Annotated in this window: 47 protein-coding genes and 1 tRNA gene (1 of these 48 running past the window's edge); 33 read left to right on the top strand and 15 right to left on the bottom strand. The window is 51.0% G+C overall.

Annotated features, from left to right (window positions below; all coding sequences use genetic code 11):
* Window positions 1-565: the start of an EAL domain-containing protein gene (locus tag QWY20_RS12720; protein WP_330129387.1), read on the bottom strand. The gene continues 1898 nt to the left of window position 1, outside the view; the window shows 565 of its 2463 coding nt (coding positions 1-565); it begins with the start codon at window positions 563-565; its stop codon lies beyond the left edge, outside the window.
* A 238-nt stretch (window positions 566-803) separates the two neighbouring features.
* On the opposite strand from QWY20_RS12720, the gene QWY20_RS12715 reads away from it, so the two are divergent.
* The 4 genes from QWY20_RS12715 to QWY20_RS12700 are packed head-to-tail and all read left to right on the top strand — an operon-like array spanning window position 804 to window position 5068.
* Window positions 804-1169, top strand: coding sequence for a response regulator (locus QWY20_RS12715; RefSeq protein WP_330129386.1), 366 nt, complete (start codon window positions 804-806; stop codon window positions 1167-1169).
* On the top strand, window positions 1166-1741 hold the full coding sequence (locus QWY20_RS12710; protein WP_330129385.1) for a chemotaxis protein CheC: 576 nt from the start codon (window positions 1166-1168) through the stop codon (window positions 1739-1741). The genes QWY20_RS12715 and QWY20_RS12710 overlap by 4 nt, the downstream gene beginning before the upstream one ends.
* Window positions 1741-3015, top strand: a complete 1275-nt coding sequence (locus QWY20_RS12705; protein ID WP_330129384.1) for a PAS domain-containing sensor histidine kinase — start codon at window positions 1741-1743, stop codon at window positions 3013-3015. The genes QWY20_RS12710 and QWY20_RS12705 overlap by 1 nt, the downstream gene beginning before the upstream one ends.
* A gap of 1 nt (window position 3016) precedes the next feature.
* Window positions 3017-5068, top strand: coding sequence for a GAF domain-containing hybrid sensor histidine kinase/response regulator (locus QWY20_RS12700; RefSeq protein ID WP_330129383.1), 2052 nt, complete (start codon window positions 3017-3019; stop codon window positions 5066-5068).
* A 21-nt stretch (window positions 5069-5089) separates the two neighbouring features.
* Here QWY20_RS12700 and QWY20_RS12695 read toward each other — a convergent pair whose 3' ends face one another.
* The 4 genes from QWY20_RS12695 to QWY20_RS12680 are packed head-to-tail and all read right to left on the bottom strand — an operon-like array spanning window position 5090 to window position 10360.
* Complete coding sequence (locus QWY20_RS12695) at window positions 5090-6433, bottom strand: sensor histidine kinase (RefSeq protein ID WP_330129382.1); 1344 nt, start codon at window positions 6431-6433, stop codon at window positions 5090-5092.
* Between the two features lie 11 nt (window positions 6434-6444).
* Window positions 6445-7836, bottom strand: coding sequence for a sensor histidine kinase (locus QWY20_RS12690; RefSeq protein WP_330129381.1), 1392 nt, complete (start codon window positions 7834-7836; stop codon window positions 6445-6447).
* Window positions 7826-9004, bottom strand: coding sequence for an FIST signal transduction protein (locus QWY20_RS12685; protein ID WP_330129380.1), 1179 nt, complete (start codon window positions 9002-9004; stop codon window positions 7826-7828). The genes QWY20_RS12690 and QWY20_RS12685 overlap by 11 nt, the downstream gene beginning before the upstream one ends.
* On the bottom strand, window positions 9005-10360 hold the full coding sequence (locus QWY20_RS12680; protein WP_330129379.1) for an HD domain-containing phosphohydrolase: 1356 nt from the start codon (window positions 10358-10360) through the stop codon (window positions 9005-9007).
* Between the two features lie 96 nt (window positions 10361-10456).
* Between QWY20_RS12680 and QWY20_RS12675 the strand changes: the two genes are divergently transcribed.
* From QWY20_RS12675 to QWY20_RS12620, 12 genes are all read left to right on the top strand, one after another.
* Window positions 10457-11029, top strand: coding sequence for a response regulator (locus QWY20_RS12675; protein WP_330129378.1), 573 nt, complete (start codon window positions 10457-10459; stop codon window positions 11027-11029).
* A 2-nt stretch (window positions 11030-11031) separates the two neighbouring features.
* The gene (locus QWY20_RS12670; protein WP_330129377.1) at window positions 11032-13005 is read left to right on the top strand and encodes an EAL domain-containing response regulator; all 1974 of its coding nucleotides are present in this window, start codon (window positions 11032-11034) and stop codon (window positions 13003-13005) included.
* A gap of 1 nt (window position 13006) precedes the next feature.
* Window positions 13007-14167 (top strand): HDOD domain-containing protein, encoded by a 1161-nt coding sequence (locus tag QWY20_RS12665; RefSeq protein ID WP_330129376.1) that lies wholly within the window; start codon window positions 13007-13009, stop codon window positions 14165-14167.
* 275 nt (window positions 14168-14442) lie between these two features.
* The gene (locus tag QWY20_RS12660; protein ID WP_330129375.1) at window positions 14443-14979 is read left to right on the top strand and encodes a chemotaxis protein CheW; all 537 of its coding nucleotides are present in this window, start codon (window positions 14443-14445) and stop codon (window positions 14977-14979) included.
* Window positions 14966-16186 (top strand): methyl-accepting chemotaxis protein, encoded by a 1221-nt coding sequence (locus QWY20_RS12655; RefSeq protein ID WP_330129374.1) that lies wholly within the window; start codon window positions 14966-14968, stop codon window positions 16184-16186. Before QWY20_RS12660 ends, QWY20_RS12655 begins: the two co-directional genes overlap by 14 nt.
* 9 nt (window positions 16187-16195) lie before the next feature.
* Window positions 16196-16561 (top strand): response regulator, encoded by a 366-nt coding sequence (locus QWY20_RS12650; protein ID WP_330129373.1) that lies wholly within the window; start codon window positions 16196-16198, stop codon window positions 16559-16561.
* Between the two features lie 7 nt (window positions 16562-16568).
* Window positions 16569-16844, top strand: a complete 276-nt coding sequence (locus QWY20_RS12645; protein ID WP_330129372.1) for a hypothetical protein — start codon at window positions 16569-16571, stop codon at window positions 16842-16844.
* Window positions 16837-18948, top strand: a complete 2112-nt coding sequence (locus tag QWY20_RS12640; protein WP_330129371.1) for a chemotaxis protein CheA — start codon at window positions 16837-16839, stop codon at window positions 18946-18948. Before QWY20_RS12645 ends, QWY20_RS12640 begins: the two co-directional genes overlap by 8 nt.
* A 1-nt stretch (window position 18949) precedes the next feature.
* Window positions 18950-21271: a methyl-accepting chemotaxis protein gene (locus QWY20_RS12635; protein WP_330129370.1), complete on the top strand. Its 2322-nt coding sequence runs from the start codon at window positions 18950-18952 to the stop codon at window positions 21269-21271.
* A 9-nt stretch (window positions 21272-21280) separates the two neighbouring features.
* Window positions 21281-22102 carry a CheR family methyltransferase gene (locus QWY20_RS12630; RefSeq protein ID WP_330129369.1) on the top strand — a complete coding sequence of 274 codons (822 nt, stop codon included), beginning with the start codon at window positions 21281-21283 and terminating at the stop codon, window positions 22100-22102.
* On the top strand, window positions 22089-22607 hold the full coding sequence (locus tag QWY20_RS12625; protein ID WP_330129368.1) for a chemotaxis protein CheD: 519 nt from the start codon (window positions 22089-22091) through the stop codon (window positions 22605-22607). Before QWY20_RS12630 ends, QWY20_RS12625 begins: the two co-directional genes overlap by 14 nt.
* Window positions 22591-23679 (top strand): protein-glutamate methylesterase/protein-glutamine glutaminase, encoded by a 1089-nt coding sequence (locus tag QWY20_RS12620; RefSeq protein ID WP_330129367.1) that lies wholly within the window; start codon window positions 22591-22593, stop codon window positions 23677-23679. The genes QWY20_RS12625 and QWY20_RS12620 overlap by 17 nt, the downstream gene beginning before the upstream one ends.
* A 40-nt stretch (window positions 23680-23719) precedes the next feature.
* Here the strand turns inward: QWY20_RS12620 and QWY20_RS12615 are convergent, their stop codons facing one another.
* Window positions 23720-27832: an EAL domain-containing protein gene (locus QWY20_RS12615; protein WP_330129366.1), complete on the bottom strand. Its 4113-nt coding sequence runs from the start codon at window positions 27830-27832 to the stop codon at window positions 23720-23722.
* A 106-nt stretch (window positions 27833-27938) separates the two neighbouring features.
* Entirely contained in the window at window positions 27939-28484 is a 546-nt protein-coding gene (locus QWY20_RS12610; RefSeq protein ID WP_330129365.1) for a DUF2058 domain-containing protein, read from the bottom strand.
* 184 nt (window positions 28485-28668) lie between these two features.
* On the opposite strand from QWY20_RS12610, the gene QWY20_RS12605 reads away from it, so the two are divergent.
* The gene (locus tag QWY20_RS12605) at window positions 28669-29382 is read left to right on the top strand and encodes a substrate-binding periplasmic protein (protein WP_330129364.1); all 714 of its coding nucleotides are present in this window, start codon (window positions 28669-28671) and stop codon (window positions 29380-29382) included.
* Window positions 29383-29386: 4 nt separating this feature from the next.
* Here QWY20_RS12605 and gdhA read toward each other — a convergent pair whose 3' ends face one another.
* Entirely contained in the window at window positions 29387-30739 is a 1353-nt protein-coding gene (gdhA, locus tag QWY20_RS12600) for an NADP-specific glutamate dehydrogenase (RefSeq protein WP_330129363.1), read from the bottom strand.
* Between the two features lie 153 nt (window positions 30740-30892).
* On the opposite strand from gdhA, the gene QWY20_RS12595 reads away from it, so the two are divergent.
* Window positions 30893-32167 carry a glycosyltransferase gene (locus QWY20_RS12595; RefSeq protein WP_330129362.1) on the top strand — a complete coding sequence of 425 codons (1275 nt, stop codon included), beginning with the start codon at window positions 30893-30895 and terminating at the stop codon, window positions 32165-32167.
* On the opposite strand, the gene QWY20_RS12590 is transcribed toward QWY20_RS12595, so the two are convergent.
* Window positions 32164-33096, bottom strand: a complete 933-nt coding sequence (locus QWY20_RS12590) for a carbohydrate kinase family protein (RefSeq protein WP_330129361.1) — start codon at window positions 33094-33096, stop codon at window positions 32164-32166. The two genes, QWY20_RS12595 and QWY20_RS12590, sit on opposite strands and share 4 nt — an antisense overlap.
* 97 nt (window positions 33097-33193) lie before the next feature.
* On the opposite strand from QWY20_RS12590, the gene QWY20_RS12585 reads away from it, so the two are divergent.
* Complete coding sequence (locus QWY20_RS12585; protein ID WP_330129360.1) at window positions 33194-34213, top strand: LacI family DNA-binding transcriptional regulator; 1020 nt, start codon at window positions 33194-33196, stop codon at window positions 34211-34213.
* A gap of 32 nt (window positions 34214-34245) precedes the next feature.
* Here the strand turns inward: QWY20_RS12585 and gtfA are convergent, their stop codons facing one another.
* Window positions 34246-35736 carry a sucrose phosphorylase gene (gene gtfA, locus QWY20_RS12580; RefSeq protein ID WP_330129359.1) on the bottom strand — a complete coding sequence of 497 codons (1491 nt, stop codon included), beginning with the start codon at window positions 35734-35736 and terminating at the stop codon, window positions 34246-34248.
* 174 nt (window positions 35737-35910) lie between these two features.
* Here gtfA and QWY20_RS12575 point away from each other — a divergent pair, with 174 nt between their 5' ends.
* The 7 genes from QWY20_RS12575 to QWY20_RS12545 all read left to right on the top strand — a co-directional run bounded on the left by QWY20_RS12575 (window position 35911) and on the right by QWY20_RS12545 (window position 42805).
* The gene (locus QWY20_RS12575; RefSeq protein WP_407935430.1) at window positions 35911-37182 is read left to right on the top strand and encodes an MFS transporter; all 1272 of its coding nucleotides are present in this window, start codon (window positions 35911-35913) and stop codon (window positions 37180-37182) included.
* Between the two features lie 98 nt (window positions 37183-37280).
* Entirely contained in the window at window positions 37281-39686 is a 2406-nt protein-coding gene (locus tag QWY20_RS12570; protein WP_330129358.1) for a TonB-dependent receptor domain-containing protein, read from the top strand.
* Window positions 39687-39926: 240 nt separating this feature from the next.
* On the top strand, window positions 39927-40481 hold the full coding sequence (locus tag QWY20_RS12565; protein WP_330129357.1) for a carboxypeptidase-like regulatory domain-containing protein: 555 nt from the start codon (window positions 39927-39929) through the stop codon (window positions 40479-40481).
* Complete coding sequence (locus QWY20_RS12560) at window positions 40478-41647, top strand: lipase family protein (protein ID WP_330129356.1); 1170 nt, start codon at window positions 40478-40480, stop codon at window positions 41645-41647. Before QWY20_RS12565 ends, QWY20_RS12560 begins: the two co-directional genes overlap by 4 nt.
* A gap of 78 nt (window positions 41648-41725) precedes the next feature.
* Complete coding sequence (locus QWY20_RS12555; protein WP_330129355.1) at window positions 41726-41977, top strand: hypothetical protein; 252 nt, start codon at window positions 41726-41728, stop codon at window positions 41975-41977.
* Between the two features lie 46 nt (window positions 41978-42023).
* Complete coding sequence (locus QWY20_RS12550) at window positions 42024-42389, top strand: DUF6364 family protein (RefSeq protein ID WP_407935429.1); 366 nt, start codon at window positions 42024-42026, stop codon at window positions 42387-42389.
* A complete protein-coding gene (locus tag QWY20_RS12545) occupies window positions 42386-42805 on the top strand; it encodes a PIN domain-containing protein (protein ID WP_330129354.1) in 420 nt (139 codons plus the stop codon). The genes QWY20_RS12550 and QWY20_RS12545 overlap by 4 nt, the downstream gene beginning before the upstream one ends.
* Window positions 42806-42846: 41 nt before the next feature.
* On the opposite strand, the gene QWY20_RS12540 is transcribed toward QWY20_RS12545, so the two are convergent.
* Window positions 42847-43548 carry a YebC/PmpR family DNA-binding transcriptional regulator gene (locus tag QWY20_RS12540; protein ID WP_330087157.1) on the bottom strand — a complete coding sequence of 234 codons (702 nt, stop codon included), beginning with the start codon at window positions 43546-43548 and terminating at the stop codon, window positions 42847-42849.
* A 98-nt stretch (window positions 43549-43646) separates the two neighbouring features.
* Here QWY20_RS12540 and QWY20_RS12535 point away from each other — a divergent pair, with 98 nt between their 5' ends.
* Window positions 43647-45431 (top strand): ABC transporter transmembrane domain-containing protein, encoded by a 1785-nt coding sequence (locus tag QWY20_RS12535; RefSeq protein ID WP_330129353.1) that lies wholly within the window; start codon window positions 43647-43649, stop codon window positions 45429-45431.
* Here QWY20_RS12535 and QWY20_RS12530 read toward each other — a convergent pair.
* A complete protein-coding gene (locus QWY20_RS12530) occupies window positions 45428-45604 on the bottom strand; it encodes a DUF6435 family protein (RefSeq protein WP_330129352.1) in 177 nt (58 codons plus the stop codon). The two genes, QWY20_RS12535 and QWY20_RS12530, sit on opposite strands and share 4 nt — an antisense overlap.
* Window positions 45605-45707: 103 nt before the next feature.
* Window positions 45708-48404, bottom strand: coding sequence for a cation-transporting P-type ATPase (locus QWY20_RS12525; protein WP_330129351.1), 2697 nt, complete (start codon window positions 48402-48404; stop codon window positions 45708-45710).
* A gap of 302 nt (window positions 48405-48706) precedes the next feature.
* Between QWY20_RS12525 and QWY20_RS12520 the strand changes: the two genes are divergently transcribed.
* From QWY20_RS12520 to QWY20_RS12500, 5 genes are all read left to right on the top strand, one after another.
* Window positions 48707-49735 (top strand): TonB-dependent receptor plug domain-containing protein, encoded by a 1029-nt coding sequence (locus QWY20_RS12520; RefSeq protein ID WP_330129350.1) that lies wholly within the window; start codon window positions 48707-48709, stop codon window positions 49733-49735.
* Complete coding sequence (locus QWY20_RS12515) at window positions 49728-50513, top strand: LytR/AlgR family response regulator transcription factor (protein ID WP_330129349.1); 786 nt, start codon at window positions 49728-49730, stop codon at window positions 50511-50513. The genes QWY20_RS12520 and QWY20_RS12515 overlap by 8 nt, the downstream gene beginning before the upstream one ends.
* A 254-nt stretch (window positions 50514-50767) precedes the next feature.
* Window positions 50768-51460, top strand: coding sequence for a PEP-CTERM sorting domain-containing protein (locus QWY20_RS12510; RefSeq protein WP_330129348.1), 693 nt, complete (start codon window positions 50768-50770; stop codon window positions 51458-51460).
* A 132-nt stretch (window positions 51461-51592) separates the two neighbouring features.
* Window positions 51593-52087 carry a DUF4124 domain-containing protein gene (locus QWY20_RS12505; RefSeq protein ID WP_330129347.1) on the top strand — a complete coding sequence of 165 codons (495 nt, stop codon included), beginning with the start codon at window positions 51593-51595 and terminating at the stop codon, window positions 52085-52087.
* 245 nt (window positions 52088-52332) lie between these two features.
* Window positions 52333-53490 (top strand): Fic family protein, encoded by a 1158-nt coding sequence (locus QWY20_RS12500; protein ID WP_330129346.1) that lies wholly within the window; start codon window positions 52333-52335, stop codon window positions 53488-53490.
* 93 nt (window positions 53491-53583) lie between these two features.
* On the opposite strand, the gene QWY20_RS12495 is transcribed toward QWY20_RS12500, so the two are convergent.
* Window positions 53584-53660 (bottom strand) — tRNA-Val (locus QWY20_RS12495).
* A 223-nt stretch (window positions 53661-53883) separates the two neighbouring features.
* Here QWY20_RS12495 and QWY20_RS12490 point away from each other — a divergent pair.
* Window positions 53884-56706 carry an alpha/beta hydrolase family protein gene (locus QWY20_RS12490; protein WP_330129345.1) on the top strand — a complete coding sequence of 941 codons (2823 nt, stop codon included), beginning with the start codon at window positions 53884-53886 and terminating at the stop codon, window positions 56704-56706.
* Between the two features lie 22 nt (window positions 56707-56728).
* Here the strand turns inward: QWY20_RS12490 and QWY20_RS12485 are convergent.
* Window positions 56729-57671: DUF3080 family protein (locus QWY20_RS12485; RefSeq protein WP_330129344.1), on the bottom strand; the 943-nt coding region annotated here is incomplete at its 5' end.

Below are 57671 nucleotides of genomic sequence, written 5' to 3'. Positions count from 1 at the left end.
AATGTTGATGCTGCAGGGTGATGTTACTAAGCACCGCCTGAGGTTTTGTCGCTATCAGCGTATCGTACAACTGTGCGCTATTGGTTTCGATGACTAGCCTGAAGCCATGGCTGCTTAGATCACATGCCAGTGCCTCTGCCGCTAGCTCATCTTCATCAAATAGCAAAATACAAGGCTCTGCAGGCTCTAGCGCAGAAGCCTGCTGGGGAGTATGGCTTTTCATCAGTTGGGAGGAACTGTTCAGTTGCTGCTGCAATACTTCCATGCAGTTGTGTTCCTGAATTCTCTGTGTCAGCTCATCAACGAAGGGGTGTGCAAATAAGTCAGCGAATTGACTGGCACTGTCTGCCACCTTTTGAAACCCATAAACTTTTGCTGCAGCTGCCAGCTGTTGGCTTAAACGTTTTAGCTCTTGACGCGCAGTCAGGTCATTATTGGTGAGATACAGTTGCCAATAATGAGCAAGGCTGGTTATTTTTTGCTGGAGGTTGGCTCTGAAGCTTTGCTGGGTACCAAGCCATTTACTCGCATCGTCCTTAGGCATGGCGCTGTACTCCGTAATCAAGAAATTTCCTAAAAAGAATACTAGTGGGGATTCAGACAGCCTGCTTGACTAAGTCGGGATATAACTCTGATAAATTTGTGATATTTTTTCCCTAAAATTAAAACGAATTATATTTCATATGCTGGCATCCTAAGCCTGCCAACTTTTAAGAGGAATAAATGTTTTTGCTTAAAAGTCGATAGCAAGCTATTATGAGACAAATGGGACATTTAGGTCTTTTGGACTGAGGGAGATTGCCATGGGAATACCCGTCACAATAGCAGACGATTCCGCCTTGTCGCGAAAAACAATCCGGCGCGCTTTACCGGCAGACTGGGATGTCGATATTCACGAAGCCAAAAATGGTGTTGAAGCCATGGATGCTGTGCATGCAGGAAAAGCTGACGTGCTGTTCTTGGACCTGCAAATGCCCGAAATGAATGGCTTTGAGGTGCTGAAAACATTGTATGATCACCATGAGAAAACGGTGGTTATTGTGATTAGTGCCGACATTCAGCCAGAGGCTCAGGCTTTGGTGAACTCCTTAGGTGCTTTTCGGTTTCTTAAAAAGCCATTGCAAGCCGATGAGTTGCGTCAAACTTTGCTCGAGGTAGGCTTGTTATGATTAGCCTATCGGAAGATGAGCGTGATGCGCTGCAAGAGATCATGAATATTTCGATGGGGCAGGCTGCCAATGCCATGGCGCGACTGATCCAAACCAAGGTGACGCTGTCGGTGCCGGCCATCCGAACCATGACACCGCAAGATTTTCAGGCCATGATTCATGGTATGTCCAACAGCTGGTTTGCCCGACAATCTTTCCTGGGCACTTTGCGTGGTGAGGTCATCACCAGTTTGCAAAAAGAAGGCTGTGAAGCCATCGCTGAACTGATGGATTTTGAGTTGCCGCTTGATCACAGTGCTACAGAAGAACTGGTACTGGAAGTTACCAATATTTTATCGGCTGCTTGCCTGCAAGGTTTTACCAGTCAACTGGAGCTCAGCGCGCAATTGGCAATGCCCGCCTTTTACTATCCCGAAAAAACACCACAAGATGCTGATTGGTCGTCCATTTTACTGATGGATGTGGATTTCCGGATAGAGCAAATGCAATTTGATGCCAGGGTATTGATTGGTTTAAGTGAAGGCTCGACCAGTCAGTTGCTGATCCCCATTCGTGCCTTGCTGGAGTCTTGATGAGAAAAGCTGAGCTCGAGCATGTGCTGGTGCAACTGCCGATAGCGGTATGCATTATTGATGAGGCGAGAACCATTGTTTTTGCCAATGCTGCATTCTCGGGAGGTCTTACGCTCAGGCAAGCCGATTTATCGGGGCGTTTGCTGGATGATGTGTTTCCAGATCAAATTCGTTTTTTAAAACGGAAAATCAACAGTGTGTTCGCCTTGAAAAACCCGAGTTTTAGCTATTGGCAGCAGCGTCCGCATGTCTTTCCTATGAGCAGCAGTCGCCCCATTACCGGCGACGAGTCCGAAATGTACCAAAACGTGCAATTTATTCCACTTTTAGGCGCGACAGGCGAGGTATCACATCTGTGCATGGTGATTTCGGATGTCACCGCCGAAGCCAGCTACTTTTTGCAGCAAAGCGAGCTAAAAGCCGCACTGGAAGAAGAACATCAGCAGTTGCAAAAGCTGCATGCTGAACTGAAGCAGGCACAAAAGCAAATGTTGCAATCAGAAAAGATGGCATCCATCGGCCAGTTGGCAGCAGGCGTTGCCCATGAAATCAATAACCCGGTAGGTTTTGTTCGCTCGAATTTAGAGACCATGCAGGACTATACCTCTAAACTGATAGACGTGATGGATCGACAGCAAAAAATTATTCAGAAACAAGCCGAACCGAGGTTTATCGCCCTACTTAACGACCTATATGAACGTTTAGGCGTTGCTTATATCCAGTCGGATTTACCAGATCTTATTGAAGAGTCACTGGCAGGAACTGAGCGTGTTCGAAGCATCGTCAAAAGCCTGCGCGATTTTGCCACTTACGACGACGAGGGTTGGGTGGGCCTTGATTTGGCGGCGGTGATACGCTCGGCCCTTGAATTGCTTGAAAACGAGATAAAATACAAAGCGAAAGTGGAACTGGAACTTCCTGAGCAGAATGCATTGATGTGGGCCAAAGCAGCCTCCATTCGCCAGCTGCTATTTAATGTGATTCTGAATGCCTTGCAGGCGATGCAGCCGATGGGCCTGTTGCATATTCGCTGCACACTGCAGCAAGACAACATTGAGCTGATTATTCAGGACAATGGCTGTGGCATGGACAGCGACACCTTGTCCCGTATCTTCGATCCTTTTTTTACCACCAAGGCTGTGGGTCAGGGCACTGGCCTTGGTTTGGCCGAAGTCTACAACATAGTGCAGGAGCATGAGGCGACTATGCAGGTGGACAGTGAGCCTGGTACCGGAACCAGGTTCCGTTTTTGCTTTAAAGCTTATCGGGGTTGATATGCAGCACGAGCACCTTTTAAAGATTGACGATACCGGTAGCGAATTAACCGATATTTTGCTGGCCATTGCTGAGCGTTTTATTAACGTGCCTCTGGCTGAAGCAGAGCTCCTGATTGCCGACACCCTGGAGCAGATGGGCCGTTTTGTCGATGCCGATCGCGTTTATATTTTTTCATACGATTTTGAGCAAAATACCTGCAGCAATACACACGAGTGGTGCGCAGAAGGCATTAGCGCGGAAATTGAACAGTTGCAAAATGTGTCAGTCTTGCACATTCCACAGTGGTTGAATGCCCATCTGCAGGGTGAGCAGATGCTATACCCCGATGTACCAGCATTGCCAGACGATGATCCGATTAAGGCCATTTTGGCTCCTCAGGGGATAAAAAGCATCATCACCATTCCGATGCGGCATCAGGGCAAATTAATCGGTTTTGTTGGCTTTGACTCGGTACGTCGATTTCACCACTACGATCAGCATGAACGCAAACTGCTGACGGTGTTTGCTCAAATGCTGGTCAATCTGAAAGAGCGGATGGACACCATGCAATTGCTGGATAGCGCCAAGCAGTCAGCCGAGTCCGCGGCTCAGGTGAAGGCTCAGTTTCTCGCCAACATGAGTCACGAATTGCGAACGCCACTCAATGCCATTACCGGCTTTAGCGAGTTAATGCAGTCACTTGATTTGCCCGCTCAGGCGAAGAGTTTTAACCAAAAAATTCAGCAAGCCTCTTCTCACTTGTTGTCGGTGATTAACGATATTCTGGATTTATCGAAAATTGAAGCCAACAAGCTGGAGCTAAAGCCAGAACCCGTCCGACTGTCCCGTTTGATGTTGGAGCTGGACGACATGATGCAATTTCAGGCGCAGCGCAAAGGCTTAAGTTTACAGGTTTCTGTTGACCCAGCTTTGCACCAGCCCGTCATGTTGGATGCGCTTCGCTTTAACCAGATCATGATTAACCTGGTCGGTAATGCCATTAAGTTTACCCATGATGGCTGGGTGAAGGTGGCATTTCTCGTCCTGGAAAAAGACAATAACACGGTCAACTTAGAGGTTGCCGTAACCGATACCGGGATTGGGATGAGCGAGGAGAGCATTGCTCAGTTATTTCATGCCTTTCATCAGCTTGATACCAGCATTACCCGCCAGTTCGGTGGCACCGGCCTTGGGCTTTTTATCAGTCAGGGGTTGCTGCAGAAAATGCAGAGTGCGCTTAAGGTGCAATCCTCACCTGGCGAGGGCAGCTGTTTCTCCTTTCGACTTCGGTTGCCTTTTGCTACTACCACCGAATTAACCAAGCGTCCCTCTTTAGCACCTGCTGGTCAATTGCAAGGGCAGGTCCTGCTGGTTGAAGACGACAGCACCAACCGTTTATTGCTGCGTAAAATGCTGGAGCGGTTGGGTCTTTCTGTCCGTGAGGCCGAGCATGGCAAAGCTGCCCTGGCCGCGGTGGCACTGCAGGAGCCCGACATCATCCTGATGGACATTCAGATGCCGGTGATGGATGGCCTGACGGCCACTGAACTGCTGCGTCAGCAAGGCTTTCGCAAACCAATTTTGGCGCTGTCGGCGGGTGTCATGCCTGAAGACATCGAGCGCAGTCGCAACCATCAACTAGACGATCACCTTACCAAGCCCATCACGCTTCAGGGGTTACGGGATGGTTTAGACCCTTGGTTGCGTCCTGCTGCAGAGCAACCAATATCTTTATCGCTGAATAACCTGAGGGCAATGGTCGGGGAAGACTCGTTGGCAGAAGTCTTGGGTGATTATCAGGCCTCTTTAACCAAAACCATGGACGAAATGCAGCAAGCAAACCGTACCGGTGATGTGACAGCCCTGGCGGCTTTGTGCCACCGTTTAAAATCTTCGACCCGCTTTGTGGGGGCTGAGTCTGTGGCCCTTGAGTTGGATGCGATGGAGAAGCTGTTACGGCATGAGTTACGCTTGAAGCCGGAAGATTATACTGCGCTTTGGTTAAAGCTAACGGGCTTGTCCGATGCTGTGACAGCATCCCTGAGCAGCCTTCGTAGAGCTGAGAGCTAAGCCAAGACTAAAAGCCTGACCTCACATGGGCAGCTGCACTTCAAAACAAGTGTGGCCATCTCGTTGTGGTGTCAGCGACAATGTGCCTTTTAATTCCTGCACCGTATGAATGCAAAGTGCCAACCCCAGTCCTTTTTGCTCAGACTCAGCCATGTTTTGCCGATATTGCAAGTCGTGCAGCAACGTCGGTGCAACGCCCGAACCCTCATCAATGACCCGAAGCAGGACATGATGCTCGGTTTCATCCACCAAGGCCTGCATTTTAAGCGGGGGCTTGCCATGCTCCATGGCATTTTCCAGCAGGCCAAAGAGCACCTGAACCAGTTTGGCCTTGTTGGTGTTTAGCTGCAACGCGCTATCGCACTCAATCTCTACTGGAATCAATCGATGATGAGTGCTTTTAAGCAGCAAGGCAACCGACTGCAGCAGTGTATGGATATGAACCGGTGCACTGCTGGTGCTGTCCTGGTGATGGAACAAAGTTAGTTGCTTGACCACCCCTTCAATTTTGTTTGCGGAAGCTTCTGTTTCTGCGACCAGCTGTTTGGCATCCGTCAGTAGTTCCGGAAACTCAGGGGTGAGCTGTGCAATTGCCTCCATGGCTTTTGCAGGAATGACTTTGGGCAGGGTATCCACGTAATGTTGCAGCAGTTGCAGGTTGGACAAAGTTGCCCCCAGCGGGCTGTTAATTTCATGGGCCAGGCTTTCTGCTAGCTTGCCAAAGCTTGCCATGCGTTGTTGCTGGATTAACGACAGCTCTTGTTGCTTGAGCTGGAGCAATGCCTGTTCCAGTTGTTGGTTTTTCTCTGCCAGTAGTTGCATCAGCTGCTGGCGCTCCTGATGCGCTTTGCGGCGTTCAAAATGCGCTGCCAGGTGGGTCGCAACGTATGCAAGCAGTTCCAGATCGGTGGTCTGGTACTTCACATCGCTGGAATAACTCTGAATAACCAGCACACCCAACAGCTCATCTTCAAGCAGCATGGGTACACCCAACCAGCTGACAATGCTGTCAAGATGACCAAGCACACTGACAATATTGCCTTGTTGAACAAGTTGTTGAATGCTTGCCGCATCGAGCAACACAGGCTTACGCTGGCGAATAACATAGGAGGTAATGCCATCGCCAAGCGCAAAGTGTGTGACAGCAGGGCAGACGTCTTTTTGATCGGCAAAATAAGCAATTTCTAAGGATGATTGATCTGGATGATAGAGCACAATCATAAAATTATCGCAGTGTACCAGTTGATGCACGCAGTGATGCAATCGGGCAAAATAGGTGGTTTCTGCCAAGTCGGCATAACTAAGCTCTGAGATGCGAAACAAAGCTTTGGATAAACCGGAAAGCTTTTCTTGTTCAGTTGCCATGGCGCGCCACTTTAATGATAGTCATCTGCTTCACCATGACTGAGATCGGGTTGCTTTGGCAAAGTGATGACAAAGCTGGTGCCTTCGTTGGGTTGGCTGCTGACCTGAATGCTTCCACTGTGTTGTTCAATAATGGCTTTGGAGATTGCCAAGCCTAAGCCTGTGCCTTTGCCAACGGCTTTGGTAGTGAAAAAGGGATCAAATATTTTGGATAAGGTGTCCTCAGGGATACCACAGCCATTGTCTTTGATTTCGATGATGGCGTTGTCCTTATCGTCACACAAAGTGATTTGAATGAGTCCTATCTTTTCATCGCAGGCCTGAGCAGCATTGACCAGAATGTTCAGCAATACCTGGGATAGTTGAGCCGCTCTGGCGGTAACCAAAATACTTTTGTTGCCATAGTTTTTTTCAACTTGGGCGCTGTACTTAATTTGATTCCAGGCCACCCGCAGGGTATTGTCAATCAGTTCGGCCAGATCAATGTCATCAACCTTGCTTTGATCCGGGTGTGAGAATTGCCGCAGACTTTTCACGATGTCTTTAACCCGCGAAGCTCCTTCGGTCATTTCAGCCATGATGTCGTCGGTATCGGCGCAAATGGCTTGGTAGCGGAACTGCTCAAGGATGCACTGTGCTTTGTCGGGATCAACTTCTTGCTCAAGCGCATTAATTAGCCGGTGCAGCTGTTCATGGTTGTAGGCGAGGTTTTGAATGTTGCTGAGCACATAACTGAGCGGATTGTTAATTTCATGCGCAACGCCAGCGGCCATTTGGCCCAGTGAGGCCATTTTTTCCGAGGATATCAGCACTTTTTCAATCTGGTCTTGCCGGGCCTGCAGTTCTTTTTGTTGTTCATGCAGGCGGCGTTTTTCTACCTGGCTGATGGTGCTGCCAGCAAAGCTTGAAAACTGCTGCAGTAACGTCAAGTCCTGGGGCCCAAAAGCAGCACGCTCGGTAGAAAAAATCCACAGTTGATAGTCTGCGTACTGGGTTTGAATGTCGATCCCAAGCAGTGATCGCATATCTGCCCAGGGCGATGCTAAAAGCAATGGTTCTTTAAACAGCAAAGGAATGTGAAAGGCATTCAGCGGGCGCTCCAGACCTTGTTGGTGGATGTACTGCACAATGCTTAATGCACCATCGCTGTCGATTTCCGTGCAGCTGACGGGAAGTAGTTGAGCCTGATCCTTGCTTAGTTGGGTCATGACGGCGGCATCAAAGTGAAGTGCCTGGCGCAGTAGCCCAAAAAACTGAGCAAAGAGCGCATCGATGTCCTCGATCGTTAAAATAACATGCAGGCCGTCCAGAATAAGGGTCTGAAGCAAGTGCACCTGCTCCAGCTCCCGATTTTTGATTTGCAGCTGATGCAATTTATCCAACAGGCTCTCGTCAGGTTTCACGATCACCTCCAAACAGTGTGCACGAAATCATCAGATTGCCATGGCGGCTTTCACCATCGCTAAAAGTCCCTTGCTCACCAAAGGTAAAGCCCATGATAAAGGGCAGCTTTGGAAGCTCTGCCGCCATTGCAGCCTGCACTTCGGACATGGCACTCTGAATGGCTAGCATGCAGCCGCCACAAAAAATGATGATGGCTCCCTCAAGTGACAACATACCCCTCAGCTTCGCGATGTCGCGGGCGATTCGGATGACCTGAGGTCCGCGCTCGATCAGTTGCATAGTTGAACCTAATGCCAGATGCAGTCTTTCACCCTGATGCACTTCTGAAAATAAATCCAGGCAGCCGCCGGATGCCATCGCCGGATGGCTCAAAAGCAGCAATGGAATATCGCTGCTGCTTTTTAGTCGTGCTATTGGTGTCATGGTGGATGCAGCCAGCACATTGCCATCTTCAAGCATAGGGTGCCCGAGTTGTGTTCGCCATCTATTGATGACATCGACAGCCGGCTGGCCATCGATTTCCTGTAACTTTCTTCCGGTGACTTTGGTCACCTTACCTGACAGCTCAGTAAGCTCGTAGCCACTGCCAAAATAACCGAGCACCGGTACAGACGGATAGAGCACGGCGATGATAAAGCCTTGAGCTAATTTTTGGCTACCATCATGCAGTCCCCATTGTCCCTCGATGCTATTGTCTGCGCTACTGCCACCAAAAACAGGTACTTTGGTGCCAACGATGTCCTGGATTCCTAACAGCACCTGCTCCTCTTGCCCTGGCGTTTGAAAACACCAGATGAGCTGAGGCGAAAGGTGACCGCGACCACTTTTTTCCATGGCGCTCAGTAGCGTCTTGGCAGCTGCTGCGCGGACGTCAGAGGCCTCCTGACTGCTGGCCACACCATAAAAGCCGGCTTTGTCTGTAAAACGCAGCACACTGATGCTGTGCTGTTGCAGTGATAACTGATGTTCATTGGCGCTCCCCAGGCAGGAGCTGGCAAGCAAGCAAGGCGACGTCGAGCTTAAGTCGTCAGGCAAGGCTTTAAGTAAATCTGCTTCACAAAAACCAATCAAAAACTGACGTTCGTGACTGGCAAGCAGCGACTGAAGCTGCTTTGCTGCTTCTACAGTGCTTGATGCGGCGATATGATGACTCTCGATGGAAAACATTCAGGCCTCGCTTGGCGCAGTTGGCGCCCCAAATGCTGTTGCTGCGCCGTCTTGCGGAGCAATATCAATCTTTAGTTCTTGATGATGCTGGCGTTGGTATTTTTTCAGTTTATCGATTAATACGGGTGTCAGCTCACAGCCTTTTGGGAGTAGCAGAATTTTGGCTTCATTATAAAGTGCAGAGCGCAGCCGCATGCCGGGTTTGAGTTCATCAATGCTGTAGCCATCGCGAATGCTGTTAATAAAGATATCACGGCTTTTTTGATAGCAGGCCTCAAAGGCGTTAATCACATCCGGATCGTACAAGCTATGGCTGGCTCGCACAATCATGGTGCAGGCCTCTTTAGGCGTTAACACCTTGCTGTAACTTCGGCGTGCCATCAGCAACCAATAATCTCTGGCCACCGCCAAAATTCGGGCAGGCAGAGGGATATGTGTGTCTTTTAACTCTGCCGGGTAGCCGTTGCCATTAAAGTGCGCATATTGACAACAGATGCCCTCCACCACCGCACGCAGATGCGGGGCCGGCGATAAAATCAACTCGGCGTGCGAGGCATGCTCCATGAATTGCTGTTTTTCCAGTCCTTCCAACTGGTAGTAAGGTTTTTTCAACAAATCAGCCGGTAGCCCTATCATGCCTATTTCATGCAGCAGAGCTGTTAAAGCCACGTTTTCAATGTCTTCAGTAGGCAATTGCATTTTTTCGGCAATGGCTTTGGCCAGGTTGGCCACATTGACGGCAAAGCCAGCGCTGATTGAAGGGTGAATGCTAATCACGTTGTACAGGATATCGAGATTATTTTGTTTTTCTTGCTCAGAGCGCGCCATGCTGCCCCGAAGTTGCGCCAATGTTTTTTTTAGCTGGGCAGTACGTTGATGTACCATTTCTTCAAGGTTGTGATTCAGCTCTTTCAGTTCTTTGTTTTGCTGACTAATTTGTTGCTGCATCCGTTTGTTGGCTTGCTCAAGATGGAACAATTTCAGGCCATCTTTCACAATATTGAGCAAATCTTTGTTGTTCCATGGCTTTTGCACGTAGCGGTGAATACGACCATCGTTGATGGCAGCAATGGTTGACGCCATATCGCTGTAGCCGGTCATCAGGATGCGGTAAGCATCGGGTTGAATTTCATGGGCTTTGGATAAAAATTCAGCACCATTCATTTCAGGCATGCGCATGTCTGAGATAATCAGATGCACTTGTTTTGACTCCAGTATCCTGATCGCATCCTGACCGTTGGTCGCCAATTCGATGTCCAGACCGACGTGGAAAAACAACCGTTTAAGTGCATTTAAAATGCTTTGCTCGTCATCAACACACAGCATAACAGGTTTTTTGGCGGCTGCAGCGGTCATGATAAAGCCCTCTTGGTGGCGTATTTGTCTCATTTGTCGCAATCAATACAAATGTATGCTATCCTCATCACTAAATCAAGTCAGGTGTTTCGAACCATGTTAAGAACATTAAAGCCGAGCGAAATAGCCAGTTATTGTGATGTGCATCATCGAACCGTCAGTCGCTGGATAGCCTCTGGTGAATTAAAAGGCCATAAATTGCCCGGGCGAGGCAATTACCGGGTGCAGGTTGCCGATTTTATTGCGTTTCTGGAAAAGCAAGGCATGCCAATTCCGCCGAGCCTGTCTGTACACCCTCGTGTGTTGGTGGTGGATGACGAAGCAGGTATTCGCTCCATTATTCGGCGAACTTTGCAGCGACTTGAGCTGGATGTAGTGGAAGCCGCTGGTGGTTTTGAAGCCGGTATGCTGGTGCATCAACAAACGCCTGATCTGATGACCATTGATCTGGCGATGCCGGGTCTCAGTGGCTTTGATGTGATTAGGGTAATTCGGAATCAGCCAGAGTTTAACGATGTCCGCTTGCTCGTTGTTTCCGGTTTGCCAGAGCCTGAGCTGGAAAAAGCAGTGGCGCTTGGCGCCAATGATTACTTAACGAAGCCATTTGATGCCGATATGCTGCTGGCAAAAGTACAAAAATTGCTGAATTTACGGACGCTTGCGAGGTAACTATGCAACAGGCAATTCTACTGGTCGATGATGAACAAAGTGTGCTCAAAGCGCTGAAGCGGTTGTTCTGTCGTCATGGCTATGATGTCGTGACGGCAAACAGTGGTCGTGAGGCGATTGAGCAACTGACATCCGGGCCATTCCCAGTAATCATCACCGATTTTAGAATGCCTGAAATGTCTGGCGCTGAGCTGTTGCGTGTTGTCCGGGAGCGTTGGCCTCAGACCATTAATTTGGTACTCAGTGGCTATACCGATTTTAAATCGGTAGTTGAGCTGTTAAATGAAGGTCTGGCATTCCGTTTTTTGGAAAAACCCTGGGATGAGTCCGATATACTTCAACATGTGAAGGATGCTTTTAAAGCCTTCTATCAGCTGCAGCAAAAAAATGAGCGCGATCAGTTGCTGTTGGGCAGTCACTCAGCGTTGATTGAGCTGGACAAAAACGGCACCCTGCAACGAGCCAATGCAGCCGCCTTGGTTTTAATGCCTGAGCTTGCTAATACAGGACAAGCTTTGCCACGCTTGGTTAACAGCTCTGAATCAGAAGACTTACTGCGTTTTTGCCAAGGGGGGCTGGATGATTTATTGGTCTGGGACCAGCAACAGAAAGCTGTCTTGTTGGAGCGCTATCTGAGCGATGATTTTGGACACCTTGTGCAACTGTCGCATGAAGTTTCAGTGGTAGGAGAGCCGGATTTTCCTCCGCAGGTCCAACTTGCGTCAGAGCACGAGCTGAGCACTATGCTGCAAAGAGATCTGGACAGCGGCCTTTGCTGCTCTCTCATCACGCTTGGTATAAGCCAACACGACGTGCTGAATGATTTGCTTGGGTTTCGTACCGCAGACCGGCTCATCGTCAGCATTACCGAGGCGCTGCTGCAATCACTGAAAACCAGCGAGAAACTGTGTTACCTGAACGGTGATCGTTTCCTGTTATTGTTGTCGGATGTCGACAGTGAGCAGGGGGTATTGCAACGGTTGGAGCAGATCTGTCAGGCCTTTCAGGCTGCGATGTCCCGTCAGCATAAGATGGGGCAAATCAAGTTGTTTGGTGTCTATGGCATGGCACCGGAGGACGGTTTAACCCTCAAAGAATTGCTGAGCCCTATGCGTCTGTGCATGACGCATCAGGCTAAATCCGCTCGTCAATCGTTTTGCCGTTTCGATGAGCAATTGGTTAAGGACTACCGCCGAAACTTTGAAATTAGCAGAGCTTTGCTGCAACCAGAGTTGGAACAGCAGCTGCAGCTGAAATTTCAACCTAAGATGAACTGCGATGATGACATAGTGGGTGCGGAAGTCTTGTTACGCTGGTTTGAACCGCAAAAGCATGGTTGGGTGTCACCTGCGGTTTTTGTCCCCATCGCCGAGCGAGATGGGCAAATTTTAGATATTGGCCGTTGGGTTTTAACCAAAGTTTGCAAACAGCTCGCCGAGTGGCAACACGCAGGCGATGTACTATTGCCGATTGCTGTAAACCTATCCGGCCGCCAGCTCAAAGAAGATACCGGTTTGGTTCCTTTTATCGCAGAGTTGCTTGAGCAGTATCAGATTCCTCCTTCCATTCTGAACTTTGAGCTGACAGAAACCTATCTGGTGCAGGATTTACAGCAGTGCCAGCAGCAAATGCTGCGGTTACGTGAACTTGGTTGCATGTTGTACATTGATGATTTTGGGTGTGGCTATTCGTCGTTATCGTATTTGTCGCGTCTACCGGCAGATGCAATCAAGCTCGATAAAAGCTTGATTGACGAGTTAGAGAGTTCATTGGCCGTGCAAAGCATGGTCCGCAATATCATTCGAATGTCGCACGACCTTAATCTATTGGTTGTGGCTGAGGGTATCGAAACCAGCTTTCAGCTGGAATTATTGAAAGACATGGGCTGTGATCTGTTCCAGGGCTTTTTACTTGCACAGCCACTCGCGGCACAAGATTTCTCGCAGAAGGTACGACAGGGCAAGGCAGGGGACTAGCATGGAGTCGATAACTGTTGTGATGCTGGATGATGATGCGTTTTTACTCAAAGCACTAAAGCGGACTATGCAGCGCCTGTACCCAGCCGCCGATATTGTAACCTTTAGCGATCTTGAACCTTTCTGGTGCTATTTGCGTGAACATCCGCATGTCGATTTGGTGATCAGTGATTACTTAATGCCGCACATGCATGGGTTGGATGTGCTTGAACGTTGCACAGAGGAAAACTCCTATCCCGTGCGGGCTTTACTAACCGGTGACATGACGTTGGCCACCATGATGCGTCAACCCAATGTGGTACATGCGTATCTTGCCAAGCCCTTCAATGCGCAGGATGTGCAAGCCTTGTTTGAAGCTGTGGCAGACTTGAAGCGTCTACCTTTTGCTGCCTCAGCCCGCACTGCTCTGGGTGCCATGACCAGCTTTCCGGTTTCAGGCGGCTTGCTGCAAAAATTAAAGGTGTTGGTAGATGATGACAACAGTGATGCGCATGAAATCGCCGCTGTTGTTGCCAAAGATCCAGTCATTATGGCCAAGGTCTTGCAGTTGGCCAATTCAGCCTACCTTGGGTTTCAGCGCCAAACATCTTCGATCGACGAAGCGGTGTCCCGACTTGGAACAAAAATGTTGATGGCCATTGTGACCTCAATGGCGATTGCTCAAAATTACCAGATGTTCGTGTCGGCCGAAAGCCATCAACGGCAACTCGACATAGCGTCTGATTATGCCTGCTGTGTAAAGGCTTTTGCCAAGGAGTGCGGGCTTAACCGCGATACGCAAGAGGAGCTGTTTGCAACCGCATTGTTGAGCTTTATTGGTAAAATGATTTTACTGGCTGAAGGCAGTGATGAAAACACCCTGCACAATGAAGCTATGTTGCAAGAATACGGTGCCGATTATCAACTGATTTCAGCCTATGTCATGCGTTTATGGGGCTATAAAGCGGAGCTCTGTGAATTGATCATGAAATGTCACGATGCGACGCCTGTGACAGAGCCGCACCTTAAGCCTCAACATCAGATTTTATTTATTGCTAAGCAGATTTTATTTCACAATAAAAAACCATTGGAAGTACAGAGCTATTGTACTGATCGAAATATGACGCCTTCCATATGCCATACTGTGGGTTGTTTCAACTGGGCTAAGTTTTGTAATTTTTGACTTCATCTATGGCGACCAAACTCCCACTCAATCTAACGATGATATGAACAGCTGCATTTGTATTAGGTGATCCTAAGGCATTGCAGCTGTTTTTAATGCCCTGGCTGTTCTTTTTTTACCATCCAATTCTCTAGTGCTGTCAAAAGTAGATCTGCTTTTGATTGCACTACAGCGTAAAACTTTCGTCTGCTTTTACATGTGAGACATTTGACTTAAATGGGACTTAAAGTATAATTAAGACACATGAGACATTCGGTTTGATGAGGAGGCCTGATATGGAGCAACGCAACGAAAGCTTTACTGGGCAAACAGAACCAGCCAGTCAATTGCTGACTTTTATGTCGGGAAGGGATTGTTTTGCGCTTGAAATCAAATCCATTCGGGAAATCATCGAGTTCGATGAGGTTACGCGTGTCCCATTGATGCCATTGTTTATTCGAGGCGTGATCAATCTAAGAGGAGCCGTTGTTCCAGTCATTGATCTCAAAGCGCGTTTGTTTGGACAGGAAGTGACTGTTGGAAAAAGAACCTGTGTCGTTGTTGTTGAGCTGCAACACGATGACGGCTTGCATGAGCTTGGTGTTTTGGTCGATGCCGTCAATGAGGTGATTGATTTGGGTCCGAATGACAGGACGGATGCTCCTCAATTTGGCCATTCGATTCGGGCCGATTTTATTGACTATATTGCTAAAGTAAATGGAAAACTAATTATTGTTTTGGCTCTGGCCAAGGTACTTTCCATTGATGAGATGGCCTCGTTGGTGTCATTGGCTGAGCAATGTACGGAGGACCGCCATCATGCTGCTATCTGAACGTAAAACCACCAGGCAGTTCGGTCATCTGCCTATTCGAGAAAAGCTGCAGCATTTATTTATCTGCTCTGACAGCAAAAAAATTGTTTACATGTTGCTCTTCGCGTTGTTCTTGTCGCTGCTTGCTGCACTCTGGTGCTGGTGGTCACTACTTTTGGCTGCTTTTTTTGCATTTCTTGCTTTTAATTTGCAGCATCTTTTGGGCTTGTTTGATGATTTACAAAAAAAAGAACAGCGCATCAGCACTCAATGTGCCTTCTTGCAACGTCAGGCTGAACACTCAGAGCTGCCTAAAAGCATGCACGGTTTGTTTCAGACATTCGAGCATCAAATCGATCGTTCCCGGCAATTGGGCGATCGCTCTGTCAATGAATTAACACGAACCTTTAGTCAGCTGGATAAGCTGCTTGAGGAAAACACCGGCCTTGCTAAAGCAGCAACGGCAGAGGTCGGCAATGAACGCGATGGATTCTTATACCAGTGTCAGCATCAACTGCATCATGTTCTCCAAGCCATGAACAACTCAATGCAAGCCAAAGACGAACTTTTAACCGCGGTTGGCAGTGTGTCCCATGCAGCCAATGATTTGAAGCTTCAGACTGAATCCATTCAAAAAATTTCGAGAGAAATCAATTTGCTTTCCTTAAATGCATCCATAGAAGCGGCTAGAGCAGGTGAAGCTGGTCGAGGGTTTGCTGTGGTTGCTGAGCGTGTTCGCGAGTTGTCCGATACCACCGCAGAATCCGCAGAGCGTATTGTGTCTCGAATGAGTAGTTTGATCCATGCGGTTGAACAAAGTACAGAGCAGGTGGCTTTTTCCCAGCAAAATGACAAATCGATGTTGGAACAAGCCGAGCAACGCATTGAGTCCGTCCTTGAGTTGGTTAAAAAAGTCAACGCAGAGCTGTCTGGCACCATTGCCTCGATGGATGCTTCATCGCAAGAAATCAAACAACAGGTTGCAGTAGCGACCCTTGAGTTTCAGTTTCAAGATCGGGTGAGCCAAAAGTTAGCGCATTTGGTAACCGCCCTTCAGACATTGCAGCATCATCTGTCAGAGCATGGCACCTTAAATGACATGCAGCTTCTTGAAGTTAGCGACGCTCTTTACGCCTCGTATACGATGAAAGAGGAACGCGATGCGCATGCAGCACCCGTGACAACAACTGCATCCAAACACGAGTCACAGGACATTACTTTTTTTTAGGAGACGTTTATGTCAAAGCAAATCTTAGTAGTTGATGACTCTGCTTCTATTCGTCAGGTTGCTCAACTGACCCTCGAGCAGGCCGGTTACCAGGTGATCACAGCCCAAGATGGGGTGGATGCATTGAATAAGCTGGCACAGCACCGGGTGCATCTGATTATCAGTGATCTGAATATGCCAAATATGGATGGCCTCACCTTGCTGGAAAAAGTCAAGCAATTGGCCAGCGCGAAGTTCACTCCCTTTGTCATGCTGACGACAGAGTCGGGTGAAAGTTTCATGCTTAAAGGTAAAGTGCATGGAGCTAAAGCCTGGATGGTGAAACCATTTACTCCCGCATCATTGGTGACTGTGGTGCAAAAACTGATTTCCTGAGGTTGTTATGGCTCATTCGAATACCTTTGCGCCCGAAGCACTGACCATCTATCAAATTGACCAGCTCTTCAACGAGTGGCGCCAGAGCAATGATGATTGGCAAGCGCTTGATTTATCAAGTGTCAATGAGATGGACGCTGCAGGGCTGCAGTTTGTGGCCAGTTTGCTCAAACAACCCGATTCAAGCCTGCAAGTAAAGCTGCCAGACAATCCACAAATAGCTGAGTACATTCAGAGTGCTCTGGACACACTCACCAACACCCAGGGAGGCGGTGATGATTAACATGTCCGAATTGATCGCTGTCTTTCTTGACGAAGCCAAAGACTTGCATCAACAGCTTGAGCAAGGGTTATTGGCGTGCGATGCATCTGAAAAACAACTGGATCCAGACGTGATAAACAGTCTTTTTAGAGCAGCGCACACCATCAAGGGATCTGCCGGTGTAGTTGGGCTGGAAGACTTGGTTTCTTTTACGCATGTGGTAGAAACATCATTTGAGTTTATTCGCTCCGGACACCTGTCATTTTCACCGCCGTTGATATCCTGCTTATTGGCATGCACCGACCACATCGCTGTCCTCCTTGATCTTGCCGAGCAAGAAAAGCCCCTGGACAAATCGATTAAGCAACACGGTGAGCGGTTACTGCAGCAGCTGACCGGTTTTATGGGGAATCTTTTGGCCAACGAGCCGGTCTCTGTGCATTCAAACCAAGAGTTGTCGGCTGAACAGCTGTTGGTGTTGATACAGTTTCATGCGGATACGTTTAGAGATGGATTTGATCCCCTGGCGTTGTTGCGCTTTTTGAAAACAAAAGCCACGGTACTCAAAGAGCAGTGGTTGTTTGATGCTGTCCCTTCCTTCAACCAGGTATCGGATGCCGCTGAATTGGAGAGCTGTTACCTGACACTTACTGTCTTGGTGGATGACTGTACTCAGTCTGAGGTGGATGAAGTCTTTGACTTTGTCCGTCATACCGGCATTTACTTTTGCTTCCCGGCTGTTGCGCCACTATCGCTCTTTTGCGCATCTCTGGATGCACTGGATGATTCACAGCATACATCGGTTAAAGCGCTTTGGCATGCTTGGGGAGTTTTTCCTGCTGAAGTGAACGACACCGTTGCCGTTGCAAATACACCTGAAGAAACAGCCAAGAGTCCCAAACCTTCAGGCTCGCCTTCGTCCAAACGGACCGCTTCAGAGGATAAGCGGCTCATGAAGGTACCGGCCTTTAAACTGGATGAGTTGGTTAATCAGCTGGGCGAGCTGGTGATTGCTACAGCTGCGTTGCAAGCTCAGGCCAATGATGCAGGATTGGATGCATTGAATGAAACCATCGAGCACATCCAGCAACTGGTGGACGATCTGCAAGGTAATGCGTTGAATTTACGCATGGTGCAAATTGGAGAAACATTTAATCGCTTTAATCGGGTTATCCGTGACATCTCCCTTGATCTTGGTAAGCAGGTTCGTTTGGTGATTGAAGGAGGGGACACTGAGCTTGATAAATCCATGGTGGAACGCATCAGCGATCCTTTGATGCATTTGGTTCGGAATGCGCTCGACCACGGTTTAGAGACACCAGACGAGCGGGTGAAATCAGGAAAATCGCCTGAGGGAACCCTAATGTTAAAAGCTTATCATGACTCTGGAAGCATTGTGATTGAAATTCATGATGATGGTCGTGGTATCAATCGGCAGCGTGTGCAGCAAAAAGCCTTGGAGAAAGGCTTGATCACCTCAGGTCACACCTTAACGGATCACGACATTGATATGTTGATTTTTGCAGCCGGTTTCTCTACCGCCGATGCCATCAGTAATTTATCCGGGCGAGGGGTTGGCATGGATGTGGTGCGTCGAAACATTGAAGCACTCCGTGGTACTGTCCAGGTAACTTCGCAGCCGGGAGAAGGATCCTGTTTCGAACTAAGGCTTCCACTGACTTTAGCCATCATTGATGGTTTTATGGTCAAAGTGGGTGCTTCACATTTTGTTATTCCGCTCGACCTGGTAACCGAGTGCATTGAACTCAACGCCGATGGTGATGAAGTGGATGGCTCTGGCTTTTTGAGACTAAGAGATGATGTGCTGCCCTACCTGCATCTGAACGACTTCTTTCACCTCGATGCACAAGGCGTTGAACGCCAAAGTGTGGTGGTTGTTAAAAATAACAGTTTGAAAGTTGGTCTGGTGGTGGACGAGCTACTTGGCGAGTTTCAAACCGTGATCAAGCCACTGGGAGCATTGTTTGAGTGCATGCAGGGGATCAGTGGTTCCAGCATCTTAGGCTCGGGTGACATCGCATTGATTCTGGATGTCCCGAAACTCATCGATCTGCACCTGAAGCGGCACAGTCGCGTGACAAAACATCTTCATGAGGATAGTTAAAATGGCCATTTTAAATTTTTTTACCGACAAGCAAACCAGCAGTTTAACCAAAGCGCTGCAGGCTCATGAAGACGGGCGTCGAGCTTTGCTTCCGAGTCAAAACTTCAGCGGTTATCACCATGAACTAGCTCAACAAATCAATGGCATTATCGATGATCTTGCCAAGAGTGCAATCAAGCAAAATGCCTTGGATGCGGTCGAAACCAATATCATGATCGCCGATGCCGATTACACCATTATCTATGTCAATCACTCACTGCAGCAGATGCTGCAAACCGCTGAAGTCGATATTCAAAAGGATCTTCCGAAGTTTAATGCCGCGCAAATTGTTGGCAGCAACATCGATCTTTTCCATAAAAACCCATCCCACCAACGTGGTATGCTCGATAAGCTGCAATCACCACACCGGACCAGACTGTTAATCGGTGGGCGCTCTTTTACCTTGTTGGTAACTCCTGTTTATGACAATGGTCTCAGAATTGGTACTGTGGTTGAGTGGCAGGATTTAACGGAACAGCTAGCGCGTGAACAGCAGGAAAAAAACTATTTAGAAAAAGAAAAAATTGTTGCAGAAGAGAACCTTCGGGTACGAACCGCGCTGGATGCAAGCACAGCCAATATCATGCTGGCCGATACTGATCTCAACATCATTTACATCAATCGTTCCATGGCGGCGACACTGGACCGGATAGAGCCAAATATCCAGGCTTTGATTCCTGGTTTTCGTGCCAATCAGGTGGTTGGTACCAATATTGACCTATTTCATAAACAACCATCGCATCAGCGCAGTATGCTTGGCAGTTTGCGAAAGCCTCACACGGCCACTTTACGATTTCAGGAGCTTACCTTAGAGCTGATTATTACACCGGTCTTCAATGATCAGCAGGATCGTTTGGCCACTATTGTCGAATGGAAAGATATCACTGAGCTGTTGCGCAGGGACCAGTTAATGGAGCAGCAATTTGGTGAAGCCTTCACGGCGTTATCAAAAGGGCAGTTTGATGTCCGAATGAATTCGGAACAGCTGGACGGCGTGATGCAACAAGTCGCTGTGTTGTTCAACCAGGCTATGGACACATTACAGCTGTCAATCGATGATAATGTTCGGGTCATTCAGGCTGTTAGTCAGGGCGATTTAAAGCAACGACCCGAAGTGGCGTGTGAAGGGCGGCTGGCAGATATGGCTGCTGCCACTGCGACACTATCACAGACATTAACTGGAGTTGCTGAGGCTATCCTTGAAACAGCCGAACAAGCGACACTTGGGAATCTCCAGCACAGAGCTGATGCTGGAAGCTTTGACAACAGCTTTGCATTGATTGTGGAGCGTCTGAATGATGTATTGCTTCGAACCGAGACCCCGATTACTGAAGTGGCGGCTGTGATGCAAGGTCTGCAAAAAGGTGAGCTTGATGTTTTGGTGGCAGGCGACTATCAGGGGACTTATCAGTCATTAAAAGACTCCGTCAACGGTACCATCGCAAGCCTGAGAAACGTGATTGCTGATGTGCGTAGCAATTCAGAATCTTTAGCTCAAGCATCGACCGAAGTGTCTTCAACAGCGCAATCTCTGGCACAGGGAGCCAGTGAGCAAGCGGCGTCCGTTGAGGAGACTTCTGCAGCAGTAGAGCAAATGACCGCCTCCATTGCGCAAAATGCAGAGAATGCCAAAGTTACCGATGGTATGGCATCTAAGGCGGCTAAAGAAGCGTCCGAGGGCGGTGCTGCTGTCCAGGAAACAGTGCAAGCCATGAAGCAGATCGCTTCTAAGATAGGCATTGTGGATGATATTGCCTATCAAACCAATCTGCTTGCATTGAATGCTGCTATTGAAGCCGCTAGAGCCGGTGAGCATGGCAAAGGTTTTGCTGTAGTTGCAGCCGAAGTTCGAAAGCTGGCTGAACGTTCACAGATAGCCGCCCAGGAAATATCTGAGCTTGCTTCGGGTTCCGTTCAAAAAGCTGAGCGCGCAGGTTCACTGCTGGCCGAAATTGTCCCTGCCATTGGCAAAACATCGGATTTGGTGCAGGAGATTGCGGCGGCATCCGATGAGCAGTCGGCTGGTGTCGGGCAGATCAATGAATCAATGTCTCAAGTAACCGAGGCCACTCAGCAAAATGCGTCTGCTTCGGAAGAGTTGGCTGCCACCGCCGAAGAAATGTCCGGACAAGCAGAAATGCTCATGCAACTGGTCAGTTATTTTAAACTCAGTCGCGACGACACAAGGTTGCTTACCAGCGATTTGCCTGCGGATACAGCACCCAACCGCTCCGATAAAGCCAAAACAGCAAAAAGCTCCGACGGTGACTTTACAAAGTTTTAAGGAGTGATTATGCAGCACCATCGCATTACAGACGCTGAGTTGGAGCAAGTCATTCGCTTTTTTCAGGCGGAGTCGGGCATTCGGCTATCCAGCCAAAAAAAGAGCTTAATCTGTGGTCGTCTTAATATCCGGCTTAATGCACTCAATATCGATTGCTATCAGCAGTACCTGACGTTCATCAGGCAACCAGCCCATGCGGCTGAAAAACAGCTGGCAATTGATTTGTTGACGACCAATGAAACGTATTTTTACCGTGAGCCGAAGCACTTTGAATTTTTAGATCGTCTGTTCACCTCCTGGCGTGAGGGAAGGCCCCCAGCCATATGGAGTGCTGCCTGTTCATCCGGTGAGGAGCCATTTACGCTGTCAATGCTGATGTATGAGCATTTTGAAAGCAGGCCGTGGAAAATACTTGCGTCTGATTTATCGCAACGGATGCTCAGTACGGCTGAAAAAGGAATTTATCCATTAACCCGCGCCAAAGAACTTCCCGAAGCATGGTTAAAAAAATACTGCTTAAAGGGACAGGGTGATTACGATGGCTATCTAAAAATTCAGGGATTTTTGCAGGAAAAGGTCGATTTTAGACAAATCAACCTTTCTCGACCTCTGCCGTTAGAAAACGCATTTGATATTATTTTTTTACGAAATGTACTTATCTATTTTGATCCCGAAGCAAAAGAGCGCTTGATTCGAACTTTGCTTCAACATCTGAAAGGATCCGGATTGTTAATTTTGGGACACTCTGAGTCACTGAATGGCATGAACCTCCCACTCAAAGCGATTCAACCTTCTATCTACCAAAAGGCGATCCAGCATGGCGAACACTGACATTTTTCTCAAACCTGGTGATTGGTTTTTTGGTAAAACACAAGGTACAGCCACTACCATTTTGGGCTCTTGTGTTTCCTTGGTATTGTGGCAACCCGAACGTAAGCTGATAGGCATTAGCCATGCACTGTTGCCTCACCGCCCAAGTGCTACGTCAACGACTGGGTTGAGCGCTCGTTTTGCCGATGAGGTTGTGCTGCTGTTGAGTCGAGAGATAACCAAGCATCAATTAAAACCGATGGACTTTCAGGCTAAGCTGTTCGGTGGTGGTGATATGTTTTGTTTCGAGCGAATGCATGATCCTGTCGGCGAGAAAAACATCCGCGCTTTTAGTCGTATGCTCAACGAGCTCGATGTGGATATTGTCCAATCTGATCTGGGGGGACAACTGTACCGAAAACTAACCATCTGCATGGCTACAGGGCAAGTCGAGGTGAAGTGCTCGCCGGTCAACTGCTTTGAACTTGTTGCGGCTGCGGAGAAGACTCATGGCGTCCCGCATTAAAGTGATGATTGTGGATGATTCTGCAGTGGTGCGTCAAACATTATCGCAAATTCTGGCATCCGATGGCCAGCTGGAGGTCGTTGGTGCCCACAGCAATCCAATCTTTGCGATGAAAGCGATGGAGTTGCTGTGGCCAGATGTCTTGGTGCTGGATGTTGAAATGCCGCAAATGGATGGGATTACATTCTTACGTTCCATCATGAAAAGTAAGCCGTTGCCTGTGATCATTTGCTCATCGTTAACCACTCAGGGAGCTTCCACAACACTTGAAGCCATGTCTGCAGGTGCCATTGAAGTAATTTCCAAGCCTACTTCTGGATTAAAAGATTACCTACAACAAATGGCACCAGCCATGATTGCGGCAGTCAAAACGGCCGCACAGGTTAAAATGGCGTCGGTCGTTCATGTTAGCAAAACTCTGAACAGACCAGTGAAACACTTGACGACGGTTGCTCACGACTTGCAAGAGCAGCGTCAGTCAACAGCCATGTCGGCCACCACCGATCAATTGATAGCGCTCGGTACCTCGACTGGCGGAACCCAGGCTTTGGAGTATCTATTACCTCGGCTTCCTATCACTGCTCCCGGTATGCTTGTTGTACAACACATGCCTGCTGCTTTTACTAAGGCATTTGCTGAACGTCTCAATACGCTATCCACAGTACTGATAAAAGAAGCTGAGCACAATGAACGGATCTTATCTGGGCATGTATACATCGCCAACGGAGGACTTCATCTTGAAATAAGACGGCAAGGTGCGTTTTATTACACGGTCTTGCGCGATGGTCCTTTGGTTTCAAGGCACAAGCCCTCGGTGAATGTGCTTTTTAATTCCGTGGCAAAATATGCAGGAAAAAACGCGATGGGTATTTTGTTAACGGGTATGGGGGATGATGGGGCGCGGGGTTTACTTCAGCTGCGGGAGTCCGGTGCCGCAACCATTGCTCAGGATGAAGCAAGCAGCGTGGTCTTTGGGATGCCAAAAGAGGCTATCAAGATTGGGGCTGCTTCCGAGGTGCTCTCGTTAAGCCAAATTTTAGACGTCATTCAAAAAGCGGTTATCTCGGGTTGATGATATTCATTTCATCAATAGCTTGACGTAAATGAGGTAATTACTCTGTATGCAGCTCTGAACGCAAAAACTGCTCCAGGCGATCTTTTGGCAAAGGCGGTGAATACCAATAGCCCTGAATTAAATGGCAGCCCTGTTGTTGCAGGTAGTTCAGCTGATACTGTGTTTCAACGCCTTCGGCAATGCAGGGCAGCTGCATATTGCGCGCCAGCGCAATAATGGTATTTAGAATGGCATTCTGGCTGCCTGGTTGCACATCCGATACAAAGCTACGATCAATTTTAATCAGATCAATCGGGAAGTCTTTTAAGTACGTCAGCGACGAGTAACCAGTACCAAAGTCGTCCAGATACAGCTGAATGCCAAGTGCCTTTAAACGCTGCATATTCTCGATGGCCTGCAACCGGTTTGTCATCAAAGACGACTCGGTGATTTCCAGCCGCAGCATGACTGGATCAATCGCTTCTTGCTCGATCAGAGCGCTTAACCTACTGGCCAGTAACTCTGAACTGAGCTGGCTGGCGGATAAATTGACCGATAAATACAAAGGCAAACCAATTTGATGCCAGCGTTGTAAATCATGCAGGGCTCTTTGCACCGAACCCCAGGTCAGTTCAGCCATTAAATCCAGCTCTTCGGCCATCGGAATAAACTGATCCGGTGGTACCATTTTTCCTTCATTGCTCCAGCGCAATAACAGCTCAACCCCGATGGTGCGTTGCTGCTGACTATCCACAATAGGCTGGTAATAATTCTGCAGCTCCTGGCGTTGTATCGCTTGCTTGAGTTGAAACTCCAACTGCATTTTTGCTCTGGTTTGCTCTGGCATGCTGGGTTCGAAAATCGCGTAATCCATCTCCCCATGTCGCTTGGCATAGGCCATCGCAATATCAGCAAATTTAAGCAGCTCATAGCTGTCCGAACCATGGTTCGGATAACAGGCAATGCCTATGGAGCAACTAATGCTTATTTGTTGTTGATCCAGCATCACCGGCTTGGCAATTAAACTGTGCAGGGCATCCGATTTTTGGGAAATATGCGTTAGAGTGTTGTTTAGCAAAACATAAACAAACTCATCACTGCCCAGGTGTGCCAGGATTTCCCCTGTTTGTAATTGGCTTTGCAGGCGGGCGGCGATGACCTGTAGCAAGGTGTTGCCATGCTCATGTCCCAGGCTGTCATTGATGTGTTTAAAGCGGTCCAAATCGATAAACAGCAAACTGAAGCCATTGGTGGGTGGGTGTTGCAGCAAGCTATCCATTTGTTGTAGCAAAAAACTACGATTCGGAAGCTGAGTCAGGCTATCAAAATGGATCAGCTGCTCCAGTTCCTGCTCGGTGAGTTTCTGGGCTGTGATGTTGGTAAAAATACCGGAGACATGCTGCAGCTCGAGCTGATTCCGCTGTGTAACGCGGCCAATGTCTTTAAACCAATGCCATGTGTTTTCAGTGTCACGCACCCGGTAAACTTGCTGGAAGTGATCACTTAAGCCTTCGCTTAATTCTTTCCAGCTGTGCAGGTAGTCGGCCTGGTCATCCGGATGAAGGTAGTTGGCATAGTCTTCATAACTAAAACAGGCTTGTTCAGCTAGTCCCAGTAGTTGCAGCCGTTTCGGCTGCAATAAGTTGTTATCATTGGCACTCCAGCTCCAGACATCACTGTCTGCGATATCCAGGGCGAGCTGCAGGCGTTGCTGCGATTGTTGCAACTGCTGATTTTGTTGGATCAAATGTTGTTTTTGCCGCTGGCGCCAGATCAGCCAGCTTATCAGCAGCAACAACACCAGTAGTGCATAACTGAATCTGGCAGCTGGGCTTTGCCATGGGGAATAGGCCACCTGCAAGCTTAGACGGGCAGGCTCGCTAAAGCGCTCTGTGATAGGATCGAAAGCCCGTACCTGCAGTTGGTAATTGCCAGGCTGCAGTTGAGGCAACAACAGGAAAGGTTCTCGGCTTTGAAAAGCAGGTATGGCACTGGGACCTGATAATTCAAATTGATAAAGCGTATCCGTTTGTTGACGATAGCTAAAGGTGGACACATGCACTCCCAGCCCATAATCATTGTGCTGTAGCTGCAGGCTGTGTTGTGATTGTGGTTGCAGCAGTGGTGGGAGAGCACGGGAAAATAGCGATAACTCAGAGAACAGCAGGCTTGGTTGCTCAAGGTTCTGTTCAATGAAATCCGCCGGGTTGACCAGGCTGATACCACGGGTTGAGCCAAAAGCCAGGCGGCCATCGGCCAGGCGGGTACCGCTCATGCCATTAAACTCGTTGTAAGCCAGGCCTTGCTGGCTGGTAAATTGCCGAAAGCTGGCTGTTTTCGGGTTAAAGCGCCACAAGCCAGAATGGCTACTCATCCAGAGCATGCCTGCATCATCCTGTTCTAGTTGATACAAGGTGTTGGTGGGCAGGCTGCCTCCGCCAAAAAGTAACTGGCGCTGAGCCAGCGTTTTGCGATCCAGCTCAACCAGGCCTATACCTTGAAACAGTAACCACAGACTGTCTCCAACCGCTTGTACGCCTTCAACATAGGCACTGCTTTGGCGGTATCCTTTCGGCAATTGATACAGCGCCCGCGGGCTTGTTTGGTTAGGATCAACCGCCCACAGGGTAAAGTTATCATAAAACAGCATGGTGCCAGGTTGATCCGGGTGCTCCGCAACCCAATGGCTGGCCCAATCACTGTGAAAAAATGTTTCCAGATCGCTTAATACCCGAACCGCCAAATTTGGCTCGATCACAAAGAAGCCTCCCTCATTGTGAACAAAAAGCTGATCCCGGGAGCTAACGGCCATGCTGTAGGGGGGGTATGACAGAATGTGGCTTGTGTCCTCAGGCAGTGATTGCAATTGGTGACTTTTCAAGCTAAACAACTGGATTTGATAGGGAGTTTGCAGCCATAAGCCATGCTGAGATGATGCTTTTCGGATGCTGTAGATAGTGCTGGCAGATACGGTGGCTTTAGGATCCGGGTTTAGCAAAAAAGCCTGACTTTGCAGGCTGTCCACTTCAAATCGGTTCAGACCATTTTGCGTACCTGCCCAGAAGTTTTCTTCATGGCTGAGCAGGCTGTACACATAGGGGTGGCTCAGCGGTTGCTGCTGGGCAGTGTTGATGATGTTGGTAAACCGTTGCTGATTGGGTTGCCAGTAGTAGGCACCATCTCCACGGGTACCCAGCCAGAAATTACCATGTTTGTCTTGAGTAAAGTCGACAATGCTGTCATCAAAATAAGCATAACGGGTGCGGCCGGGTTGGAATAAAGTGGTCACTTGTTGGCTGGATAAATCCAGTGCCAACAGGCCCTGGTTGGTTCCCAGCAGTAACTGCAGCTCTTCTACCTGGATGCGCCAAATATTCTGTTCGCTCAAAAGGCTTTTTGCCGTGACCGACTGGCGCTGTGTTGTTTGGCTTAATTGAGCTAGCTCCGCTCTGTTTAACGCGTAAAGCCCTTCGACAGTCCCAACAAATACATACTGCTCATTCAGCGCCAAGGCTTTGCTATCCAACTGGTCCCGGTTCGGCTCTACCAGGTAATCCAGTTGCCAGCTATGATGTGTCTGGCGATCATGCAGCCAGAGGCCCTGACTGCTGGCAATGACCAGATAGTGATCGAATGCCAGCAGATCCCGGATAAAATGTTGGTGAATGTCGTGGCTTGGCAGAGTAAAGAGCACCTGTGGTTGCCCATCTTTCAAGGTCATCACCCGGGTCGAGTCAATAAAGAGTGCTGCCTCGTTGGTATCCGGGCGGATCAGATAAATCAGTTCAGCGCTATAGTCGGCCAGCTCCGGATTTGGCCTGTGCAGTACCTCAGTGGTTCCATGCCGCAGATCCAGCTCCAGTACCCCTTCGGTGCTGGTGGCTACCAACAAGCGGTGTTCATTGATAAAAAACAAGTCGTAAATAACCGTATTGGCAGGCAACTGCTCGGATACAAAAGTCCGGCTGCGATAGCCATCAAATCGGTCCAGGCCGCCATCGGTAGCCAGCCATAGCTGATGATGCTGATCCAGCAGCAGACGATTAATATGCCCCTGACTCAGCCCGGTATCCGGAGACAAACGAAAGACTTGCTGTGTTTCCGCATGCAGCAAGAGGGGGAGGGTGAATAACACCAACAGTGCCAGACAACGGCCTGATAATACGCTCATTCAGCATTCAATCCGGTGAAAATGCTCATCCCTGATCACATGTAACCTACTAGCTTCACTGTGAGCTAAATTAAGCAAAGTTGCAAGTAGTGAGTGACTAACCCGATCACCACATTAAATCATCCGGAATGGGGAAATCTTTATAAGGATCATCTTCATCAGGTTGCTGCTGGCTGCTGTCGGCCAGATAAACCAACGATTCGGCAAACCGCTCAGCGACCTTTTCTGCCACATGGCGCGGTACTACATAATAGTCGTCTTCATAGGCGCAAATGGCCAGTTTGGCCGAGCTCAGATGTTGTTGTACTTTGTCACTGACAAACAAAAATTTGATCTTATTACTGCGTGGATCGGTAAAGTTAAAGCGAATTTCGCCATCCACCGGCTGCTTGTTGTGCTGCAGCATTTGCAGAGCCTGGGCGCGCATGGCTTTGGCATCTTGCTCGGCTTTGCGCTGGCGGTTGAGCTCACGATCGCGCTCTGCAGCTTCAGCCCGCTGTTGATCCAACCGAGCCTGTTGTTCGGCATTGGGTTTGGCTTTGCCTTTAGGGTCTTGCTTGCGCTCCAGGTGCTTCTCGCGTTTGAGCTGCTTTACTTTTTTGTCGTTGACCAGACCAGCACTAAGCAATTGCTCTGCCAGGGACTTTGCCATTTCATTTTTCTCATATATGGTAAAACTACCAGATATTGTACGTGTTTAAGCCACCTTGCTCAATCGTGATCTCCGGCAATACTCGGATTGAAAGTCGGTACTATTAAGCTACACTGAGCAAAGGTTCAGTTCAGTAAAGTTGATAATGCATTCAATAAGCTAAGCAATTATTTCAGAGGCAGGATTGAATAAATTTTATAAATACATCGCTATTTGCAGCATCAGCTTTTGGCTATTGCCAACGAGAGCTTCTGCAGCAGAGCCTTTGCACTGGGGCTTTGTGCACTTTCCGCCATTTTATTATTTGGATGAGCAAGGGCAGGCTGCCGGCAGTCTTGCAGACTTCGTCGCTGAGTTGATGATAGAGCTGGATCGTGATTACACCTTTGGGCAATACCCGACCCGGCGCATGATCCATTTATTAAATGAAGGATCGCTTGATTTTGCCGTAGTCATGACCTCGGTGCTTAAAGATCAGAGGTTATACCGGATTAGCCAGTCGCCTGTTACCAGCATGCAGTTGGCTGCCTATTGGTTGGATAATCGTCCGGCAGTTGAGCGGATTGGTGATTTGTTTGGCGCCAGGGTGGTGTTGATGGGGGGCTTCAGCTACGGTGGCATCAGGCACATGCTGGAACCAGACTATGGCATAGTGCGCGAAGTGATAGAAGTGCATCAGCATGCGCTGGGCATTGAAGCACTGCGCATGAACCGGGGAGATTATTTGCTCAATTACAAAGAAACCGCCACTTTGCAGTTACCTGAAAATGAGGCTGCTGCAATCCATTACCGTGTTTTAAGTACCATTGATGTGCATTTTTTGCTGCGGGCCGATTTGCCCGGCAGTGAGGCGCTGATGCAAAAAATTGAGCAATTCATCAGCCGCCAAACACTGTAAGTCTTTAGACTACTCCTTGTTCTATCATCGCATCCGCCAGTCGTCGAAAGCCGGCGATATTGGCTCCCAGCAATAGATTGCCAGGCTGATTAAATTCGGCCGCCGCTTCGTGGCTGCGGGTGTAGATGCCACACATAATGTCTTTCAGTTTTTCATCGACCTCATCGCTACTCCAGCGTTGCATGCTGGCATTTTGCGCCATCTCCAGCTGACTGGTCGCCACGCCACCGGCATTGGCCGCCTTGCCCGGTGCGAACAATTTTTTGGCTTGAATGATCTGCTGCACAGCTTTGCTGGTGCAGGGCATGTTGGCACCTTCAATTACGGCCTGGCAGCCATTATCAAGCAAGGCTTTAGCATCTGTTTCAGTCAGTTCATTTTGGGTGGCGCAGGGAAAAGCTAAGTCACAGGGCAAGTGCCAGATGGCGTGACCATCTTTGGGATTGTCTTCTTTGGCAATAAAGCGTGCTTTGCTGTGTTCGGACAAGTAGTCTTGCAAGTGGCCATCACTACTGGATTTCAGCTGGCGCAGGCAATCCAGATCAATGCCATCGGCATGATACAAAGTGCCACTGGAGTCGCTACAGCTGACTGGGATTGCCCCCAACTGGTACAGCTTCTCGATGGTGTGAAGCGCAACATTGCCGGCACCGGATACCAGACAGGTTTTGCCATCCAAGCCCGTTTTCTGGTCTTCCAGCATGTAGTTGGCAAAATAGGCGCAGCCATAGCCGGTGGCTTCCGTTCTTAGCAAAGAACCGCCATTATTCAGGCTTTTGCCGGTAATCACACCATCGAAACGATTTACCAGCTTTTTGTACTGGCCAAATAAGTAACCGACTTCACGGCTGCCGACGCCAATATCGCCCGCTGGCACATCGGTGGTTGGGCCTATATGGCGGTACAGCTCATTCATAAAGGCCTGGCAAAACCGCATGATCTCAGCATCCGACTTGCCCTTAGGGTTAAAATTGGCGCCGCCTTTGCCACCGCCCAATGGCAAGCCGGTCAGGGCATTCTTAAATACCTGCTCAAAACCAAGGAATTTAATAATGCTGCCATTGACGCTGGGATGAAAGCGCAGTCCGCCTTTGTATGGGCCAAGGGTAGAACTGAACTCTACCCGATAGCCTTTGTTGACCTGAACCTGGCCGTCATCATCCATCCAGCAGACCCGAAACATGATTTGTCGCTCAGGTTCTACCATGCGTTCGATAATGGCATGGCGATGGTAGCGATCATAGTTTTCCAGCAATGGATCAAGTGATTGCAACACTTCTTCCACGGCCTGATAAAATTCGGTTTGTGCCGGGCTGCTGTGCTGCAGCCGTTCCATAATAGTGTGAATGTAAGTCATAGCCAACTCCTGTTCGTATTCAGTTATACTGCAGGCTGGATGCATTAAGATCAAATGATCGAAAGCAATAAGTGATTGAGTGCCCTGCAACTTTGGTTAAAGCGCTTCCAGCTTTGCCGGTGAGCTCAAGGTGTTAGCAAAAAAGCCAATGAAATGAACGAACCCTTACTGATTGTGATTGGCTATGTCTGGCCAGAGCCCAACTCCTCGGCGGCAGGCAGCCGGATGCTGAGTTTAATTCGAATGTACCGACAGCAGGGCTGGCAGGTGATCTTTGCCAGTGCGGCGGAAAAAAGCCCGCACCGGGTTGATTTAAGCCGCTGGCAGGTGACAGAGCACAGTATAGAACTCAATGACCAGAGTTTTGATGACTGGGTAGCACAAGTGCAGCCAACGGCGGTGCTGTTCGACCGCTTTATGCTGGAAGAGCAATTTGGCTGGCGGGTTGAGCAGGCGTGCCCGCAAGCAATGCGTATTCTGGATATGGAAGACCTGCATGCGCTGCGTGATGCCAGGCAAACAGCCTTTAAAGCCGGGCAGGGCGATGTGTTAACGCTTGCTCCCCACCAGTTAAATACTGAACTGGCCAAGCGCGAAGTGGCAGCCATCTACCGCTGTGACCTGACTCTGGTTATTTCCGAGGCCGAACAACAGCTATTGATGCAGCATTACCAGTTGCCGGCTGAACTGCTGTGCTATTGCCCGTTTTTTGCCGAAGCGCCAAATCGCAGCAGTCCGGCTTTTTCTGATAGGCAGCACTTTATTGCCATCGGCAATTTTCGCCATGCTCCCAACTGGCAGTCGGTGTTGTGGCTACGCACGTTATGGCCGGCCATCCGGGCCCGATTGCCCGGCGCAGAGCTGCATATCTACGGCGCGTACCCACCGCCCAAAGCAACGGCCCTGCATCAGCCCAAAGCGGGTTTTTACATCAAAGGCTGGGCCGAGGATGCGGCGCTGGTGATGCAACAGGCCCGGGTTTGTCTGGCTCCTTTGGCTTTTGGCGCCGGTTTAAAAGGCAAACTGCTTGATGCGATGCAACAAGGCACCCCCAGTGTCACCACTGCCATAGGGGCCGAGGGTATGCACGGTGATTTGCCCTGGCCTGGCAGCATTGCCAATGATGAAGCGGCTTTGGTGGATGCGGCGGTAGCGCTGTATCAAAACGAAGATTTGTGGCTGCAAGCGCAGCAGCAAGGTTTTGTTTGTCTCACGCAGCGTTTTAACGCTGGCACTGAGCAAGCGCGGGTCTGGGCAGAGCTGGAGCAGCGGCGAGAGCAGCTTACCAAGTGTCGCGAACGCAACTTTACCGGCCAGATGCTGCGCCATCATGCCCATCGCAGCACCAAATTTATGGGGCAGTGGATTGAAGCCAAAACCCGCTTGCAGCAGTTATCAAGCGAAAACACCTTAGAGTCAAATGATTAAGGCTGACTCAGTGCCTGATCCAACGCAGCTTGCGTTGGCGGTTGGCAACCGGCCTGGCGGATATTCAGGCTGGCTGCCAGCATGGCCCGGTGCAGGCACTGGCTAAGGGCTGCCTCACTGATGTCGGCGGCGTTTGGCAATTGCAAACGCAGCAAAGCCGCCAGCAAATTGGCCCAGAAAGTATCGCCTGCACCCACCGCATCGACAAAAGGCTCGGCCTTGATCACATCCTGATGCAGTTGATGCGCTTGCCAGTACAGGCTGGCGCCATGCTCCCCTTTGGTCAGGGCCAACAGTGCGCTGGGGGCCAACTGTTGCAAGCGCTGAATCGCCTGCTCGTCACTGAGTTCAGGCCACAGCAGTTGCAGATCTTCATCACTGGCTTTGATGTAATGGCTTTTGCTGATGACTTTCAGCAGCAACTCCCGGTACAAACTGACATCAGACACTGCCGATAGCCGAACATTGATATCAATTGCCAGTTGAATGCCCTGACGTCTGGCATGAGCCATCACGGCCAAAATACGGCTGGCATCCTCGGGTTCAAAGGCCAGCGACCCCAGATGCAGCAGGCGGCAGTCGGCGGGTAGGGCGGCTATTTGCTGCTCTGAGCTGACAGCGCGATCGGCCACCCCCTGGCGGTACAGGCTGTAAGCCGGCTGCCGGTGCTGATCAAAGCTGATAAGTGCCAGCGAGCTGGGTTGCCGGCTGAAAAAAGACAGGCCATACTGGGCACCTTGCTGCTCTAAGTAGTGCAGAAATTGCTGGCCAAAACGATCGTCGGAGAACGGGCTTAAGTAGCGCACATCGATGCCCTGGCGGGCTGCAGCGATGGCAACATTAAAGGGTGAGCCGCCAAGCGCCGGCCGGTAAAGACCATCGGTGGTGGGCAGCAAATCAACAACATGTTCTCCGATCACGGCAAGCATAACAGGCTCCGGCAGTATTTTTCGGCAAATCCAAGCAATTGGCCGTGAAATCATATATCTTAATGCATTAAGTTGCCAGTAAAAGCGAACTGGAAAGATGAGTAAACCAACTTTAAAAAGTGTCGCCAAAGCCTTGGGGGTATCCACCGCCACCATTTCCAATGCCTTTAACCGGCCGGATCAGTTGTCGCTGGCGCTGCGTGAGAAAATTTTAAGCGCCTGCGCTGAGCTTGGCTACGATGGCCCCAACAAAGCAGCGCAATCGCTGCGCAAGGGCAGTTCCGGCATCGTCGCGGTGATTTTATCGGACTCGCTGGAGTACATGGTCAGCGATCCGGTGGCCAGCCAGTTTTTGCAGGGCGTGGCCCGTGAACTGGAGCGTCAGAGCAAACACCTGCTGCTGTATTCGGGCAGTGCCGACAATCTGGACAGCATCACCGACTTTGTTGATGGCTTTATCTGCTACGGCGCGCCGCGTAACCTCAAGTTGATTGAGCAGTTAAAACGTTGCCCGAAGCGGGTGCTGACGGTCGATTTTGATTTACCGGGCCGACCCTCGGTCAATATTGATAACGAGCAGGCGGCTTACGATAGCGCCATGGCGGTATTGAAGCCGGGCGATAGAGTTGCGGTATTGGGGCTACGCCTGATAGACGCAGCCGATAGCCGGACCGTGGGCACGGCACCACTGTGGGACAATCAAAGCTCGGTGTCGCATCGGCGGCTGGATGGTTATCAGCGCGCCATGCAGCAGTTGGGGCTGACACTGTCGAACGAGCTGCTGTGGCATTTGCCCGAGAGCAATCAGGCTTGCGCTGAAACCGCCGCCAAAGCGGTGCTTAGCCAGTCACCGGCGCCAACGGTGCTGTTGTGCATGAGCGATCTGATTGCCCTCAGTGCCATGCGGGTGGCGCTGGGACTTGGCCTGCGGATTCCCGAACAGCTGCGGGTGGTGGGCTTTGATGGCATTGAAGAGACGTTGCGCTATCATCCAACCCTAAGCTCGGTCTGGCAATTCAGCGATCAAAAAGGCGAAGCCGCGGCCCGTGCTTTTCAAAGCGGCCAGGACGACAACCAGCTGCTGCCTTATGAGCTTAGGCTCGGTGAAAGCAGCTAAGCCGGGCGCTTAGCTGCTACTTACTGCTGCCCTTAGTCCGCCAGTAAACTGCTGAGCGCGCAGTGTTGCTGCACCTTACCGCTGTGCTGCCAGACCAGTTCGGCCGACAGATCAGCAAGCCGGATCCGCAAACTGGCACTATGGCCCTGATGCTGCCAGTTTAACTGGTACTGTCCATCGTTAAGCTGTTGGCTAAAGTCGCCATCAAAGGCCTGCAGACTGCGGCGCAGTTTGATTAAAGCGCACAGCGCTTTCACCACCGGTTTTTGCAGCGCTTGGCGAACTTTCTCCGGCGTGAAATAGGGCCGGTTGATGTCGCGGCCGACCTGAGTGCGCTTTAGTAACTCGACATCATTTTCTGCTGCCAACAGGCCGCCGTAATAAATCTGGCTGATACCCGGGCAGAACAGCTGAATGGCCCGGGCCAGCAGATAATGCTCATCGTGCTGCGCCAGCGCATCGTAGAAACTGCAGTTCACCTGATACAAATCGACGTTATTGGCGGCGTTGCCGGTGGCCAGTTTGGAGCTGCCGCCGCTGTTGTGGTGAATTTGTTCCACCAGTGCATCCAGTTCTGGATCGGTCAACAAGCCCGGCTGGCCCTGATGATCGGCCGCATCGACAATGCCGATGCCATCGTGGGTATCCAGCACCGTGATGCAGTTGCGCGGGGCGATATCCAGCCAGTGTTTCAGTGCCTTGGCATCGCGACTGAACAGGGTATGCAGCACCAGCGGCGGCAGCGCGAAGTCGTACACCCAATCGCAGCGCTTGGCAATGTCGATTTGGGTTTGATGGTAACCGTGGATCTCGACTAGGCACTGCATGCCGAGCGCTTTGGCTTTGCTGCTAAGCCCGGCAATAAATTCAAAGGTTTCCGGCAACATAAAGCAGCTGGTGCCGGCTTTTTTAATGGCGTAGCCGGCTGCATCCAGCCGGATCAACTTGACGCCATTTTCGGTAAAACGCTGCAAAATCGCATCCAGATAGGCCTGGCCGGGCTCAGATTGCACATCAATGTCAATCTGGTTGGCGGTAAAGGTGGTCCAGAAGGGCAGGCTGCGGCCATCGGCAAGTGCCAGCTCGGTAAAGCAGCTGGTTGGCCTTGGCCGGTAAATGGCAGCAAGCTCGGCTGGTTCTGGTGCCTGGCCATACACCTTGTCGCGGGTCAGAAACAGCGGCCAGTAATGCGAGGCTTCCCCTTTGGCCAGCACATCCTGAAACTGCGCCGATTGCGCCGAGACATGGTTGACAATCATATCCGCCATTACCGGGTAATCGCTGGCAAGGCTGGCGATGTCCTGCCAGTTGCCAAGCCGGCTATCGACAGCGGTGTGATCGGTAGGGTCGAAACCGGCGTCTTCGCCATCAATCGGCGTGTAAAAAGGCAGCAGATGCACCCCATCGAATAAGCCGCCGAGCTCCTGTTGCAGCAGCTGATGCAGCTCTGAGACACCGCCGCCGCTTAAGCGGTCAACGTAGGTGATTAACTGAATTTGATTGCTACCCGGCTGATTGTTCATTGTCATTACCCTGAAAAAAAAGTTGCATCTTAAACGATTAAGATATAGCTTTATGGGAATGCTTCAGTTTGTCAATAGCCGGACAACAATAAAATAGCAGCGGTGATTTCGCTTCAGGCAAACCACCGACTGCCATCCGGCCAGCTGCAAGCAGAAAAGACAGGGAACCATTTGATGAATACAAAAAGCCATGCCAACAGCACGGCCAAAAGCTCGACCCAGCTAAATCCTGGGCTTGCTGTTGGCGTCACTACTGAAAGTATTCAGCGCCAGGTGCGCTGGATGACCTACCTGATGTTTTTCGTTTTTGCCATGACCACCGATGCGGTGGGGGTGATTATTCCCCAGGTGATGGCCGATTATCAGCTCTCGATGTTTCAGGCCAGCGCCTTTCACTATGTGCCGATGGTGGCGATAGGCCTGGCCGGGCTTTTACTGGGCCGCCTGGCCGATAAACTGGGCCGGAAAAAGCTGATTATCGCTGGCTTGCTGCTTTATTCGCTGTCTTGTTACGCCTTTATCGCTGGCGATAGCGCGCTGTTTTTTATTCTGCTGATGGGCCTTTGTGGCCTGGCGATTGGGATCTTTAAAACGGCGGCACTGGCGCTGATTGGGGATATCAGCCGCGACAGTCACGGCCATACCCGCACCATGAATACGGTAGAAGGCTTTTTTGCGCTTGGAGCCATTGCCGGCCCGGCGCTGGTGACCTGGATGATTGCCGCTTCCATCCACTGGAAGCAGTTGTATCTGCTGGCGGGCTTGCTGTGCACGGTGTTGGTGATTATTGCCGCCCGCATGCCGTATCCGCCTTATCAGGCTTCGGCGGAGCAGGTATCGCTGCGTCAATCGATGCGGCTGCTCAAAGATCGCTATGCTATGGGCTTTTCATTGGCGATAGCACTCTATGTCAGCTGCGAAGTGGCCATCTTTGTCTGGTTGCCAACCCTGCTGGCCGATTACAGCGGCCGCTTTGCGCTGCTGGCGCTGCATGCCGTCACCATCTTCTTTATTTTACGCGCGCTGGGCCGCTTTTTAGCCAGCCTGATTTTGCGCCATTTTTGCTGGAGCAGTGTGATGGCGGTGTTCACGGCGCTGATTTTCTTATGTTTTGCGCTTAGCATGCTGCTGGGCCGCGACTGGGCGCTGTGGCTGATGCCGCTGTCCGGGCTTTTTATGTCGATGATTTACCCCACGTTGAACTCCAAGGGCATCAGCTGTTTTCCACGGCAGCAGCATGGCGCCGTGGCGGGACTTATTCTGGCCTTTACCGCGCTGGCGGCTGCGGTAGCTCCAGCCCTGATGGCGCTGCTGGGCGATCTGGCCGGTGATGTGGTGGCTGGCTTTTACCTGGCTACTTTTTTTGCGGCTTTATTGGCGGCACTGATGTTGTACAACTGGCTGGCGCAACCGGCCAAAGCGCAGCTGGAGAAAATGTCGTCCTGACATTTTTTCCAGACTATTTTTTGCAAGCAAATCTTAAACGATTAAGTCGTGTTCCTTTAAAAATTAAAACACAGTACGATCAACACGGGAGACAAGCGATGAGACACAATCTGACAACCCCTTCACAATTGGCGCTGGCCATCAGTCTGGCACTGGGCAGCTCATTGGCGCTGGCCGAGCCGGACGAAAGCGATGCCAGTGAGAGCACCGGCCTTGGCTTTGAGCGCATTGTGGTCACCGGTGCGGTAGCGCGTAACCAAACGGTGATGCAATCCAGCGTTTCGGTCAGCACCGTAACCACCGAAGACATTCAAATAGCGGCACCGCGCAGTACCGCCGAGATTTTCCGTATGCTGCCGGGTGTGCGCAGCGAGTCCACCGGCGGTGATGGCAATGCCAATATTGCGATACGGGGCTTGCCGGTTGCGGCCGGTGGCGCCAAGTTTTTAACCTTGCAGGAAGATGGTTTGCCGGTAATGCAGTTTGGCGATATTGCCTTTGGTAATGCCGATATCTTTCTGCGGGCCGATTCGACCATTTCGCGGCTTGATGTCATTCGTGGTGGCTCGGCCAGTACTGCCGCCAGCAATTCACCAGGTGGCATTATTAACTTTGTCAGTAAAACCGGGCTGGAAGAGGGCGGCAGTGTTGCCTTTACCTCCGGCCTGAACTACGACAGTTTTCGTACCGACTTTGAATACGGTGGCGATATCAACAACGATACCCGCTTTCATATAGGTGGCTTTGTTCGCCAGGGCGAAGGGGTGCGTAACCCGGGTTATCAGGGTGAGAAAGGCTATCAACTTAAGGCCAATCTGACCAAAGAGTTCGACACCGGCTATGTCCGCTTGTATGCCAAGCACTTAAACGACCGGGTTGCCAGCTACATGCCGATGCCAATGTTTGCCGATGGCAGCTCGGTACCGGGCTTTGATGCGCGCAAAGACACCTTGCAATCGGTCTACCTGACGCAAACGGTACGGCTCAATGGCGACAACCAAATCTCGCGTGGTGATCTTCGTAATGGCATGAACCCGGAAGTGAACAGCTTTGGATTCGAAGCCATCTTTGATCTGGACGATAACTGGACATTGGAAAATCGTTTTCGCATCAATTCCGTTAGCGGGAATTTTATTACCTTGTTCCCTGCCGAAGTGGATAGTGCCCAAAGCATTGCCAACAGCATAGCCGGCGATGATGCGGTGGTGCGTTACGCAGTCGGGCCAAATGCAGGTGAGCGCTTCACGGCAGAAAATGCCATGCGCATTCATACCTTTGATGTGGAGCTGAATGACTTTGGTTCCATCGTGAATGATCTGAAGCTGTCGCGCCGCTTTGGTGAGGTCGATGTCACCTTTGGCTACTACATGGCCGATCAAAGCATTCGGATGTCCTGGCTATGGAACTCCTACCTGATGGCACTCAAAGGCGACAATGCCGAGCTGCTGGATGTGTATGCGGCCGATGGCACGGCCTTTTCCGAGCAGGGCTTGCTGGCTTACGGTGTGCCGTTCTGGGGCAATTGCTGTCAGCGCAACTACGATAGCGACTACAGCATCAAAGCGCCGTATCTGACGGCCAGCTGGGCCATGGGCGATTTATCGCTGGATGCCAGTGTGCGGCGTGATCTTGGTAAGGCCCGGGGTAGCTACGCCGGCGCGGTGCAAAGTAGCCGCGATATGAATGGTGACGGCATCATCAGCCAGGTCGAGCAAAGTGTGTCGGCCATTGATCTGGCCAATCCCAGCCTGGTCAATTACAGCTGGGGCTACAACTCTTATTCCGTGGGTGCCAACTACCAGTTAGACAACGACTGGGCTGTGTTTGGCCGAATCAGTAAAGGTGGCCGTGCCAATGCCGACCGTCTGCTGTTTGGCAAAGTCAATGCCGATGGCAGCGTGGCCAGAGAAGACGCCATCGATGAAGTCAAACAGTATGAATTGGGCAGCAAAAGCCGCCATGGCAATCTGAACTTGTTTGCCACCTTGTTCTTTGCCGAAACCGAAGAGCAAAACTTTGAAGCCACCACTCAGCTGTTTTTTGACCGGGTGTACCAGGCCAAGGGCATTGAATTGGAAAGCAGTTACCGCATCGGTGATTTTGACCTGCGCGGCTCGGTCACCTGGACCGATGCCGAGATCACCCGCGATGCGCTGAACCCGGATGTGGTTGGCAATACGCCACGGCGCCAGGCGGATTTTATTTACAGCCTGATTGCCCGTTACACCTTTGATCAGGCACAGCTTGGCCTGAGCCTGATTGGCACCACGGCAGCCTATGCGCAGGACAACAACGATCTGAAGTTCAGTGGTTATACCCAGGTCAATGCCTTTGCCAGTTATGATCTTGCGACCAACCTGACGCTGTCGCTGAACATCAACAACCTGTTCGATACCATCGGCATTACCGAAGCCGAGCAGGGCAGTGTGCCTGCCAATGGCATTATTACGGCCCGTACCATCAATGGCCGCACTGCCTCCTTGGGGCTGCGTTATCAGTTTTAAATAATGATTAAGTCAGGGGCTGCCTGGTACAGTAATGTTCGGCAGCGCCCTGACTTTGTTTATACTAGTAAACAAAAACCATACTTATTGAATCCCACCTCCAATAAATTCAATTTAGCCTAATACAGCTATTTTTGTTTCATAATTGCTGCTGAAAATATCCTTTTATGGCTTCCTTGTTGACACCTTTATAGCAAAGGTTAGAATTCACCATATCAATATACCCTTAGGGTTTACCGAATGCTTGAATGGCAGCGTATTGACAAAAAGCCAGCTATAGCTGGTTTGGCACTGATACTGTTGATGTTTACAACACATGTGGAGGCCGGTGTGTTTGGTTGGTTTAAAAAAACAGAGTTGGAACTATCTCCCGAGGTGAACGGTACTGTCACCTTGCACAACAAACCGGTAGCCGGGGCAACAGTACATCGCTACTTAACCTACAGTGATAAAAAATTTAATGACAGTGCCATTACGGATGAACAAGGCCATTTTCAGTTGCCGGTTAAAATTGCCAAACTGCGCGTTTCGCCGATGTTTGATACCACAGTAACGCAAACATTAGTTGTTGAGCATGCAAATTCGCGAACTGAGATTTGGGCTGCTGCCAATCTCAACACTTTGAACTACGACAGTATACGTCAATTGTTATCCAGCATGCAGTGTGAACTGACATCACCTGATATGAGACTGGAAATTCCGATGAGAAACCCTCAATCACCACCACTTGGTGTTGTCTCTATATGCACGTTTGAACACGATGAAATAATTTTAGAAAAGGAACTTTGGAAATGAATGAACTGACACCGCTCATGGCAGCATCTTTAGCGAACTCAGTTTATACCCTAAAAGAGAAGGGGATGGAGCAAAGGTTTCTTGCACTTCTCAGCAAACAGGTTACTAATAACTTTGACTTCGATTTAAGCAATCATCGCATTCAGGGCGTATCAGGTGGCTTTATTTCGCGGCTATTTAACCGGCAAACGGGCTTTGCGGCTATTGGCATAGGCAAAGCATCTTATACCGGTGATCATGTGGTTGCAATCCGCGGAACCGATGGTCTGCGAGATGTGATCACTGATCTGCATATTGGGTTAACCGGTGGTGAAAGTAATGCACTGGTGCATGCCGGTTTTAACAAAGTATTTCAAAGTATGAAACCGGCATTAGAGCAAAGCCTGACCCCTGTTTTGACGGGCAGTGGCCGCGGTACGGTGCACTGTATTGGTCACAGCTTAGGTGGTGCCCTGGCGCATATCACGGCAGATTGGGTGAAGCGCCGTTATAAAAAAAGAGTGTGCTTGTATACCTTTGGCGCCCCGCGGGTGGGTTTTGATGGCTTCTCTATCAAAACAACCGGCAGTATTGATAAAATTTTCCGTTGCACCCATGCAGGTGATCCTGTGCCTCTGGTGCCATTATGGCCCTTTATGCATGCGCCTTACAAAGGGCGGGAAATCTTGCTCAGTTCAGCGCAAGGCTTGCGCGCATCTGCCCACAGCATGGGCGAAAATGGCACGCCTGGTTATTTAAACACAGCCAACAGCCATAGCTGGGATGCGTTGCAAAGCCAATCTGCTGAATTGTTTAAAGCGACAGAGCTGCAATACCCCGACCGCCATCAGGTGACTTTTACCACCTACTGGGCGCACCGTATCAACAATGCGCTTATTACCCTGCTAAAAAAATCTGGGCAGCTTTCTGCCATCGCTGTGCAGGCAGGGGCCGTCACCTTTCTTACCTTTTATGATCTGCTTGCTTCATCGGTGGAGAAAATTGCAAAGTTATCCGCTGAATATGCAAACCAGACCTTAGGTTTGTTAGGGCATATGCTGGTTTTCGCAGGCAAAGGTGGAACCCAGGTGGTGGATCTATCCTACCGGTTTATTCGCTGGGTGTTCGAGGTGACGCTGGCAGCTTTGCATCGCTTAGTCCGCGAGGCCATGGTGTTTCTTCGTTAATCATTTAAAAACTATCTATACGTTAAGTAGGGGCTGTGTTCCTGGCTTGATACCCGTATTTGTGTGAGGTGTATTGCGTTGTCAGTTGTCATCGGGAAAAAAGAAGCCATTGCTTTACTGCAGCATTGGCAACAGCAAGGGCGCTCTTTGTTGCCCTTGCTTCGGGTGCAAGAAAATAGTAACGGCACTTTGGTGATTACTTTACCGGATTATGCAAGTAATCAATGGTTTACGGTGAAGGGAGGTTATCCTAATTACCAAATGGCAATGGCTGCATTTGGGCAATGGATTGATGGTTTTGTTCGTTCGTCGGATGTTGTTTGCCGTTAACGCATCAGGGTAGGGTGAAGCCTTGATAAACAAGCGTGGCGCAAGGATGCGCCGCCAAAATCATTGGCGTAAGCCATTGATCAAGGTTGCATGGCAGCGTTCTGCCTTGCGCTTTGCTACGTGTGCCGTATACTTGAAACAATTGAGCCGTATTGAGAGGGCGCAGATGGAGCAGACATCGACCAAACTAACGATTCGCCTGCCTAGCCAGGATGTTGATTTCGCCAAGAGCTATTCACAGCGGCATGGCATCACGGTTACCGAGATGATTGACCGCTATCTGCGTCGCTTGCGGGCGCTGGAGCAGTACACACCGTCGGTCGAACTGGAACAAATCAGCGGCCTGGTTCCCGAGCAGGTCGATGCACGGCAACTCTACCGCGATCATCTTCTAGACAAACACAGCCAATGATCCTGATTGATCTCAATGTCCTGTTGGATGTCATTCAGCAACGCGAACCACACTACCGTGCGTCTGCAGCCGTGTTGGATCAAGTGATCCATCGACAGAAGCAGGGGGCAGTCGCGGGGCATGCGGTCACCACCATTCATTACCTGGTGGGGCGTTATAACAACAATAGCGTTGCCGATCAAGTGGTTGCCTGGTTGCTCAAGCACTTTTCGGTAGCGGCGGTCGGGCATGCCGAACTCCTGCGCGCACAGGGGCTTGGCTGGCCAGATTTTGAGGACGCCGTCGTTGCAGCTGCCGCCGAAACTCTGGGATGTGATTGTATCATCACCCGCAATGTACGGGATTTTCGTCACTCACCTGTCAGTGCGTTGACTCCGGATGAGTACCTGCTGCAACCGGAGCCGCCCGCGCCTTAAATTGTGCTGCCTGTTATTATTCAGCTAGGGCGTGCCCTAGCTTAGCCCGCCAACCCCGCATAGACATTTTGCACATCGTCATCGTTGTCGATGGCATCCAAAAAGGCTTCCACTTCGGCCAGCGCATCGCCGCTTAATTCAACCGGGTTGTTGGCGCGGTACACCAGTTTGGCGGATTGGACTTCGTAGCCAAATTCCGGCAGGGCTTTGCTGACGGCATCCAAATCGGTCGGTTCGGTTAAAAACACCACGTCATTGCCTTCACCAGCTTCAAAATCCTGCGCACCGGCTTCAATGGCGGCCAGCTCTAAATCGGCATCATCGCTGCTTGGGGTGGCTTCAATTTGCCCAAGATGCTTAAAATCCCAGGACACAGCGCCCGAAGTAGCCAGCTGGCCTTTACGAAACAGCAAGCGCATACTCTGGGCCGAGCGGTTTTTATTGTCGGTTAAGCACTCGACGATGACCGGCACCTGATGCGGGGCAAAGCCTTCGTAGGTGACGGACTCATAGTTGACCGGGCCATCCAGCAAGCCGGCGCCTTTTTTGATGGCGCGCTCCAAGGTGTCTTTGGGCATGGAGGCCTTTTTGGCGGCATCAATGGCCGAGCGCAGTTTGCTGTTCATATCCGGATCGGCGCCATTGCGTGCAGCCACCATGATTTCTTTGGCCAGCTTGGTAAAAATACGTCCTTTGGATGCCGCTGCATCCATTTTGTGTTTGGTTTTCCACTGCGCGCCCATAAATAGTCCTGTACGAAAGCTAAAAAAGTGGCTTAGTCTAGCCAAAGCAGCCCTGTTCGCGCAAGTCAGACGCTCATCCAATCACGCAAGGACTAACAATGTCTCAATCCTCCACAGTTAACGCCACTGCCTCAAATAAGGCTGTATTGCCCTGGCTGCTGGCTTTTTTAAAGCCTTACCGCTGGCAGGTCGCGGCGGCGGTGTTTTTCCTGCTGGTGGGTTCCTTGGCCTGGCTTGCGCTGGGGCAGGGTGTGCGGCTGCTGGTAGACGAAGGCTTTGTGGCTGGCAATGCCGGGCGGCTGAATCAACTGGTCGGCTGGGTGTTGCTTATAAGCGCCATCAGCGCCAGCGCGGTGTTTTGCCGCTTTTACCTGATGACCTGGCTGGGCGAGCGGGTCAGTGCCGATATCCGCAATCGGGTGTACCGGCATTTACTGAAACTCTCACCGGCTTTTTACAGCGAAACCCGCACCGGCGAAGTGATTTCCCGCTTTACTGCCGATACCACCTTGCTGCAATCGGTGGTGGGCTCCAGTTTGTCGATGGCACTGCGCTCAGGCGTGACCGCCATCGGCGGCTTACTGATGATGCTGCTAACCAGTTTCAAATTGACGGCTTTGGTGCTGTTGGCAGTGCCTTTGGTGTTGGTGCCTATCATTGTGCTGGGCCGCAAAGTGCGGCGCTTATCGCGGGCCAGCCAGGATCGGCTGGCCGATATTGGTGCTCATGTCGATGAGAGCCTGCACGAAATTCACACCGTTCAGTCTTATGGCCATGAACGCCTGGATCAGCAGCTGTTCGCCGGCAAAATTGAGCAGGTGATCAATGCAGCCCAAAAGCGCATTTTTTACCGTGCTTTGTTGATTGGGCTGGTGATGCTGCTGAGCGTCAGTGCCATCACCTTGATTGGCTGGGCAGGGGCGCTGGATGTGTTGCAAGGCCGAATGTCAGCCGGTCAGCTTACGGCATTCTTGTTTTATGCGGTCTTGGTGGCGGGCGCGACTGCGACCATCAGCGAAGTGATTGGCGAGGTGCAGCGTGCAGCTGGTGCAACCGAACGTTTGATTGAATTGTCAGAGGTGCCGGTGCACATTGAGACGGTCGCACAGCCTCAGGCATTGCCACAGCCGGTGCAGGGACGTTTGGAGTTGCAACAACTCAGTTTTTCCTACCCGCAGGCTGGCAGCAGCGCTGCATTGAGCGGACTTGATCTTAGCATAGCGCCAGGTGAGCGCATTGCATTGGTCGGGCCTAGCGGCGCCGGCAAAAGCACTTTGTTTCAGTTGCTGCAACGCTTTTATCAGCCGCAGCAAGGTCGCATTTTGCTCGATAACATCGATATTGCCGAGCTGGATCTGGCCAGCTTACGGGCCCAATTTGCCCTGGTACCCCAGGATGCGGTGATTTTTGCCGATTCGGTGCTGGAAAATGTGCGTTATGGCCGGCCAGAGGCAAGCGAAGCTGAAGTGATAGCCGCCTGCATAGCGGCCCGGGCGGATGTGTTTATCCAGGAATTGCCTGAAGGCTATCACAGCCAATTAGGCGAGCGCGGTGTGCGTCTATCTGGTGGGCAGAAACAACGGCTGGCCATCGCCCGGGCTATTCTGGCGGATCGGCCGGTATTGCTGCTGGACGAAGCAACCAGTGCGCTGGATGCGGTCAGTGAGCATGCGGTGAAAGAAGCGTTGCAGCACCTGATGCAAGGCAAAACCACCCTGATCATTGCGCATCGCTTATCGACGGTGCTGCATGTGGATCGCATCGTGGTGCTGGACAAAGGCCGCGTCATTGCTAGCGGCAGTCACAGTGAGCTGATGGCCAGTTGCCCGCTGTACAAAGAGCTGGCAGAGCTGCAGCTGCTCAATCCCGGCAGTGCAGATTAAGATTGTTGCTGTTGCAACTGCTCAATTTGTTGCCATAAGGCTTCGCTTTCAGCGGTTAAATCGGCAAAGAGCCGCATATCGCCTTTGCGCTGTGCCAACATGGCTTGCTCCAGCTTTTGATCGTAGATTTTACGCAGTTTTTTGATAGGGTCGCGTTTAAATAATCCAAACATCGGCTTTGCTCCTGAGTGTTAAGTGTTTAAGTGCTAAAGTACAGGGTACGGCCTTATGCCGTATCCTGTTCACTTTTATTCACCAGCAGGCATCAAAAGTGCGTCAGCGCCAGAGCCATTTCTTCTCCAGCTCAATCAGCAGCATAATCGCCAGGCCCAGACCGATCGGGAGCAGCCAGTAAGCAAGGGGCAGGGCGCTGGTGCCGAATAATTGCTGCATAAAGGGCAGGTAGACGAATGCGAGCTGTAACAGCAGCAGAACTCCCATTGCCAGCCAGGCCACTTTGTTGGCAAACAACAAACCAAACCGTAAGCTGCACTCGGCCAGATAGCGGCTGTTGATCAAATAAAACGCCTGCGCCATCACCAGCGTATTGACCGCCAGGGTCCGGGCTGTACTGAGATCCACCTCAGCAGCCATGGCCGATAAAAACATCAAAATCGACACCCCACCAATCATCAGCGACACCAGACTGATGCGCCATAAAAACATCGCGCTTAAAATGGCTGCTCTGGGATCGCGTGGTGGCCGCTTCATCACGCCCGGCTCGGCCGGCTCAAACGCCAGCGCCAACGCCAGGGTTACTGCCACCACCATATTGACCCAGAGGATCTGCACCGGCGTTAGCGGCAAGGTCAGACCAAACAGCACCGCTGCCAGCATCACCAGACCCTGAGCACCATTGGTGGGTAAAATAAACAGGATGGCTTTACGCAAGTTGTCGTAGATGGTGCGCCCTTCGGCTATTGCTTGGGCGATGGTGCTGAAGTTGTCATCGGCCAGTACGATATCGGCCGCTTCTTTGGTAGCCTCGGTGCCCTTGATGCCCATGGCGATGCCCACATCAGCGCGCTTGAGCGCCGGGGCATCGTTAACACCATCGCCGGTCATGGCCACCACCTCGCCATTGGCTTGCAGTGCTTTAACCAGCCGAAGCTTGTGCTCCGGGCTGGTGCGGGCAAAGATGTTGCTGCGCCCGGCGATGGCTTGAAGTTCTTCATCGCTGGCGGCCTCAATTTCAGCACCTGTGACCACACACAAAGCACCATCGGCTGACAGCTGCATGGCTTTGCCGATGGCTTCGGCGGTGCCGGCATGATCGCCGGTGATCATTTTGACCCGAATACCAGCCTGATGGCACTGGGCGATGGCCTCAATAGCCTCGGGCCTGGGCGGATCGATGATGCCAATCAGGCCAATCAATGTCATCTCACTCAGTTCATCCAGCCCCAGCTCACTGTGTTCAGTGCTCTTGTTGGCAGCAGCCAGCACCCGCAGTCCCTGGCTGCTAAGCGCATCCAATTGCTGTTGCCAGAAGTCGCTATCCAGCGCTTCGGCATCGCCGTTGGCATCCAGCTGGCTTGTGCAACGTTCCAGCAAGCGATCCGGTGCGCCTTTCAGCAAAATCTGCCGGCTGCCATCCGGCCGTTGCTCCAGACTGGCCATAAACTTGTTTTCAGACTCAAACGGGATCACCGCCAACCGCTGGTAGCGTTCACGTTCAAAGCCGGCTTTCTCTGCCAGGCACAGCAAGGCGCCTTCGGTTGGCTCGCCCTGGACGCCCCAGTTTTCATTCTGCTGGGTCAACTGGCTGTCGTTGGCAACCGCGACCACTTCAATCAGGGCGGCCAGAGTTGGCTGTTTAAGCGCAGTTAGGTGCTCGCCTTCCAGCTCGAAATCACCTTCCGGCTGATAGCCCAGTCCACTGATCTGGTAGTTTCCGGCGGTGGTGATCACCTGACTGGCGGTCATCTCATTACGGGTTAAAGTACCGGTTTTATCTGAACAAATCACGGTAATGGAACCTAAGGTTTCCACCGCATTTAACCTGCGGGTAATGGCATTGCGACGGGCCATTTGCTGCACGCCAAGCGCCAGAGTGATGGTTAAAATGGCTGGCAGGCCTTCAGGGATAGCGGCAACAGCAAAGCCGATCGCCGCTAAAAACAGTTCGCCAATGGCAAAATCATGCAGCAGATAGCCAATCAGTAGCATCAGCAGCGCCAAAGCAACAATCACCACCGATAGCCATTTACTGAACTGCGCCATTTGGCGGGTCAGCGGCGTCGCAATGGCCTGCACCGATGAAAGCATGGCGTTGATTTGGCCTATTTCTGTATGGGCACCAGTTGCAGTGACCACCGCGGTACCGCGCCCGGCGGCGACTAAGGTGCCGGAAAACGCCATGCAAAAACGGTCGCCGACACCGGCATCTGCTGCTACAGCCTGAGTGTTTTTTTCGGTGGGCACCGACTCGCCGGTCAGCGCCGACTCTTCAATCCGCAGGTTGTTAGTTTCCAGCAGCCGCATATCGGCCGGTACTTTGTCGCCGGAGCGAAGCCGCACTATATCGCCAACCACCAATTGCTCGGCTGCCAGCTGCTGCCAGCTGCCATCCCGCTTTACGGTGGCATGCAAAGACAGCATGTTTCGAATGCCGGCCAGTGCTTTTTCGGCTTTGCCTTCCTGCACAAAACCGATGCTGGCATTGAACAGCACCACCGCCAGAATCACCCAGGTGTCCAGCCAGTGCCCCAGCAAGGCGGTAATGCCGGCTGCTGCCAGCAAGATGTATATCAGCGTATCGTGGAAATGCTTAAAAAACCGCTGCAAGATGCCTGGCTGGGGGGGCTCGGGCAATGCATTGGTACCATGTTCGCTTAGCCGTTTGGCGGCTTCAGCCGTGCTTAGCCCCTCGATAGTACTGTGCTGGTGAGCAAGCAACTCCTTGGCGTCTTCCGCATGAGCTGGCGGACGGCCTGATTGCTCAGGTGAACCAGATGGTGTCTTGTTGGGCATACATTCTCCTGATAAATCAGTCGGAACCCCCTTAGTGTGACGGCTCTGTTTCCAAACTGCAATGTGCTGGATCAAGCTTAGGTTTTAGCCTGACAGCTTGCCATCCGATGTTTGGACAAGGCAGGCTGCTCTGTTATCGGGTTGTAGTGTCTGCAGCTCGCCTTGCCGAATCTGGCTGGTTTTTGGGCAAAAAAACACACTAGAGTACTGCTGATAATAATAACGTCAGAACATTCATAGCTTTGCCTACACAATTTTTGCCCAAACAACAATAAGACGACAAGAGCCCGGGGAGGGTAGACATGTACAAGTTAAACGCCATTACACTGGCCATGCTGATGGCCGGTGCACTGCCGGCCATGGCCGCACAAAGTGCGAGCGACAATGACAATCAACCAGTGGCTGAAAGTGATCGCGCCATTGAGGTGATCTCAGTCACTGCCACCAAGCGCCGTACTGCCTTGATGGAAACGCCAGTGGCCATCACGGTATTGACGCAGGAGCAACTGCGGCAAAGCGGTATCCACAACATCAAAGACATGGCTGATCTGGTGCCGGGACTGGATATCTCCATGGCCACCGATCAGGCCGCGCCGGTTATTTCGATGCGCGGGGTACGTTCAACCAATATTACCGAGCTCGGAGATCCGGCAGTCGGCGTACACCTGGATGGCATCTACTCGCCCCGGATGCAGGGTGCTTTAGCGCTAATGTACGATGTCGAGCGGGTTGAAGCCCTGCGGGGGCCTCAGGGCACGCTATTTGGCCGTAACTCGACGGTGGGCAGCATCAATGTGATTTCTGCCAAGCCTGATTTTTCCGGTACTTTTGGCAACGTCAATCTGGAAGCGGGCCGCTTTAACACCCGAAGCGCCGGTGGTTTTGTCAATCTGCCGGTGAATGATGAGTTTGCTATTCGCATTGCCGCCAAGGGCTTAAAGCGCGATGCCTACCTGGAAGGGTACTGGGATCCCAATCAGTACGATACCCGTCGCTTAAGTCCGGAGGTGCTGAATGCGCCAGTCATTTCAGAAAACTCCTATCAGGGCATTGGCTCTACCGTCACCCAGCGTGAGAACTGGTGGATTGATAGTGCTGGTACCGATCCAGAAGCGCAGCGGGTGCGGGCTTTAACGCCGGCCAACAAAAAAGATTTTTACCACAATGCCAATGAGTACTCATACCGAATCAGTGCTTTGTGGGAACCCAGTCATGGCCGCTTTAGCAACCACACAGTGTTCCAGCAGTACAGCAACAACAGTGGTGGCAGCCTGGATTTGGTGAACTGCGATCAGTTGCGGGGCCGCCCCGACGAGTTTGGTGGTGGATGACGAACCCAGCGCCATTGAAGGGCTGGCTATCCGCCTTGCGGCCTTTCCTGAGGTTAGGATTATCGGTCAGGCCAGCACAGTGGATGAGGCCCTGGCACTCATCAATCAGTGCGCACCGGACCTGGTTTTTCTTGACATTGAAATGCCCGGCAAATCCGGTTTTGAGCTGGTAAAGCAACTGCAACCGGAAATCTGTCCTGCTGTTGTGTTTGTTACTGCTTTTCATCACTACGCGGTGCAGGCATTTGAAGTGCGGGCGCTGGATTACTTGCTTAAACCGGTGAAAACCGAGCGATTGGCCGAAGCCATCGCCAGGGTCAGCGACAATCTGTATCGGCCAGCCAGCAAGCAACAACTGCTGGCCGCGGTGGATCAGTTGCAGCAAAGGGAGCAACAAATAACGCCTGGTATAGAGCCAGACTATTCCATTCATCAGGACAAGCTGGTGATCCAGGATGGCCACCAGCCGGTGCAGCTGGTTCCATACTCCGATATTCTATGGATCGATGCCGCAGGCGATTACATGTGTGTTCATACCGGGGATGCCACCTTTGTGATGCGGGCGCGGATGAAAAGCCTGATCCAGCAAACCCTGCCGGCAAATTTCTTGCGCATTCATAAATCCACCATTGTAAATCTTCTGCATATCAACAGTTTGGAACCGCTTAACAACTCGGAGTACCACGCCACTTTAAGCAACAACAAAACCTTAAAAGTTAGCCGCACCTTTAGTCGTGAGTTAAAAACCAGGTTGTCACCAAACAAGCCTGCTGGTTAAGGTGCACCGATAATGTATCCATAACGTCATATTTAAGATCATAATAGCAATAAATTTATACATAAATACTACATAAATTAGCGTTGCATCATTTTGAGTGATTCTTGTACAATACCATTGTTGCTTAGCGAGGTTCTTGGCTCAGCAGCATCAAACAGTCTGTGTAGTATGGTGTGCTTGTCAAATGGGTTTTTCTGCCTAGGTACCATTCTCAATCAGGGATAAAGATTTCGCATCTGCAAGGAGAGATTCAGATGAAATTTCGCGTATGTTTAACTGCTGCTGCACTGCTGACAACAGCCATGGTGAGCCAACAGGCCTCTGCCAGCTTGATTGTCGATGCAGCGTATCAAAGTTTTAGTGGTCAATCGGTTACTGTTCGTCACCAGGGGACTACATCCAATCAGCAGGCAGGCTTGCTCCAGTTTAATCTGGCGTCATCTACCAATACTGCTGTGCTTCCTTTTGATGTCAACGGCCTGTCAATCGATGCATTTTGCGTGGAGTTTACTCAGGGCGTAATGTCTGGTTGGCAAAGTTACAGCCTGGTTGAAACTGCCCAGGTGTTTTCTGCTACCCAGTCTATGGCCATTGAGCGTCTCTATACTGCTTACCACAATCAAGTTGATACTCCTGCCAGTAAAGCGGCTTTTCAGTTAGCATTATGGGAAGTGGTGCATGAGAATGGGTCAAACTGGAGTCTGACTACAGGTAATTTCCGTGTGACCAGCAATGGTGCTGCCAGAGATATGGCCAATCAGTGGTTGTCAAACCTGGATAGCATTGAAAGCCAGTTCAGCTTGTATGTTTTAACCAATGCCAACTCTCAGAACCAACTGGTATTTTCCGGTGTGCCACTGGATACACCAACGCCAGTGCCAGCTCCAGCTACCATCGGGTTGTTTGGGTTGGGTGCTTTGTGGTTGCTCCGCCGCCGCAAGTCGTAACAAATATTCCGAAAAGACCGGGGCTGAATGCCCCGGTTTTTTATTTGCCCAAAGCTTTTAAAACACTTTCCAAGTCATTAAAACTGATTTAACCTTCGTGGTAGATGTTTGGCCCAAGCTTCCGGTATTCAAATGAAAAAACTGCTCCCTCTTAGTCTGATCTTATTCAGTGTTGTTAGCCATGCCAGCGTTTACCGCTGCGAGCAAAATGGTGTGACTTTGTTTAGTCAAACGCCATGTGCTGATAACGCCGAGAAGCTGGCACAATACGACACCACCCCCACCAAGCGTGATGCTGCATCTCCGGCAAGAGACAGCGCTCAGAACAGCAATGCCACTGAAAGCTTGCAGCAGATCAGTCTGAATGTTCGTAAGCAAAGTTTAGAACGCCAGTTGCAGCAACTGAACAATCGGCGGCAGAATTTGGAGCGGGAGCGCAATGCCAAGTTGTCTGAAATCACCGGCGAAGACATTCAATCACCGGATGCGGTGACCGGCCGCACTTTTATTGCCGGCGCGGCGGAAGAAATGCGTTCGGTGCTCAATCATTACCAACTGGAAATCAGCAAGGTACAGCAACAGGCAGGGCAGGTCGCAGAGCAGCTGCGCCAGCTGCAGGCGTTGTAACAGAGCTGTATCAGCCAAAACGCTACGTAATGGAGTGGCGTTTTTTATACTATTAGAGTAAGACATGTATAGTTTTTATGATTTTCTATAAATACTAAAGCCTTCATTGATTCTACAACCGCATGAAAACAGTCAACAACGCAAGGGTAAGCACTTAAAACAAATTAAATTAAGCTTTGAGCTTATTTTAATTTCGAAATTAAGTTAAATTAAAAGCCGGTTTTAATTTAACTTTAGGATAAACCATGCAGCGAGGAATCACCGGGCATTACGTAGCTAGTATCGCGGGTGGGGTAAACTGTCAGGCTTTTGTGCCAGCACCCTTACCACCAGAGCCAGCGCTGTTGCTCGATACCAAGCTGCAAGGACGCATTAATCAGGCCATGCTGGCGCTAGGTAGATTGGATGCCATCAGTACCTTGTTGCCAGATGCCCGTTTGTTTTTATACAGCTATGTGCGCAAAGAGGCCGTGATGTCTTCCCAGATTGAAGGCACCCAATCGTCACTCAGTGATTTAATGCTGTATGAAATGGAAGGCATGCCAGGCGTGCCGATGGACGATGTGCAGGAAGTGTCTTGCTATGTTAGCGCCTTAGAGTTGGGAGTTAGCCGTATCAACGAAGGGCACCCCATTACCTTTCGGTTGCTAACGGAATTACACCGGGCACTGATGACCTCGGGGCGGGGCATTAGCAAAGGCCCGGGTGAATTTCGTAAAAATCAGGTCTGGATTGGCGGTTACCGCGCCGATGAAGCCACCTTTGTACCCACGCCGGCACATGAGCTGGCGCAGTGCTGGGCTGATTTAGAGCGCTTTTTAAATGACGTGCCACAAGAAACCGACCCGTTAATTAAAGCAGCGCTGGCCCATGTGCAGTTTGAAACCATTCACCCCTTTATGGACGGCAATGGCCGGCTGGGCCGGCTACTTATTCCGCTGATTTTGCTGCAGGCAAAGGTATTAAGCCAACCGCTGTTGTATCTGTCGGTATTTTTTAAAAAACACCGGCAAACCTACTACGAGCGCTTACAACTGGTACGGACGACTGGCGATTGGGAAGGCTGGCTACTGTTTTTTGCCGATGCGGTAGCTGCTACTGCAACCCAGGCTGTACAAATGGCGCAGCAGCTTAATAGTTTACGTAGTGAGCATCGGGCTGCATTGGCCAGCTTTGGCCGCATAGCGTCATCCGCTCAGCAGGTGCTGGATGTGTTATTTGAATACCCCATTGCCAACATCAACACCTTAGTGAAACAAAGTGGCCTGACAGCCGCTACGGTAGGTAAGGTGATGGATAAACTACTGCAACCCGAATTAGCCTGGGTGCAAGAGCTCACCGGCCAAAAACGTAATCGGGTATTTGCTTACCGTGCTTATATTGAAATTTTGAATCAGAATTAACCTGACCAAAAACTACATCGTTCTGTAATATTTTGAATCAATAGCTTAAAAACAAAAACGCCGCTCAATGAGCGGCGCTTTTGTTTGAGAATTTGGTGCGTCCTAGTGGATTCGAACCACCGACCCCCACCATGTCAAGGTGGTGCTCTAACCAACTGAGCTAAGGACGCAGAATGTTGTCTCTGACAACGGCCGCTATCTTAGTGGGCGGTCGGTAGCTTGGCAAGTGTTTTTTTAACGGGCTGAGCTGTTTGGCGGATTTTTACCCGTATGCTGGTGCTGCAGCCACTAAACTGCGGTTTATCCCATGCTTTTGCTGCTTGATGGGGTTTTTCTGCACGGCAAATATGCCTGTGGTAAGGTTGGATGGATGTCGTCTTATAAGAATAAACCATGAATAGAAACCAACCATCCGTGCGCCGTTTGGCGCTTTGTTTTACTCTGGCATTAGGTACCTTTGCCTGCAGCCAGTTACCAACCAGTGTAACGCCAGCACCCACTGCGGTGGTGATCCCATCCAGCGCTGTGGTGACCGATGTGCTCAGGCCGCTGACCTTTAGCGATATCATGCAGTTTCGTGAAATCAAACAGCGCAGCGTCAGCAGCAATCAGCAGGCGATGGTCTATACCGCAGAACCAGACTATGGCGACAGTACCGGCTATCTGGTGAATGTGCTGACCGGGCAGCAATTTTCAGTGCCCTATGCCGATCGCGGTCAGTTGAATGCCGATGGCAGTTTTGCGCTGTTCCGTCAGCGTTCGCCCTTGTTGCTGCGCGAGCAAGCCACCGACAAAGCCGCCCGTGATGCCTTGGCGCATGATGCGGTGTTGTTAAATGCTGTGACTGGCGAGCAACAGTTGTTTGCCGCTATCGACCGCTTTGCCTTTACCGGCGATGGCCACCAGGCGTTGCTGCTGGCCCGTAAGGCCGACAGCAACGACAAAACCCAGTTGCTTAGTGCGGTGCAGCTGACGAACACCGGCCGGATGGAGCAGGGCAAGTCGATTGAGCTGGGCCAGATCAGCGAATTTGCGGTGGCTGAGCAGGGCACTTTGGTCGCCTATGTGCTGGAATTTACCGATCAAGACGATGACAGTCTTACCCTGCAGCAAGTGATGCTGTGGGATGCGGCTTTTGACCGCCGCTTTGAGCTGGCACCACCTTCTGCCGCCCGGTACCAACAGCTCATCTTTAGTGCCGATGGCCAGCAACTGGTGTTTTTTGCCGGTGAGCGTGCTGAAAAGAACCAGGAAGTCGCGCAGCAGCTCTGGCACTGGCCATCTGAACAAAATAAAGCCGCCCCGCACGAGCTCAAACACGAAGGCTGGCAGCTGAGCGCGCAGCAAGCTCCGCGCTTTTCCGAGGATGGCAAGCGGGTCTTTGTTGGCTTTCGACCCGAATCAGCCCCGGCCGCGCCAGACATCGAGCCGCCGCAAAGCGAAGCCGAGCTCTTTGATTCCGAGCGTTTGTTAAGTGACCGTCGTCTGCAGGTCTGGCATGGCCAGGACGATCGCATTAATTCACAGCAAAAAGCCGAACACCAGCAAGCGCAGCGACGCACGGCGCCTGCGGTATTCTGGTTGCAGGACGAACAGCTGGTGCTGCTGGGTGAGGATGTGGAAGACCGGCTCTATGAGAGCGAGCACAGCGAGGCGGCACTGATCAGCAACGGCCGGCCTTATTTGCAGGACCTGACCTGGGATGGCCGCTTTCACGATGTCTGGCACGTCCATTTACGCACCGGAGCGCGCCAGCAGGTGTTTGCCCGGAATCGCACTGTCGAACGGGCCCATTTATCACCGACGGGCCGTTATGCGGCCTATCAGCAAGGTGGCAGCTGGCAGTTGTTTGATAGCCACACCGGTGAGCGGCGCACTTTGGGGAGCGATGCAGGTGTTTCCTGGCTCGATGAAACCCACGATCGGCCAGAGCCTGCGTCCAGTTATGGCGTAGCCGGCTGGTTGGCTGATGAAACGGCAGTGTTGGTGTACGATCGTTTTGATATCTGGCAGTTGTCGCTTGATGGCAGCAGTGTCAATCTGACCCGTATCGGCCGGGATAGCCAGCAGCGCTTTCGGGTTGAGCGCACCGATCCGAAAGCCCTTGCCATTGAGCCTGATGCGGATGTGCTGCTAAACCGCTTTGATGAAGAAGATAAAAGCTATGGCTTTTACCAGTTAAGTCTGAGCAATCAACACCTGCAGCAACTGCTGGCGGATACCAAACGCTTTGACCTGGTAGAGGCCCTGCCTGAGCTGGGCGGTTATTTGTACACCGAGCAAAGCTTTCGGCAGTTCCCTAATATCTGGTATGCCAATGCTGATTTTTCCAAGCGGCAGCAACTGACCGATCTGAACCCACAAAAAGCCCAGTTTGTCTGGGGCGACAGCCATCTGATTGACTGGTTGACTGAAGATGGTGAGCGCTTGCAGGGCGTGGTGATCACCCCGGATGGCTTTGATGCCAATCGCCGCTACCCGGTGCTGGTCTACTACTACGAGCAATTTTCCCAGCGCCTGCATCACTTTAATCAGATGAAGGTCAATCACCGGCCGAATTTCCCGTTTTATCTGGGTCAGGATTATGTGGTGCTTTTACCGGATGTACGCTTTCGCGAAGGCGCGCCCGGGCCAAGTGCCACCGAGTCCTTGCTGCCGGGCATTGATCGCTTGATTGAACTTGGCATTGCCGATCCCAATGCCATTGGTTTGCACGGCCACAGCTGGTCGGGCTATCAAACGGCTTTTGTGGTGACCGAAACCGACCGTTTTGCTGCAGCTGTAGCCGGCGCTCCGGTATCCAACATGACCAGTGCCTACAGTGGCATCCGCTGGCAAACCGGTTTGGCACGTTTGTTTCAGTACGAAACCGGCCAGAGCCGTTTGGGGGTGTCGATGTTTGAAGATAGGGCGCCGTACATCAAAAATTCGCCGGTGTTCTTTGCCGATCGCATCAACACACCCTTGCTGATCCAATTTGGTGATAAAGATGGCGCTGTACCCTGGGAGCAGGGCATTGAGCTGTATTTAGCCATGCGCCGGTTGCAGAAGGATGTGGTGATGCTGCATTACGAAGGCGAGGGGCATCACTTGCAGCGCTTTGCCAACAAACTGGATTACAGCATCAAGATGCTGGAGTTTTTTAATCATTACCTGAAAGGTGAGCCGGCTCCGGATTGGTGGCTACAGGGCATGCCGTATCAGGCATACGATTAACGGATGAGTATCAAAGGCCAGCTTAGTCTGGCCTTTGGGTTAAACCAGCCGCACAGTCGCTGTTCAATTGCTGCCACCAGCCGACATGGGCCAGGATTTCCTGTTGCAACTGCGTAGCGCTGCCAGCGTAGCGCTGCTCTATTACCGGCAGCAGTGGGCTGTGCCGATACAATTGTTGCAGCTCGGGCCAGAGCGCCTGCATATGGCGTTGGTGCAGGTTGAAATAAGGCTGCAGCTCTTCAGCAAAAAACTTCAAAAACACTGTGGTGAGGATGCTGAGTTGCTCTGTTGAGCGCTGGTTTGGGCAAAATTGTGTAGGCTCAAGAGCCAGCAGAGCTGCATTCAGACTGGTTAACCAGCCAGTCAGATAGCGCTGGCTGTACTGCAGCACCGCCAGGGTATCGAAACGATGCAACACGCCAAGTGCCGCCTCAATATCAATCGCTGCGGCGGCTGGCCAGTCTTGTGCTGAGATAGCGTTTTGCAGTTGGTTTAGCTGCTGCAGTGCGGCCTGGCTCTCTACCAGTGCCTCCTGGCCGGCTAGCGGCAACAGCTGGCTTTTGCCATGCAGTTGTTGACGCAGGGTCTGCTCGGCATGCAGCATATTAAAAAATGACAGCTCAATGCTGTTTCGTTTGCTGTACAAAATATCGGCAAGTTGCTGTTGCAGTGGTTCAGGGATGCTGTCCTGTTGCAGGCAATGTTCTAATTGCCGCAGTAAACGGAGTTCATAGTTCAGCCGCAGGCTATGGCTTTGCACCCGGCCCAGGCTGGAGTTGCGTTCGGCGATTAATGCGTCCAGCCCGCATTGGCGGCTGGCCCAGGCATCCAGCAGATCCAGCCGCAGATCCGGCAACGGGTGCAGTAAATCACGGGCTGCAGGCAGCGTATCGGCTTGCAGCGGCTGCCACCGCTCAGGGGCAATGCCAGCAACCCGCTCCAACCGGCTTTGGTAATTGGTTAAT

This window comes from Alkalimonas cellulosilytica (genome assembly GCF_036325985.1).
GTDB lineage: Bacteria > Pseudomonadota > Gammaproteobacteria > Enterobacterales > Alteromonadaceae > Alkalimonas > Alkalimonas cellulosilytica.
The sequence above is the reverse complement of the archived record's forward strand: the minus strand, read 5'-3'. Positions and strand labels throughout refer to the sequence as shown.

Excerpts from the sequence above, each read along its gene's own strand:
- QWY20_RS12710 (WP_330129385.1), top strand. The coding sequence starts at position 1,166 with ATGATTAGCCTATCGGAAGATGAGCGTGATGCGCTGCAAGAGATCATG.
- QWY20_RS12520 (WP_330129350.1), top strand. The coding sequence starts at position 48,707 with ATGTACAAGTTAAACGCCATTACACTGGCCATGCTGATGGCCGGTGCA.
- QWY20_RS12660 (WP_330129375.1), top strand. The coding sequence starts at position 14,443 with ATGGAGCAACGCAACGAAAGCTTTACTGGGCAAACAGAACCAGCCAGT.
- QWY20_RS12620 (WP_330129367.1), top strand. The coding sequence starts at position 22,591 with ATGGCGTCCCGCATTAAAGTGATGATTGTGGATGATTCTGCAGTGGTG.
- QWY20_RS12715 (WP_330129386.1), top strand. The coding sequence starts at position 804 with ATGGGAATACCCGTCACAATAGCAGACGATTCCGCCTTGTCGCGAAAA.
- QWY20_RS12615 (WP_330129366.1), bottom strand. The coding sequence starts at position 27,832 with ATGAGCGTATTATCAGGCCGTTGTCTGGCACTGTTGGTGTTATTCACC.
- QWY20_RS12700 (WP_330129383.1), top strand. The coding sequence starts at position 3,017 with ATGCAGCACGAGCACCTTTTAAAGATTGACGATACCGGTAGCGAATTA.
- QWY20_RS12565 (WP_330129357.1), top strand. The coding sequence starts at position 39,927 with ATGCTTGAATGGCAGCGTATTGACAAAAAGCCAGCTATAGCTGGTTTG.
- QWY20_RS12645 (WP_330129372.1), top strand. The coding sequence starts at position 16,569 with ATGGCTCATTCGAATACCTTTGCGCCCGAAGCACTGACCATCTATCAA.
- QWY20_RS12575 (WP_407935430.1), top strand. The coding sequence starts at position 35,911 with ATGAATACAAAAAGCCATGCCAACAGCACGGCCAAAAGCTCGACCCAG.
- QWY20_RS12680 (WP_330129379.1), bottom strand. The coding sequence starts at position 10,360 with ATGACCGCTGCAGCCGCCAAAAAACCTGTTATGCTGTGTGTTGATGAC.
- QWY20_RS12665 (WP_330129376.1), top strand. The coding sequence starts at position 13,007 with ATGGAGTCGATAACTGTTGTGATGCTGGATGATGATGCGTTTTTACTC.
- QWY20_RS12505 (WP_330129347.1), top strand. The coding sequence starts at position 51,593 with ATGAAAAAACTGCTCCCTCTTAGTCTGATCTTATTCAGTGTTGTTAGC.
- QWY20_RS12650 (WP_330129373.1), top strand. The coding sequence starts at position 16,196 with ATGTCAAAGCAAATCTTAGTAGTTGATGACTCTGCTTCTATTCGTCAG.
- QWY20_RS12530 (WP_330129352.1), bottom strand. The coding sequence starts at position 45,604 with ATGTTTGGATTATTTAAACGCGACCCTATCAAAAAACTGCGTAAAATC.
- QWY20_RS12540 (WP_330087157.1), bottom strand. The coding sequence starts at position 43,548 with ATGGGCGCGCAGTGGAAAACCAAACACAAAATGGATGCAGCGGCATCC.
- QWY20_RS12705 (WP_330129384.1), top strand. The coding sequence starts at position 1,741 with ATGAGAAAAGCTGAGCTCGAGCATGTGCTGGTGCAACTGCCGATAGCG.
- QWY20_RS12670 (WP_330129377.1), top strand. The coding sequence starts at position 11,032 with ATGCAACAGGCAATTCTACTGGTCGATGATGAACAAAGTGTGCTCAAA.
- QWY20_RS12685 (WP_330129380.1), bottom strand. The coding sequence starts at position 9,004 with ATGTTTTCCATCGAGAGTCATCATATCGCCGCATCAAGCACTGTAGAA.
- QWY20_RS12525 (WP_330129351.1), bottom strand. The coding sequence starts at position 48,404 with ATGCCCAACAAGACACCATCTGGTTCACCTGAGCAATCAGGCCGTCCG.
- QWY20_RS12570 (WP_330129358.1), top strand. The coding sequence starts at position 37,281 with ATGAGACACAATCTGACAACCCCTTCACAATTGGCGCTGGCCATCAGT.
- QWY20_RS12675 (WP_330129378.1), top strand. The coding sequence starts at position 10,457 with ATGTTAAGAACATTAAAGCCGAGCGAAATAGCCAGTTATTGTGATGTG.
- gtfA (WP_330129359.1), bottom strand. The coding sequence starts at position 35,736 with ATGAACAATCAGCCGGGTAGCAATCAAATTCAGTTAATCACCTACGTT.
- QWY20_RS12510 (WP_330129348.1), top strand. The coding sequence starts at position 50,768 with ATGAAATTTCGCGTATGTTTAACTGCTGCTGCACTGCTGACAACAGCC.
- QWY20_RS12560 (WP_330129356.1), top strand. The coding sequence starts at position 40,478 with ATGAATGAACTGACACCGCTCATGGCAGCATCTTTAGCGAACTCAGTT.
- QWY20_RS12595 (WP_330129362.1), top strand. The coding sequence starts at position 30,893 with ATGAACGAACCCTTACTGATTGTGATTGGCTATGTCTGGCCAGAGCCC.
- QWY20_RS12640 (WP_330129371.1), top strand. The coding sequence starts at position 16,837 with ATGATTAACATGTCCGAATTGATCGCTGTCTTTCTTGACGAAGCCAAA.
- QWY20_RS12625 (WP_330129368.1), top strand. The coding sequence starts at position 22,089 with ATGGCGAACACTGACATTTTTCTCAAACCTGGTGATTGGTTTTTTGGT.
- QWY20_RS12610 (WP_330129365.1), bottom strand. The coding sequence starts at position 28,484 with ATGGCAAAGTCCCTGGCAGAGCAATTGCTTAGTGCTGGTCTGGTCAAC.
- QWY20_RS12655 (WP_330129374.1), top strand. The coding sequence starts at position 14,966 with ATGCTGCTATCTGAACGTAAAACCACCAGGCAGTTCGGTCATCTGCCT.
- QWY20_RS12500 (WP_330129346.1), top strand. The coding sequence starts at position 52,333 with ATGCAGCGAGGAATCACCGGGCATTACGTAGCTAGTATCGCGGGTGGG.
- QWY20_RS12545 (WP_330129354.1), top strand. The coding sequence starts at position 42,386 with ATGATCCTGATTGATCTCAATGTCCTGTTGGATGTCATTCAGCAACGC.
- QWY20_RS12550 (WP_407935429.1), top strand. The coding sequence starts at position 42,024 with ATGCGCCGCCAAAATCATTGGCGTAAGCCATTGATCAAGGTTGCATGG.
- QWY20_RS12635 (WP_330129370.1), top strand. The coding sequence starts at position 18,950 with ATGGCCATTTTAAATTTTTTTACCGACAAGCAAACCAGCAGTTTAACC.
- gdhA (WP_330129363.1), bottom strand. The coding sequence starts at position 30,739 with ATGACTTACATTCACACTATTATGGAACGGCTGCAGCACAGCAGCCCG.
- QWY20_RS12535 (WP_330129353.1), top strand. The coding sequence starts at position 43,647 with ATGTCTCAATCCTCCACAGTTAACGCCACTGCCTCAAATAAGGCTGTA.
- QWY20_RS12590 (WP_330129361.1), bottom strand. The coding sequence starts at position 33,096 with ATGCTTGCCGTGATCGGAGAACATGTTGTTGATTTGCTGCCCACCACC.
- QWY20_RS12585 (WP_330129360.1), top strand. The coding sequence starts at position 33,194 with ATGAGTAAACCAACTTTAAAAAGTGTCGCCAAAGCCTTGGGGGTATCC.
- QWY20_RS12695 (WP_330129382.1), bottom strand. The coding sequence starts at position 6,433 with ATGGCAACTGAACAAGAAAAGCTTTCCGGTTTATCCAAAGCTTTGTTT.
- QWY20_RS12490 (WP_330129345.1), top strand. The coding sequence starts at position 53,884 with ATGAATAGAAACCAACCATCCGTGCGCCGTTTGGCGCTTTGTTTTACT.
- QWY20_RS12630 (WP_330129369.1), top strand. The coding sequence starts at position 21,281 with ATGCAGCACCATCGCATTACAGACGCTGAGTTGGAGCAAGTCATTCGC.